47 protein-coding genes, 1 tRNA gene and 2 pseudogenes (2 of these 50 only partly in view) are annotated in these 57671 nt (G+C 70.4%); 16 read left to right on the top strand and 34 right to left on the bottom strand.

What is annotated here, in order from left to right; translation table 11 throughout:
• Positions 1–757, bottom strand: the 5' portion of a protein-coding gene (locus tag ACIQNU_RS14980; protein WP_401365919.1) for an NAD(P)H-binding protein. Its footprint begins 125 nt before the window's first position; the window shows 757 of its 882 coding nt (coding positions 1–757); it begins with the start codon at positions 755–757; its stop codon lies beyond the left edge, outside the window.
• 54 nt (positions 758–811) lie between these two features.
• On the opposite strand from ACIQNU_RS14980, the gene ACIQNU_RS14985 reads away from it, so the two are divergent.
• Together ACIQNU_RS14985 and ACIQNU_RS14990 are read left to right on the top strand one after the other, a co-directional pair.
• On the top strand, positions 812–1306 hold the full coding sequence (locus ACIQNU_RS14985) for a MarR family transcriptional regulator (protein WP_401365921.1): 495 nt from the start codon (positions 812–814) through the stop codon (positions 1304–1306).
• Between the two features lie 654 nt (positions 1307–1960).
• Positions 1961–3352 (top strand): cytochrome P450, encoded by a 1392-nt coding sequence (locus ACIQNU_RS14990; protein WP_401365923.1) that lies wholly within the window; start codon positions 1961–1963, stop codon positions 3350–3352.
• A 263-nt stretch (positions 3353–3615) separates the two neighbouring features.
• Here the strand turns inward: ACIQNU_RS14990 and ACIQNU_RS14995 are convergent, their stop codons facing one another.
• The 3 genes from ACIQNU_RS14995 to ACIQNU_RS15005 are packed head-to-tail and all read right to left on the bottom strand — an operon-like array spanning position 3616 to position 5887.
• The gene (locus ACIQNU_RS14995) at positions 3616–4554 is read right to left on the bottom strand and encodes a UbiA family prenyltransferase (protein ID WP_401365925.1); all 939 of its coding nucleotides are present in this window, start codon (positions 4552–4554) and stop codon (positions 3616–3618) included.
• Between the two features lie 11 nt (positions 4555–4565).
• Positions 4566–4808: a hypothetical protein gene (locus ACIQNU_RS15000; RefSeq protein ID WP_401365927.1), complete on the bottom strand. Its 243-nt coding sequence runs from the start codon at positions 4806–4808 to the stop codon at positions 4566–4568.
• On the bottom strand, positions 4805–5887 hold the full coding sequence (locus tag ACIQNU_RS15005) for a polyprenyl synthetase family protein (RefSeq protein ID WP_401365929.1): 1083 nt from the start codon (positions 5885–5887) through the stop codon (positions 4805–4807). Before ACIQNU_RS15005 ends, ACIQNU_RS15000 begins: the two co-directional genes overlap by 4 nt.
• Before the next feature lie 1434 nt (positions 5888–7321).
• On the opposite strand from ACIQNU_RS15005, the gene ACIQNU_RS15010 reads away from it, so the two are divergent.
• On the top strand, positions 7322–8494 hold the full coding sequence (locus tag ACIQNU_RS15010; RefSeq protein ID WP_401365931.1) for a DNA cytosine methyltransferase: 1173 nt from the start codon (positions 7322–7324) through the stop codon (positions 8492–8494).
• Positions 8495–8512: 18 nt separating this feature from the next.
• Entirely contained in the window at positions 8513–9592 is a 1080-nt protein-coding gene (locus ACIQNU_RS15015; protein ID WP_401365933.1) for a restriction endonuclease, SacI family, read from the top strand.
• A gap of 298 nt (positions 9593–9890) precedes the next feature.
• Here ACIQNU_RS15015 and ACIQNU_RS15020 read toward each other — a convergent pair whose 3' ends face one another.
• Together ACIQNU_RS15020 and ACIQNU_RS15025 are read right to left on the bottom strand one after the other, a co-directional pair.
• A complete protein-coding gene (locus tag ACIQNU_RS15020; RefSeq protein ID WP_401365935.1) occupies positions 9891–10313 on the bottom strand; it encodes a helix-turn-helix domain-containing protein in 423 nt (140 codons plus the stop codon).
• Positions 10310–10681, bottom strand: a complete 372-nt coding sequence (locus tag ACIQNU_RS15025) for a winged helix-turn-helix domain-containing protein (RefSeq protein ID WP_401365937.1) — start codon at positions 10679–10681, stop codon at positions 10310–10312. The genes ACIQNU_RS15020 and ACIQNU_RS15025 overlap by 4 nt, the downstream gene beginning before the upstream one ends.
• A 151-nt stretch (positions 10682–10832) precedes the next feature.
• On the opposite strand from ACIQNU_RS15025, the gene ACIQNU_RS15030 reads away from it, so the two are divergent.
• Complete coding sequence (locus tag ACIQNU_RS15030; protein ID WP_401365939.1) at positions 10833–11189, top strand: hypothetical protein; 357 nt, start codon at positions 10833–10835, stop codon at positions 11187–11189.
• Positions 11190–11191: 2 nt separating this feature from the next.
• Positions 11192–11357 (top strand): annotated as a pseudogene (locus tag ACIQNU_RS15035) (plasmid transfer protein); the annotation flags it as partial.
• Positions 11358–11851: 494 nt separating this feature from the next.
• Here ACIQNU_RS15035 and ACIQNU_RS15040 read toward each other — a convergent pair.
• From ACIQNU_RS15040 to bldG, 11 genes are all read right to left on the bottom strand, one after another.
• Positions 11852–11925, bottom strand: a tRNA-Thr gene (locus tag ACIQNU_RS15040).
• A 97-nt stretch (positions 11926–12022) separates the two neighbouring features.
• Positions 12023–13684 (bottom strand): alpha/beta hydrolase, encoded by a 1662-nt coding sequence (locus ACIQNU_RS15045; protein ID WP_401365941.1) that lies wholly within the window; start codon positions 13682–13684, stop codon positions 12023–12025.
• Positions 13685–13786: 102 nt separating this feature from the next.
• Positions 13787–15010, bottom strand: a complete 1224-nt coding sequence (locus ACIQNU_RS15050; protein ID WP_401365943.1) for a DNA polymerase III subunit delta' — start codon at positions 15008–15010, stop codon at positions 13787–13789.
• 224 nt (positions 15011–15234) lie between these two features.
• Positions 15235–18489 (bottom strand): dTMP kinase, encoded by a 3255-nt coding sequence (tmk, locus tag ACIQNU_RS15055; protein WP_401365944.1) that lies wholly within the window; start codon positions 18487–18489, stop codon positions 15235–15237.
• Positions 18490–18646: 157 nt separating this feature from the next.
• Entirely contained in the window at positions 18647–21478 is a 2832-nt protein-coding gene (topA, locus tag ACIQNU_RS15060) for a type I DNA topoisomerase (RefSeq protein WP_401365946.1), read from the bottom strand.
• 262 nt (positions 21479–21740) lie between these two features.
• Positions 21741–21938, bottom strand: coding sequence for a hypothetical protein (locus ACIQNU_RS15065; protein WP_401365948.1), 198 nt, complete (start codon positions 21936–21938; stop codon positions 21741–21743).
• A gap of 265 nt (positions 21939–22203) precedes the next feature.
• Entirely contained in the window at positions 22204–23739 is a 1536-nt protein-coding gene (locus ACIQNU_RS15070; protein WP_401365950.1) for a methyltransferase, read from the bottom strand.
• Between the two features lie 89 nt (positions 23740–23828).
• The gene (locus ACIQNU_RS15075; protein WP_401365952.1) at positions 23829–24422 is read right to left on the bottom strand and encodes a small secreted protein; all 594 of its coding nucleotides are present in this window, start codon (positions 24420–24422) and stop codon (positions 23829–23831) included.
• A 315-nt stretch (positions 24423–24737) separates the two neighbouring features.
• Positions 24738–27146, bottom strand: a complete 2409-nt coding sequence (locus tag ACIQNU_RS15080; protein ID WP_401365954.1) for a sodium-translocating pyrophosphatase — start codon at positions 27144–27146, stop codon at positions 24738–24740.
• A 549-nt stretch (positions 27147–27695) separates the two neighbouring features.
• Positions 27696–28124: an ATP-binding protein gene (locus ACIQNU_RS15085; RefSeq protein ID WP_401365956.1), complete on the bottom strand. Its 429-nt coding sequence runs from the start codon at positions 28122–28124 to the stop codon at positions 27696–27698.
• A gap of 151 nt (positions 28125–28275) precedes the next feature.
• The gene (gene bldG, locus ACIQNU_RS15090) at positions 28276–28617 is read right to left on the bottom strand and encodes an anti-sigma factor antagonist BldG (RefSeq protein WP_003975386.1); all 342 of its coding nucleotides are present in this window, start codon (positions 28615–28617) and stop codon (positions 28276–28278) included.
• A gap of 81 nt (positions 28618–28698) precedes the next feature.
• Between bldG and ACIQNU_RS15095 the strand changes: the two genes are divergently transcribed.
• Positions 28699–31170, top strand: a complete 2472-nt coding sequence (locus tag ACIQNU_RS15095; protein ID WP_401365957.1) for a DEAD/DEAH box helicase — start codon at positions 28699–28701, stop codon at positions 31168–31170.
• Between the two features lie 3 nt (positions 31171–31173).
• Here ACIQNU_RS15095 and ACIQNU_RS15100 read toward each other — a convergent pair whose 3' ends face one another.
• From ACIQNU_RS15100 to ssd, 7 genes and pseudogenes are all read right to left on the bottom strand, one after another.
• Positions 31174–31566, bottom strand: coding sequence for an Rv3654c family TadE-like protein (locus tag ACIQNU_RS15100; RefSeq protein WP_401365959.1), 393 nt, complete (start codon positions 31564–31566; stop codon positions 31174–31176).
• Positions 31563–31997, bottom strand: a complete 435-nt coding sequence (locus ACIQNU_RS15105; protein ID WP_401365961.1) for a TadE family type IV pilus minor pilin — start codon at positions 31995–31997, stop codon at positions 31563–31565. The genes ACIQNU_RS15100 and ACIQNU_RS15105 overlap by 4 nt, the downstream gene beginning before the upstream one ends.
• Entirely contained in the window at positions 31984–32232 is a 249-nt protein-coding gene (locus ACIQNU_RS15110) for a DUF4244 domain-containing protein (protein ID WP_401365963.1), read from the bottom strand. Before ACIQNU_RS15110 ends, ACIQNU_RS15105 begins: the two co-directional genes overlap by 14 nt.
• Positions 32233–32333: 101 nt before the next feature.
• A pseudogene (locus ACIQNU_RS15115) lies at positions 32334–33152 on the bottom strand (type II secretion system F family protein).
• Positions 33153–33163: 11 nt separating this feature from the next.
• On the bottom strand, positions 33164–34003 hold the full coding sequence (locus ACIQNU_RS15120) for a type II secretion system F family protein (protein ID WP_401366406.1): 840 nt from the start codon (positions 34001–34003) through the stop codon (positions 33164–33166).
• A gap of 47 nt (positions 34004–34050) precedes the next feature.
• Positions 34051–35223 (bottom strand): TadA family conjugal transfer-associated ATPase, encoded by a 1173-nt coding sequence (locus ACIQNU_RS15125; protein ID WP_401365965.1) that lies wholly within the window; start codon positions 35221–35223, stop codon positions 34051–34053.
• Positions 35220–36374, bottom strand: coding sequence for a septum site-determining protein Ssd (gene ssd, locus ACIQNU_RS15130; protein ID WP_401365967.1), 1155 nt, complete (start codon positions 36372–36374; stop codon positions 35220–35222). Before ssd ends, ACIQNU_RS15125 begins: the two co-directional genes overlap by 4 nt.
• Before the next feature lie 571 nt (positions 36375–36945).
• Here ssd and ACIQNU_RS15135 point away from each other — a divergent pair.
• Complete coding sequence (locus ACIQNU_RS15135) at positions 36946–37779, top strand: HAD family hydrolase (protein ID WP_401365968.1); 834 nt, start codon at positions 36946–36948, stop codon at positions 37777–37779.
• 401 nt (positions 37780–38180) lie between these two features.
• Here the strand turns inward: ACIQNU_RS15135 and ACIQNU_RS15140 are convergent, their stop codons facing one another.
• On the bottom strand, positions 38181–39005 hold the full coding sequence (locus ACIQNU_RS15140) for an oxidoreductase (RefSeq protein ID WP_401365970.1): 825 nt from the start codon (positions 39003–39005) through the stop codon (positions 38181–38183).
• Between the two features lie 101 nt (positions 39006–39106).
• Here ACIQNU_RS15140 and ACIQNU_RS15145 point away from each other — a divergent pair, with 101 nt between their 5' ends.
• Positions 39107–40102: an ATP-binding protein gene (locus ACIQNU_RS15145; protein WP_401365971.1), complete on the top strand. Its 996-nt coding sequence runs from the start codon at positions 39107–39109 to the stop codon at positions 40100–40102.
• Positions 40103–40165: 63 nt separating this feature from the next.
• Here the strand turns inward: ACIQNU_RS15145 and ACIQNU_RS15150 are convergent, their stop codons facing one another.
• Positions 40166–41425, bottom strand: coding sequence for a hypothetical protein (locus ACIQNU_RS15150; protein WP_401365972.1), 1260 nt, complete (start codon positions 41423–41425; stop codon positions 40166–40168).
• A 338-nt stretch (positions 41426–41763) separates the two neighbouring features.
• Here ACIQNU_RS15150 and ACIQNU_RS15155 point away from each other — a divergent pair, with 338 nt between their 5' ends.
• From ACIQNU_RS15155 to ACIQNU_RS15180, 6 genes are all read left to right on the top strand, one after another.
• Entirely contained in the window at positions 41764–44109 is a 2346-nt protein-coding gene (locus tag ACIQNU_RS15155; RefSeq protein ID WP_401365974.1) for a bifunctional SulP family inorganic anion transporter/carbonic anhydrase, read from the top strand.
• Positions 44110–44371: 262 nt separating this feature from the next.
• On the top strand, positions 44372–46378 hold the full coding sequence (gene acs, locus ACIQNU_RS15160) for an acetate--CoA ligase (protein ID WP_401365975.1): 2007 nt from the start codon (positions 44372–44374) through the stop codon (positions 46376–46378).
• A 329-nt stretch (positions 46379–46707) separates the two neighbouring features.
• Positions 46708–48192 carry a Na+/H+ antiporter NhaA gene (gene nhaA, locus ACIQNU_RS15165; RefSeq protein WP_401365977.1) on the top strand — a complete coding sequence of 495 codons (1485 nt, stop codon included), beginning with the start codon at positions 46708–46710 and terminating at the stop codon, positions 48190–48192.
• A gap of 123 nt (positions 48193–48315) precedes the next feature.
• Positions 48316–48801 carry a phage holin family protein gene (locus ACIQNU_RS15170; protein WP_401365979.1) on the top strand — a complete coding sequence of 162 codons (486 nt, stop codon included), beginning with the start codon at positions 48316–48318 and terminating at the stop codon, positions 48799–48801.
• Positions 48798–49745, top strand: coding sequence for an alpha/beta fold hydrolase (locus ACIQNU_RS15175; RefSeq protein ID WP_401365980.1), 948 nt, complete (start codon positions 48798–48800; stop codon positions 49743–49745). The genes ACIQNU_RS15170 and ACIQNU_RS15175 overlap by 4 nt, the downstream gene beginning before the upstream one ends.
• Positions 49746–49939: 194 nt before the next feature.
• The gene (locus ACIQNU_RS15180; RefSeq protein ID WP_401365982.1) at positions 49940–50128 is read left to right on the top strand and encodes a hypothetical protein; all 189 of its coding nucleotides are present in this window, start codon (positions 49940–49942) and stop codon (positions 50126–50128) included.
• Between the two features lie 50 nt (positions 50129–50178).
• On the opposite strand, the gene ACIQNU_RS15185 is transcribed toward ACIQNU_RS15180, so the two are convergent.
• From ACIQNU_RS15185 to nth, 3 genes are all read right to left on the bottom strand, one after another.
• A complete protein-coding gene (locus tag ACIQNU_RS15185) occupies positions 50179–51378 on the bottom strand; it encodes a MarP family serine protease (protein WP_401365984.1) in 1200 nt (399 codons plus the stop codon).
• A 97-nt stretch (positions 51379–51475) separates the two neighbouring features.
• Positions 51476–52234, bottom strand: coding sequence for an NUDIX hydrolase (locus ACIQNU_RS15190; protein ID WP_401365986.1), 759 nt, complete (start codon positions 52232–52234; stop codon positions 51476–51478).
• A 79-nt stretch (positions 52235–52313) separates the two neighbouring features.
• Complete coding sequence (gene nth / locus ACIQNU_RS15195) at positions 52314–53318, bottom strand: endonuclease III (RefSeq protein ID WP_401365988.1); 1005 nt, start codon at positions 53316–53318, stop codon at positions 52314–52316.
• Between the two features lie 318 nt (positions 53319–53636).
• Here nth and ACIQNU_RS15200 point away from each other — a divergent pair, with 318 nt between their 5' ends.
• On the top strand, positions 53637–54311 hold the full coding sequence (locus ACIQNU_RS15200) for a Crp/Fnr family transcriptional regulator (protein ID WP_016642758.1): 675 nt from the start codon (positions 53637–53639) through the stop codon (positions 54309–54311).
• 30 nt (positions 54312–54341) lie between these two features.
• On the opposite strand, the gene ACIQNU_RS15205 is transcribed toward ACIQNU_RS15200, so the two are convergent.
• From ACIQNU_RS15205 to ACIQNU_RS15225, 5 genes are all read right to left on the bottom strand, one after another.
• Positions 54342–55172 (bottom strand): MBL fold metallo-hydrolase, encoded by an 831-nt coding sequence (locus ACIQNU_RS15205; protein ID WP_401365990.1) that lies wholly within the window; start codon positions 55170–55172, stop codon positions 54342–54344.
• On the bottom strand, positions 55169–56056 hold the full coding sequence (locus tag ACIQNU_RS15210) for an NUDIX hydrolase (RefSeq protein WP_401365991.1): 888 nt from the start codon (positions 56054–56056) through the stop codon (positions 55169–55171). The genes ACIQNU_RS15205 and ACIQNU_RS15210 overlap by 4 nt, the downstream gene beginning before the upstream one ends.
• A gap of 655 nt (positions 56057–56711) precedes the next feature.
• On the bottom strand, positions 56712–57179 hold the full coding sequence (locus ACIQNU_RS15215; RefSeq protein WP_401365993.1) for a RidA family protein: 468 nt from the start codon (positions 57177–57179) through the stop codon (positions 56712–56714).
• Entirely contained in the window at positions 57176–57337 is a 162-nt protein-coding gene (locus tag ACIQNU_RS15220; RefSeq protein ID WP_075033571.1) for a DUF4177 domain-containing protein, read from the bottom strand. Before ACIQNU_RS15220 ends, ACIQNU_RS15215 begins: the two co-directional genes overlap by 4 nt.
• Before the next feature lie 50 nt (positions 57338–57387).
• Positions 57388–57671, bottom strand: the final stretch of a protein-coding gene (locus ACIQNU_RS15225) for a lipase family protein (protein ID WP_401365995.1). 538 nt of this gene lie beyond the right edge of the window; the window shows 284 of its 822 coding nt (coding positions 539–822); the start codon falls outside the window, past its right edge; its stop codon occupies positions 57388–57390.

Genomic DNA, 57671 nt, shown 5'->3' on the forward strand with positions numbered 1-57671 from the left:
CGGCCAGGGAGCCGAGGAGCCGGTCGGGGACGTCCTCGGGCAGACCCTGCGCGAGCATGGCGCGGCGGACCTGTTCGGGCGCGAGTTCCTGGAAGGACAGGTCCCGGCCGATGGCTTCGCCGATGAGGCGGACCTTGTCCCGCTGGTCGAGGGAGCGGGGACCGGTGAGGACATAGGCGCGCCCCGCGTGCCCGGGGTCCACCAGCGCCCGTACGGCGACCTCCGCGATGTCGCGCTGGTGGATGGGCGAGGTCGCGGCGCCACCGTAGGCACCCCGTACGACACCGGTGGCGCGGATCTGTGGAGCCCAGGCGAGTGCGTTGGCGGCGAAGTCGGCGCACCGCAGGAACGTCCACTCCAGGCCGGAACCCCTGGCGGCCTGTTCGACCGCCCTGAACTCTTCGGCGAACCGCCGCTCGCCGGCCGGATGTTCGACGGTCGCGGCCGACAACACCACCACGCGCCGAGCGCCCCGGGCGGCTGCCAGCGAAAGCAGTTCGGCGGCGGCTCGCCCGGCGCCGCCGACGGCGCGAGGGCTGAGCAGGACGGCCTCGACGCGGTCCGGCAATGCGGTGAGGCTGCCCGGCCTGGACGGATCCCCGTACACGACGTGCGCCCCGGCGGGCAGAGCGGCGGCGGCCGGATCGCGGGTGACGGCAGCCACCTTGTCACCGGCCTCCAGCAGCAGCTTCACGACGTCACGTCCGACACTCCCGGTCGCCCCGATCACCACGAACATGTAGATCCCCCTGATCATTCAGGTGCCGTAATATACGAGAACCGTAGCACATTAATACGAGAGGCGTACATTATGAATCCCGTAGAACATGGGGATCCTGGGGAAGCGGCCCGCCGCCGACGACGGGCGACGGTCGAGGTCAAGCAGGGACTGCGCGAGCTGGGCGCCGAGTTGACCCTGCTCAACCGCCAGGTGGGCACCCGCCTCGGCCTCAAGGACATCGACCTCGACTGCCTGGACCTCATCAACACCCACGGCCCGCTGAGCCCGACCGCCCTGGCCCGACGGGCGGGGTTGCACGCGGCCACGACGACGGGGGTACTCGACCGGCTCGAACGCGCCGGCTGGGTGGCCCGAGACCGCGACCCGTCGGACCGCAGAGCCTTCTTGATCCGAGCCCTACGCGAACGCAACGCCGAACTACTGGAACTCTTCGCCGGAATGAACACCTCGCTGGACCAGATCTGCGCGGACTACGACCCCACGGAACTCGAACGCCTGGCCAACTTCCTCCACCGCACAGCCACGGCAGGACGAAACGCGACCGAGGAACTGACCGCAGACTGACGCCGACCACCAGGACGCTCGCCCCCGCACGCCTCCCCACAGGAGCGGCCAGTCAGCATCCTGGGCACAGCCGAACCATGCCCGGTCGGCCATTCCCCTTGCCGTCAGTGCATGCCCACCCGCTATTCACGGACCGGCTCGTTGTGCGAGGCGCGCGCTGGCGCGGTGGTGAGGTTGCCGGCGCTGTCTGGGGTGGTGGCGCGCTTCCGCGCGCCCTGTGGGGCCGGTGAGTCGTGTCGTGTTCGAGGGGAGGACACGCCGAGCGGGTCCGGGAACGGGCCCGCGGGCTTTGCTGGTCGAAGGAGGATCCTTTGTCCGAGACCGCCGTCCCGCTTCCCGTCTCCGTGCCCGGCTCTGCCGGTGTGCGCAGCGCCGTCGAGGAGCGCTTGGCCGTCTTCCTGGATACCAAGGCGGCCGGGGGGCGCCATTCTGCGCTCGGCCGCCTCCACCCTGATCGGACCGGCCCGATGAGACCGGCCCGATGACTACCGGCGCGTCCTCACCAACGCACGGCTGCGGGTACCTGGCCGGCCTGCGGGCGCACCCCGCAGCTCGCCTCACCGCTGCCCCTGGACCATCCCGAATCCCCATCCGCCGCACGACTCCTGGCCCATGCGCCGCACCCATCCGCGCCGAAACCCCGAAGGCTGCGCTGTGACCGCGACTGACACCCCCACCCCCATCCCCGCCATCCCCCGTGCCGCCGGCGCGCTGCCGCTGCTCGGCCATGCCGTACCGCTGCTGCGCGACCCGCTGGGATTCCTGCGCTCGCTCCCGCACCACGGTGACCTGGTCGCCGTCCGTATCGGCCGCCATCCGGCGATCGTCGTGTGCGACACCGAGTTGCTGCACCAAGTCCTGGTCAGCGACCGCATCTTCGACAAAGGCGGCCCTCTTTACGACCGGGGCAGGGAGTTCATCGGCAACGGCCTGGTCACCTGCCCCCATGCCCAGCACCGCCAGCAGCGACGGCTTCTGCAGCCCGCGTTCCGTTCCGACCTGCTGCCCGGCTACGCCCAGACGATGGCCGTTCAGATTGACGAGGCCACCAGCACCTGGCGCGAGGGCCAGATCATCGATGTCCTGCACGAGACCCAGCGCATCGCGTCCCGAACCTTGATCGCGACGTTGTTCGGCACCGGACCGGACCCCGCCAGCAGGGACCGGATCTCCACCGACATCGCCACCCTTGTGGCCAGCGTGTACCGCCGGACGATCCAGCCGGGCTGGCTCAACTCCCTGCCCACATACGCCAACACCCGGAGCCGCCGGGCCGTGCGGCGCCTTCACGCCGCCATCGCCGCGTACGTCGCCGAGCAGCGCGCCCGCGGCGACGCCGGCCTGATTTTCTCGATGCTCATGGACGCCGGCGACACTGAGGGCGACAAGCAGGGCCTGTCGGATGCCGAATGCATCGAACAGGTCACCACGTTCTTCATCGCCGGAACCGAGACCACCGCAGTGACCCTGGCTTGGGCACTGCACCTGCTCGCCACACACCCCGACCTTGAGCGCGAGGTGCGAAGTGAAGCCAGCCGCGTGCTGAACGCCGCCGGTGCCGATCCCGGGCAACTGCCCCTGACCCGCGCCGTCGTCACCGAAGCCCTGCGCCTGTACCCGCCGGCCTGGCTCTCGATGCGGGTCACCACCACCGATACCACCCTGGCCGGCCACCCCATCCCGGCCGGCACCACGATCGTGTTCAGCCCCTACCTGATCCATCGCCGCCCCGACCTGTACCCCGATCCTGAACGATTCGACCCCGGGCGGTGGACCGGCGCGGCGCGTCACCCCCTGCCGCGCCACGGGTTCGTTCCCTTCGGCGGCTGCGCCCGCAAGTGCATCGGCGACCAGTTCGCGCTCGCCGAAGCCGTCCTCGCACTGGCCACAATCGTTGGACGCTGGCACCTGGAAGCCCCCGGCGCAGCCGCCTTCCGGCCGCCCAAGCCACTGGCCACGTTCCAGCCGAGGGGCCTGCGGCTGCGCGTCACCACACCCACAGCCCGTGTCCCCGATCCGCTGCCGCCGAGGGAAGGGCGGGCATGACGGCAGACCGGCGCGCCACGGCGCCGTCCGCCCCGTGGTCGTCGCCGTGGCGCGCAGCGGTCAAGGACTCTCTGACCGGGTTCGGGGTGCTGCCGATGCTCGGCCTGGCCTGGCCTGGCCTGGCCTGGCAGATGGTCGCACCGCTCACCGCCGATCCGACTCGGAGAATCGTTCCTGAGCCCCATCGGGTCGACCGGCACTCTCTTACTCCCGCCTTGCCCATACCAGCGGGAGGGAGCAGAGCCGGCCTCCTCTCATCCGCGCTACACGCAGAGGAGGCCGACGACGAACAAGCAGAACGAAGCGGCGTAGAGCTTGTACGTCAAGTCGTCGGACCGCGACGACCTGTAGACGAGGAGTCTTGCGGCGAGCAACCAGCACGTGATCACAAGTGTGGCCGTCCATACCACTGGCGTAACGTCGGGAGACGGCAGAATCCGCAGGTGCGGCAGGGCGCTGAGCAGCGGCAAGGCGAACAACACCACGGCGCCGGCGATCCGGGTCCGCGTCTTGCCGATGATCACGGGCAGCGTCCTGCGGCCGTTCGCCCGGTCGCCGGAGACATCACGCAGGTCCTGGATGAACACGGCCGTGGCGTATGCGAACGCGGCAGTGAGCCAGGCCCCGGCAAGGCTCGTCAAAGGGGTGACGACGCTCCATGCCCCGGCCAGGTACACCACGCCTCCGAAGGCCGCGTACAGGTTCTTCACGATCCATGAGCGGTGCAGCCCCAGGTGGTTGTAGAGCAACACCGAGGCGAACCACAGGAGCGACCAAACGACCACACCGACCGCGGCTGCCAGAGCCAGGAACAGCAGCGAGACCACGGCGAAGCGCACATGCGCCCCACGGACCGTGACCACCCCCTCCGGGATGGGGCGATGGGGCTTGTTGATCCGATCCTCGTCCACACCCGCGGCCTGATTGGCCAGCGCATGAATATAGATGAATGCCCACAAATACATCGCCGACATGGCAAGCCCAGCCGGCAGCCTGGAAAGCGGCTGACCCGAGACCTTCCACGCGTCCACCGCGAACACGAGACCCGCAGCGACCGGGGGCACGTCCAACCTGATGAACCGCCAACTGACGTAAGCCTCAAACCCCAGCCACCCCAGCCACCCCAGCGGGCGACGGCGCGCTGCCCCCGCAACGCTCATGGCGCCCGCCGTCGTGGATTTCCTGTCTTGGCCAGCGACCATGATGTGTCTCCCTACTCGTGCGTCCAGTCAGTGGCGGCCTCTGCCAGACGCGCGGCGGGCATCGAAGCGCCCGGATGGATGCGGACGTCGGCGGCGATGGTCAACAGCAGCGCCGAGGGCGCGTTGGCCGCGCTGAGCTGGACCGCGACCGCGACCGCCACCGCCACCGCCGCCACATCGAAGGCCAGCCGCGCCAACGGCCCGCCATGCCAGCCGAGTTGGGCGCGCATGGGTACGCGGCCGTCAGGTGTCACGACGACCTCACGACGGCAGTCGCCGCCAGCTCACGCAGCACGGCGACCGCCGCGGGGTGCAGACAGGCGCCGTCCAAAGCCCGAAGCGCGACACGGTGCCGGTCCGCGATCATCTCCTCCACAGCCGAGACCGCCCCGGTCGCTGTGAGAAGATCCCGGGCGCGCTGCGCGCCGTGTTCGTCGAGGTCCGGATCACCGACCAGACGGCGCAGGGCCGTGCGCTGCACGCTGTCCGAGCGTTCGAGGGCCAGGGCCATCAGCACGGTGTGCTTGCCTTCCCGCAGGTCGTCGAGGTTCGGTTTGCCGGTGTGTTCGCGGTGGCCGAACGCGCCGAGCAGGTCGTCGCGTAGTTGGAATGCCTCGCCCAGCGGCAGGCCGAACGCGCTGAGTGTGGTGCGGATGCGGGCGCCCGCTCCGGCCAGCACCGCTCCCAGCTGCAAGGGGTGTTCGACGGTGTACTTCGCGCTCTTGAACCGGGTGATGCGCAACGCCGCGTTGAGGTCGGTGCTCGGACGGCCGGTGGCGAGCAGGTCGAGGTACTGCCCGTACATCAGCTCCGTGCGCATCTCGTCCAGTACCACCGTCGCCGCGGCGAACCGGTCGGTGCTCAGACCGGCCGTGTGCAGCAGTTCGTCGGACCACGCCAGGGCCAGATCCCCGACCAGCACGGCCGCGCACGCGCCCAGCCGCGCCGCGTCGGGGCGCCCGACATGGCGGGCGGTGAGGGCCTCATGGGCGCTGGGCCGGCCCCGGCGCGTGGCGCTGCGGTCCATGACGTCGTCGTGAACGAGGGCAGACGCGTGGAACATCTCCAGCGACACGGCCACCCGGAGCACCGGACCCTCGTCCCCGCACCCCCCGGCCGCCCGCCAGCCGGCCACGCACAGCACCGGGCGGATCAGTTTGCCGCCACCCAGTACCAGATCCCGCAGAACTTCGGTGACCTCTGCGGGGAAGCCCTGCGCAGCCGCCCAGCACGCCTTGGTATCCAGGAAGACGGCCAAGCGCTCCTCGACGGCGCTGCGCACACCGGCAGAGCCGGGCACGGAGACGGGAAGCGGGACGGCGGTCTCGGACAAAGGATCCTCCTTCGACCAGCAAAGCCCGCGGGCCCGTTCCCGGACCCGCTCAGCGTGTTCCTCCCCTCGAACACGACACGACTCACCGGCCCCACAGGGCGCGCGGAAGCGCGCCACCACCCCACACAGCGCCGGCAACGCCACCACCGCGCCAGCGCGCGCCTCACACAACGAGCCGGTCCATGATCGCGGGCGAGCATGCACTGACGGCAAGGGCAATGACCGACCGGGCAGCGCCGGCACATCCGCTGTTCACGCACGTCCCGCCGGCTCACCCGGCACTCGTGGTCCAGGAGTTACCGACGCCATGGACGGCCTCAGCCGAGGGCCAACGATTCGCGGCGCAAGGGGTTCCGTCCTCGACGACCTGACCCGCGACGCCGCCGAGAAGGTCATGCAGCTCGAACCCCATGCGCGCAAGGCGCCGGCGGCTGTTCCCGACATCACCGCAGAAGCTGCACGCTCTCCTCCCGGCCGCCGAGGACGAACTCGCCGGCCCTCAGCGCCGAAGCGCACATGGGTCGTGGCCGCACTCCAGAAAGCGTCCTCCCACCCATCACTCGGGGCCACCTGCTCGTCCACCGATCCGCACGCTCGTTGCACGCCTGTCCACCGATGGCGATCACGGCGCACCGGGGGGGTGTCCCACCGACACGGATCGATCTCGAAAAGAACAAAGGCCCAGGTCAGAGGCTATCTGAACTGGACCTTCACTGAGCCGCCTTCGGGATTCGAACCCGTGACCTACGCATTACGAGCACGCCAGGGATCGTGCCGGGGAATGTTGGCTGGTGTTGCCGGATGCCGTTTTACCTGATCAGAACACTGGTACCGGTCCGGCGGGTGCCGGGCGGTGCTGCGCCGTCCAAAGGCGTCCGCGCTCCCCTTGCGCTCCCCTGGTAGCTGTCGGTGACTGACGATACCCGGTCAGCGACCCACTCTCTGAGACGGAAGGGGTCTTTGTCATCACCCGACGACTCCTCGCATAGGTCACAGGCCCCTGGGGCGAGGAGGAAAGCAGTCCAGGATTGCGCCTCCTGCCAACAGCTACGGGACGAAGCACTTCGCCGACGAGGTGGTCGCCTCCGGAACGCGGGGCGTGGTGCCCCATGACGGGCAAACCTCCGGAGGGCCATTGCGTCCCGGCTATCTGCGCAGGTCAGGGTGCCGGGCAATTCGCGAACGCCTGTCCTGGTCCACGCATAGTCCACGCCTGCGAGCCCCGCCAGGAGATAGAGCATCGGAATATCGGACGAACGCAGCTGGCCATGTGCCGCTCGGACGCCAGGCTCGCTTGTGGCACACCGACGTAGTACTCCTCTCTGCATGGCGCCCTTGTCTGGCGGAAGCAGCGAGAGGGGACAGTGGCGAGCTAGCTGGCGTCGTTTGGAGTGATCACGGGCCCCGTAGGCTGGGGTAGGTTAGGGTTTCGAGGTGAACCATGAGCTTCCCGTGATCAGTCTGTTCTCTGGGGCCGGTGGCCTCGACTGTGCCATCGAGAGCTGTGCTGAGCCACCGCTGATCCAGGACGGCTCTGGGTCCCCACTCCGCGTCGCTGTCGCCACTGACTATGACCAGACGGCTCTGGACACACTTTCGGCCAACTTTCCGCACACCAAGACAATGTGTGGGGATATCCAAGCGATCCCGACCGCAGAGTTGCTGGAAGCCGGCGGGCTGAAGCCCGGTGATCCGACCCTGGTCATCGGTGGTCCTCCCTGCACACCATTCAGCAAGTCCGGGTTCTGGATCGAGGAGAAGCGCAACAGTGCTGATCCCAATGCCTCTCTCCTCGACGAGTACGTCCGGGTGGTCCGTGAGAGCAAGCCCGAAGCCTTCATCCTGGAAAATGTGCAGGGCTTGACGTATAAGACCCATCAGGCTCAGTTCGATCGGCTCATTGCGGGGCTCAAGGATGCAGGTTACAACCCGACATTCCGTGTGCTCCTTGCGGCCGAATACGGGGTTCCCCAGCTTCGCAGGCGAGTATTCGTCGTGGGGCGACGTGACGGTAAAACTTTCCACTTTCCCGAAACCACACACTCTGGCGAGTCAGAGCGCGATCGAGTGGTTGATCACACGAAGATTCCATTCACGAGCCTTCGCGAGGCGCTTGCCGGATTTCCGGACGTTCCCGAGGTCGGGGAAATTGTTGAGGGAACCTACGCCGAACTCGCTGCGGAAGTACCTCCTGGGCAAAACTATCTGTGGCACACCGAACGATATGACGGTCGCAACGAGTTCAAGTGGCGCAGTCGCTACTGGACCTTCCTGCTGAAGGCAGACCCGGACCGCCCTTCTACGACGCTGCAAGCCCAGCCAGGCCCATGGGTCGGGCCATTCCACTGGGAGAATGTGAAGAACGCGAATGGGGAAGAGCGAGCACGTAGGTTTCGCGTTAACGAGATGAAGCGGATTATGACTTTCCCGGATGCATTCATCTTCACCGGAGGAAGGCGTGAGGTGCAGCGACAGATCGGTAACGCTGTTCCTGTGGAGCTGGGCAAGGTAGTTACCAGGGCCCTGATGGAACAGCTCGGGCACCTTGATCCTGACCGCACCAGGGTTCCCAACCAGGCCAGCTATGAACAGCTTGAAATGATTTAGAGCACAAATAGGGGAACAGTGGGAATAACAATCAAAAAGAGTGAAGCTGAGGTAGTTCTGGAGGCGGCGTATCAGGCTGCCGGTTCGGGCGGTGATTTTTCAGAGGAGTGGACACTTCTCGCCAAGTCGCTACGGGAGGATGACGCACCAAAAACCTACACTGCCGCTTTGGTGACGGAGCTGCTGGCGCGATCTTGTGACGAGAACGTGGACCCGCAATCCATCAAAATGAAGCACGGTGAGCGTGCTTTTTCGCTCCGCGGCCTTTGCCATGGAGTTGTAGTGCCGATGTCAGGCAAGCTCGGGTTCGACCTCAGCGCGACTGGTCCGGAGCCGATAAACAACCAGCCATTCTTCCGGTATCAGCATTTTTCGGAGATTGACGCAGTCTTGGGAAAGGCTCGGCCATACCTGGATCGACTTAGGGCTGCGCTTGCAAAGGTGGATGAAGAAAACTATTCCACTGCCGAAGCATTCAATGCACTCGTGGCAGTAATGGCGGTCTGCATCGCCGTGGCGGAAAAAAGGCGTCGCCTTGCGGTGGGCAGCGCTATAGTGGAGTCAAGCCTCATTTCCGCGACGCAAGCATTCGTCGTGAGCGGCAAGGACGTTCCTCGTAAACTGCAAGCGTGCGTTGCAGCTGGCCTTGACATGGCCTACGACGTTGTCATTTCACGCCGAATCAACGACCCGTCTCGGGACTTCCCTGGCGACGTCCAAGTGATCTTGGATAGTGGACCTCTACTTACCGTCGAAGTGCGCGGGAAAAGTGTTTCCGCTGAGGCACTTGATCAGTTTGTTCATAAGGCCACAGAGGCTGGTTTTCGTCGAGTCGCACTCATGGTCGATACGGCTTCGCACGTGTCGCTTCTGTCAGCTCATCACCTGACCAGCGAGCTTGAACAAAACTATGGGTGCATCGTCAAGATAAATGAGAGCATGTCAAGCTTCTTGCGTGATGTATTCGTATGGTCGCCCCGCGACACCCAGTCGATCCTCTCGGCCTTCCCTGAGGCGATGTATCAGCGAATGATAGAGATCGAAGTACGGGACGCTGAGGTGGAGCGATGGGCGCAACTGTTCCCTGAAGGATCCTGACTTCTTTGCTGGACCGCAGACGGCTCGCACCTGACCGAGCAGGCCGTGGAGTCGGCCGCCCCGCCACGACGGTTTTCTGACCTCGGGGCGGGGCCGTCTCACTCCCTGCCCCGACCTCATCTTCGCCTCCTTGTTGGCGCGGACAGGCGACGGCACGCGGCCCCGGTGACGAAGGCAAGGAGGGGCGGCGCGCCAGCGACCGGCCGACACCGCCGCGCGAGTGAACGCGAGCCCTTGATGATGTAGAGAAACTTCCACTGCGTTCCGCGTCGGGGGGTACCGGAAAGCTCCCGCGCCGCTATGCGGCGATGCTGTCGGGCTGCCGCCCATGTTCGAGGTAGATCGGCGCTGCCTGAAGAGCATCGCGTTCCTGGGCCCCGACGAAGTCGCCGAGCATACGATTCCGTGCTTGGCCAGACGGATCCTTGCTGCCATTGAGGCTCGATCGCGTCAGCGCTGACCGCAGCGCCGGCACAGTCCGGTTGCCGCTATCCGCAGTCCAGCCCGTCAGCGTGGGCTCAGCAAGCAGATCGCCAAGGGTCACGTCCAACGCATCGGCCAGGGACTTGATGATCGGCAGCCTGTCTAGCTCCAGCCGGTTGTTTTCGGCCTTGCTCGGCCAGTCGACCGTACGGCCGACGAGTCCAGCCATGACTTCTTGGGACATGCCGCGCCGCTGGCGGTATCGGGCGACTCGCCCGACGGCGGACAGGTTAGTCACCGAGCTTGGCCTTGCAGCCGCACAAAATCCTCAAGTTGGTCCAACCGCTCGGTGAGACGGCGCACGTCCCGACGCACCTCCGACAGATACTCAGTGATCTGCTCGAACTCGGTGCTTCGCTTGGGCGATGCACCCTCGCCGGGTAGTGCGACAAAGCTGCCTTTGCCCTGGTGAGAAGTCGCGTAGCCGTCCTCACGGAGCCGAGAGATCGCCTGCCGGGCCACAGTGCGCGACACGCCGTGCTCGGTCATCAGCTTCGCCTCTGAGGGCAACTTGTCGCCCGGTTCGAGTTCCCCGTTTCGGATCTTGCACTTGAAATCGTCGGCGATCTGCAAGTACGCGGCCCGCCCGGCGGTGAAGTCGGCCATAGCCCCTCTCAGTGGTTGTCGTACCTAGTGCAACACATCCCGCACAAGGGAGGCGAGACTGACTACTTGACACGCCAAGTAGTACGAGTTCATGCTCAATCCAGAGATGACGTACTAAGTACGTCAAGTAGTCGCATCTAGGAGCGCGCTCATGCGTCAGATTCCCGTCGACACTTCCGCCGCCACCGTGACAGTCGCCCAGCCTCCCCAGAAGAAGATCCACGACCGCCGCTCCGGCGAGATCACCACCGACACCGAGACCGGTGCCGACCTGATGACCGTGGACGTAATGTTCGCGCTCGACGGTGAGGTCGAGATCCTAACCGTGACCGTCCCCGAGCCAGGCATCACTGGTGAACTGACGATGGGCACCCCCCTCGCACTAACCGGTTTGACCGCCCGGCCGTGGGACAACGAGTTGAACGGCCAGAAGCGGCACGGCATCGCCTTCCGCGCGGTCGCCATTACCTCGCTGACCGCTGGCGCCTCGCAGCCGAAGGCGGCCTGACTATGATCTGGTTAACGGTCGCTCTGGTCCTGGTCGTCGCCACTCCGGGTCTCCTGCGCTGGCGGAGCCCCGCCTGGCACCGGCTCACCTTCGGTGTCACCCTGACGAGTCTTCGGGTTCTGTTCCGCTACAACATCTGTCATGGATGCCTGCGGACTGACGGTCCCGCTCTGTGGGGCGGGGCGGCATCCGACGTGCGCTCGGCAGTCGCCTTCATGATGATGCCGACCACGGCCTCTGGCGGGACCAAGTGGACGGCTTCTCCTCTCGCCCAACCCGACCCGCCTCGCCATGACACCGACAAGGCGCGCAACTACCCATGTGCGGCAGCGGTCTCCACCTCGACTCCGAGGTCAACAGACGGCACTCGTCTGCGCGACCAGCGCCTTGAACGGGAGGGTCTCCTGGGGATCTGCCACAGCCCCAGCCTACGAGGGGATCTTGGAGTGGTTCCACAAAACGATCTGATCTCGCCAGAGCCCTGTCCGGGCCGCTCGGCGGCGATCCGGCGGACTTCCGCGCGCAACCATCCGCACACCGGCTGCGCAAATGCGCTCCCCATCGGACCGGGCGGCACGATTCCAGACACCCTCCCTCGCCAAGAAGAGGGCTCAGAACACGAGAAAGCCAGGTCAGACGGTGTCTGACCTGGCTTTTGACTGAGCCGCCTTCGGGATTCGAACCCGAGACCTACGCATTACGAGTGCGTTGCTCTGGCCATCTGAGCTAAGGCGGCGCGCCGGTTCGCACCATGGTGCGGTCAGCAACGGCGCCAAGTCTACACAGTTTCCGGAGGGGGTCGGACCACCCCCCGAGAGCGGTGCTCTCACCCCCTATGAGCAGCGCTTTCCGTCCCGCGGGGCGGTCCCCTTCAGCAGGTAGTCGTTGATCGCGGAGTCGATGCACGCGCTGCCCCGCCCGTACGCCGTGTGCCCGTCGCCGTCGTACGTGAGCAGCGTGCCGGAGTCGAGCTGGGCGGCCAAGGACTGGGCCCAGCGGTACGGCGTGGCCGGGTCGCGGGTGGTGCCGACCACCACGATGGGCGCCGCGCCCTTCGCCTCGATCCGGTGCGCCTTCCCCGTGGCCTTCACCGGCCAGTACGCGCAGTTGAGCGCCGACCACGCCAGCCCGTCGCCGAAGACCGACGACGCCTTCTCGAAGGCCGGCAGCGCCTTGGCGACCTCGTCCGGCGAGGTGAAGGACGGGGGCAGGTCAAGGCAGTTCACGGCGGCGTTGGCGAACATCAGGTTCGCGTAGCGGCCGTCGCTGGACCGCTCGTAGTAGCTGTCGGACAGGGCGAGCAGCCCCTTGCCGTCCTTGTCGTTCATCGCGGCGGTCAGCGCCTCGCGCAGTTGGGGCCACGCGCCCTCGTCGTACATCGCGGCGATCACTCCCGTCGTCGCGAGGGCCTCGCCCAGCTCACGGCCCGGCGAACCCGTCGGGATCGGGTTCTCGTCGAGCTTCCGGAAGAACGCCTTCAGGCGCTCCCCCGCCGTCGCGGTCGACACCGCCGGATGGCCGCCCGCGCCGGGACCGTCGCCACCGCTCGGCCCGCCACCCCTGACGGCCCCGCCCCCCTTGACCTCCCCGTCGGCCCCGGCCGCGCCCGCCGCGCCGCCGAGCGGGCAGTCCGTCCGTTTCAGGCAGTCCTTCGCGAAGGACTGGAACGCCGTCTCGAACCCGGCCGTCTGGTCCTCGTTCATCGCGCGCGCCGACAGCGACGGGTCCATCGCGCCGTCGAGGACGAGCCGCCCGACGCGGTCGGGGTAGAGGCCCGCGTACGTCGCTCCGAGGAAGGTGCCGTACGACGCGCCCACGTACGTCAGTTTCTCGTCGCCGAGCACCGACCGCAGGACGTCCATGTCCCGCGCCGCCTCCACGGTCGAGACATGCGGCAGGATCCGCGCCGAGCGCGCCTCGCAGCCGGCCGCGAACTTCTTGTACGCCCGCACGAGTTCGTCCCGCTCGCGCGTGTTGTCCGGCGTCACGTCGGTCTGCGTGTACGCGTCCATCTGCTTGCCGTCGAGGCATTCGACGGGTTCGCTGCGGGCGACTCCGCGCGGGTCGATCGCCACCATGTCGTAGCGGGCGCGGACCGACGCCGGGTAGCCGAGTGCCGCGTACGCCTGGAGGTAGCCGATCGCCGAGCCGCCCGGACCGCCCGGGTTGACCAGCAGCGAACCGATCCGCTGCCCGGGTCCCGTCGCCTTCTTCCGGGACACCGCCAGCTTGATCTCACCGGCGTCCGGCTTGTCGTAGTCGAGCGGGGCCTTCATCGTGGCGCACTCGAAGCCGGGGGCGCCGCACTCGCGCCACCCCAACTTCTGCGCGTAGTACGGGGTCAGCGCCTGCGGGGTCGACTTCGGCAGCGCCGCCATCGACACCTCGGCCGTCGAACTCCCCGATGAACATCCGGAGATGAGCAGGCCGGCGGCGGTGAGCAGGGTGCCGGCGGCGCGAAGGGCGCGGCGGCGGGGGCGGGGACTGGTGCACATCCCGCGACCTTAACCCTCAGCGACCGCCCGATCGCTCCGCGTGGCCCCCACTCCGGCTCGTACGAGTGAAACCCGCGTGCGCCCCCTCAACCCCGAACCCCCTCACCCCGCCCGCAACGCCATCGTCATCGCCTCCACCGCCAGCAGCGGCGCCACATTGCTGTCCAGCGCCTCGCGGCACGCGGAGATCGCCTCGATCCGCCGGAGCGTCGCCTCGGGAGAGCTGCCGCGCGCGAGGCGGTCCAGCGTGTCCTGCGCGTCGGTGTTGGCGAGGGCGAGCCGGGTGCCGAGCTGGAGGGCGAGCACATCACGGTAGAACCCGGTGAGGTCGGTCAGCGCCAGGTCCAGACTGTCGCGCTGCGTCCTCGTACGACGGCGCTTCTGCCGGTCCTCCAGGTCCTTCATCACACCCGCCGTGCCGCGCGGCATCCGCCCGCCCTGGGCCGCGCCGAGCGCCGCCTTCAGCTCGTCGGTCTCCTTCACGTCCCGCTCGTCGGAGACGTCCTTGGCGTCCTCCGTCGCCGCGTCGATCAGCTCCTGCGCCGCCCGGAGACAGCCGCCGATGTCCTCCACGCGCAACGGCAGCTTCAGCACGGCGGCCCTGCGCTCCCGCGCGCGCGGGTCGGTGGCGAGCCGACGGGCGCGCCCGATGTGCCCCTGGGTGGCGCGCGCAGCGGCGGCGGCGACGTCCGGCTCGATGCCGTCACGGCGTACGAGCACATCGGCGACGGCGTCCACGGGCGGTGTCCGCAGCGTCAGATGGCGGCAGCGGGAGCGGATCGTCGGCAGTACGTCTTCGAGCGACGGCGCGCACAGCAGCCACACAGTGCGCGGAGCGGGCTCCTCCACGGCCTTCAGGAGGACATTGCCGGCGCCTTCGGTGAGACGGTCGGCGTCCTCCAGGACGATGACCTGCCAGCGGCCGACCGCGGGCGAGAGCTGGGCGCGGCGGACCAGGTCCCGGGTCTCCTTGACGCCGATCGACAGCAGGTCCGTACGGACGATCTGCACATCCGCGTGCGTACCGATCAGGGTCGTATGGCAGCCCTCGCAGAAGCCGCAGCCGGGGACGCCGCCCAGCGCGCGGTCGGGGCTCACGCACTGGAGCGCCGCGGCGAACGCGCGCGCGGCCGTCGACCGGCCGGAACCGGGAGGTCCGGTGAACAGCCACGCATGCGTCATCTTCGACATGTTCGACATCTTCGACGCCTCGGGCAGGGGCGTGCCCGACGCGACCGCCGTCACGAGCACGTCGGCGTCCCGGGCCGCGGCGGCGAGCTGGCCGCTCACCTGCTCCTGCCCCACCAAGTCGTCCCACACGGTCATGGGTTGCCGCCCTCGCCTCGCCTCGTACGTCGCCTTGCCCGATCCATTGTGGACGACCCCACTGACAATCGGCCCGACAGCAACCGGACGGACAGCAACCGGACGGACAGCTTCAGCAAAGGCTCACCAGCGCCAAGGCAGCGGGCGCGCGGCTCCCTCGGAGGCGGCCCTCCAGTGGCAACCCCCGGTGGCACCCCCCGGCAGGCAGCACCCCGGCGGCCCCCTCAGCGACGCCTTCCGCCCCGCCCGCGCCCTCCGTCGTCGTCCTCGACCCCGTCGTCGTGCGGGCCGAGCAACTCGTCCGCCAGCGTCGGCAGATCGTCGAGCGGGGTCTCCTCCGCCCAGTCGGAACGGGGCCGCCGCCGAGGAACACCCTGCTCGTCGACCTGCGGCAACTCACGCGTACGGTCCCCCGCACCCACACCGGCACCCGCACCCGCACCACCGGGACGCTCGTCACGGAAGAACCCCGGGGGTACGCGATCGGCCGTAGCACCGCCACCGTCCCGAGGCGCGGTCCCGTCCTGCCGTACCGGAGGCAGCACCGCGGTCTCGTCCACCGCACGCTCGTCCCGTACGTCCCGTACATCCCGCCCATCCCGTACGGGGGGCAGCACCGCGGTCTCGTCGGCGGGACCCGGCCCCCCCTCGCGTACCGCGGGCAGCACCGTCGTCTCGTCCGCCGCCCCCGGCACCGGCGCCTGCGGCAGCTCCGTGGTCACCTCGGCATCGGCCCCACTCGGACCCGAACCGGAACCCGAACCCGAACCCGAACCGGAACCGGAATCCGAACCGGACGGACCGGCAGCCTTCCCCCGCGCAACCTCCGCTTCCGCCTCCGCCTTGGCAGCCGCCTCAGCAGCCGCCGCCTCCGAAGCCGCCGCCACGGCCGCCGCAGCCGCTGCCGCCGCCTCGGCCTCCCGCCGCGCCTCCTCCGCCCGCAGCAACGCCTCCTCGGCCTTCCGCTGCTTCTCCAGCCGGCGCGCCTCCGCCTCCGCGTGCAGGCGGGCCTCCTCGGCGGCCTGCCGGCGGCGGCGCTCCTCCTCGGCCGCGCGCGCCTGTTCCTCGGCGAGAAGCCTGGCCTGCTCCTCCTCGGCGCGCCGCCGCGCCTCCTCCGCGCGCCGGTGGGCCTCTTCGGCCTGGCGTTCGGCCTCGCGGCGCTGGGCCTCCTCGACCTCGCGCCGCTTGCGCTCTTCCTCCTCGGCGCGGAGCTTGGCGAGCTGTTCCTGGCGCTCGCGCTCCAGGCGCTCCTCCTCGGCCTTCCGCGCGGCCTCTTCCTCGGCCTTGCGGCGGGCCTCTTCCTCGGCGGCCTTGCGCGCCTCCTCCTGGGCCTTGATCTCGGCCTCGGAGAGCGGCAGCAGCATGTCGAGCCGGTGCCGGATCACGGTGGTGACCGCCTCCGGTTCCTGGCTGCCGTCCACCACGAGATAGCGGCCGGGGTCGGCGGCGGCCAGCGTCAGAAAACCGGCCCTTACGCGCGCGTGGAACTCGGCGGGCTCCGACTCCAGCCGGTCGGGCGCCTCCGTGAACCGCTCCCGCGCCGCCTCGGGCGCCACGTCGAGCAGCACCGTCAGATGCGGTACGAGACCGTCCGTGGCCCACCGGGAGATCCGCGCGACCTCGGTCGGCGACAGATCGCGTCCCGCGCCCTGGTACGCCACCGACGAGTCGATGTACCGGTCGGAGACGACGACCGCACCGCGCGCGAGGGCCGGCCGTACGACCGTGTCGACGTGCTCGGCGCGATCCGCCGCGTACAGCAGGGCCTCCGCGCGGTGCGACAGACCCGCGCTGGACACGTCGAGCAGGATCGAACGCAGCCGCTTGCCCACGGGGGTTGCCCCGGGCTCCCGGGTGACGACGACCTCGTGGCCCTTGCCCCGGATCCACTCCGCCAACGCCTCGGCCTGCGTGGACTTCCCGGCGCCGTCGCCGCCCTCCAGGGCGATGAAGAAGCCGGTCGTGGCCGGTGCCTGCGCCGGATCGCCGCCGCGCAGCGCCTCCCGCAGGTCCTGCCGCAGCGGTACGCCGGACCTGTCGTCGACCTTGGCCAGGACGAACGCCGCCACCGGCAGCAGCAGCGCGCCGACCAGCATCAGCGTGAACGCGGCGCCCCCGTGCGCGAAGACGAACTTGCCGCTTTGCAGCCGGTGCGACCCTATGGCCGACGCGACCAGCGGCGCGACGACTGCGCCCACCGCGACGTACACGCGGACGACCGCGTGCAGGTGGTCGGTCGTCCGGGGGCGGCGGTACTCCTCGGTCTCCTGGTCGAGCAGCGTGTGGCCGGTGTTGGCGGAGACTCCGGCCGCGACCCCCGCGAGGGCGAGGAGGAGCAGCACGCTGGTGCTGTCGGGGACGAGCCCGGCGGCGAGCAGCGCGACCCCGGTGACGGCGATGGCGAGGGCGAGCAGCCGACGCCGCGACAGCGAGGGCAGCACCGAGGGCGCCGTACGGATCCCGGCGAGCGTGCCGCCGGTCAGCGCGAGCACCATCAGGCCGAAGGTGACCGGGCCGCCGCCGAGGTCCGTCGCGTGCAGTACGGCGACCGCGACGGCCGCCGAGATCGCCGCCGCGACGGCGGCGCAGGCGACGACAAGCAGCCGGACGGTGCCCGTACGGCCCTTGTCGACGCCCGTGCCGGTACGGGGCCTGCGCAGCCCTTCGAGCGGCGACCGCGCGCGCGGGGTCTGTGTTCCGGGCAGTTCGAGGAAGTACACGACCGACAGCGAGGCGGCGAACAGACCGGCGGCGACGTACGACGCGAGCGCCGCCTGGTGCAGCGCGAACCAGTCGATCCCCGCGCCCAGCACGTTCTCGATCAGCGTGACCGCGACGAGCGCCGCCGCGGCGAGGGGCAGCGCCACGAATGCGGTGCGCAGCGAGAGCCTGCGCAGCGCGTCCATGTGGTCCGGGAGCGGTCGGACGGTCGCGCCCTCCGGCGGCGGCGCGGGCAGCAGCGAGGGCGCCGCGCCCTCCCGGCTCACGGTCCAGAACCGCTCGGCGACACCGATCACGAAGGAGGTGACGAGGAGCAGGGCGAGCGCGTTGCCGGGCGTCCAGTCGATCCACAGGGGGGCCACGATCAGCAGTACGGCCCGCAGGCCGTCCGTGGTGATCATGGTCCAGCGGCGGTCGAGGAGCCCGCCGGGCGCGGTGAGCGAGGTGAGCGGGCCGAGCAGGACGGCGCCGAAGACCAGCGTCGCGAGGATCCGGGCGGCGAACACGGCCGCGACCGCGTACGCGACCCCCCGGAAGCCGCCCCCGAACGAGCCCTCGGAAATGGCCGTCTGGAGGGCGAGCAGCACGAGGACGAGCAGCGCGAGGGCGTCACCGACACCGCCGACGAACTGCGCGCTCCACAGCCGCTTCAGCTGCGGTACGCGCAGCAGGGCACGGACGGCACGCTCCCGGGAATCGGCGACCAGCGCGTCGTCGGGGGCCGTGTTTCCGGCCATTGGCTGCTCTGCACGCGTCATCCTGACAGCCTATCCGGACCCCGATGCTCCCCGAAGGGCCGTCCGAACATGTGGACGTCCCTGCACACGACGGTGCCGGAACGCGTACGCTACGCCGCGCCCATGGCCCCGCTGACCGCCGAAGCCCGCGGAGCCGACGAGGCCGCCGGAGCGGACCTCAGTCCTCCGAGGACGCCCCGCTCTTCGACGCCGTCGCCTTCTTCGCGGCGGTCGCCTTGGTGGCCGTCTTCTTCGCAGCCGTCTTCTTCGCCGCCGTCTTGGCCGTGGCGGTCTTCTTGGCGGCCGTCGCCTTCTTGGCGGGGGCCTTCTTCGCCGGAGCCTTCTTGGCGGTCTTCTTTGCCGGGCTCTTCGCGCGCTTCTCGGCGAGCAGTTCGAAGCCGCGCTCGGGCGTGATGTCCTCGACGCTGTCGCCGGAGCGCAGGGTCGCATTGGTCTCGCCGTCGGTGACGTACGGCCCGAAGCGACCGTCCTTGACGACGACCGGCTTGGCGCTGACCGGGTCCTCGCCCAGCTCCTTCAGCGGCGGCTTCGCGGCGGCCCGCCCACGCTGCTTGGGCTGGGCGTAGATCGCGAGGGCCTCTTCGAGGGTGATGGTGAAGAGCTGCTGCTCGTTCTCCAGGGAGCGCGAGTCGGTGCCCTTCTTCAGATACGGGCCGTACCGGCCGTTCTGCGCGGTGATCTCGACGCCCTCCGCGTCGGCGCCGACCACGCGCGGGAGGGACATCAGCTTGAGGGCGTCCGCCAGGGTGACCGTGTCCAGGGACATCGACTTGAACAGCGAGGCCGTACGCGGCTTGACGGCGTTCTTGCCGGTCTTCGGGGTGCCCTCGGGCAGCACCTCGGTGACATACGGCCCGTACCGGCCGTCCTTGGCCACGATCTGGCGCCCGGTCTCCGGGTCGGCGCCCAGCTCGAAGTCGCCGCTGGGCTTGGCCAGCAGCTCCTCCGCGTAGGCGACGGTCAGCTCGTCGGGCGCCAAGTCCTCGGGGACGTCCGCGCGCTGGTGGTTCTCGGAGTCCCGCTCACCGCGCTCGACATAAGGGCCGTACCGGCCGACCCGCAGCACGATGCCGTCGCCGACGGGGAACGACGACACCTCGCGCGCGTCGATCGCGCCCAGGTCGGTGACGAGTTCCTTGAGGCCGCCGAGGTGGTCACCGTCACCGTTGCCCGCGTCGGCCGCGCCGCCGGAGGGCTCGCCCTCGCCGAAGTAGAACCGCCTCAGCCACGGCACGGCCTGCGCCTCACCGGCCGCGATGCGGTCGAGGTCGTCCTCCATGCGGGCGGTGAAGTCGTAGTCGACGAGCCGGCCGAAGTGCTTCTCCAGCAGGTTGACGACGGCGAACGACAGGAAGGACGGCACCAGGGCGGTGCCCTTCTTGAACACATAGCCGCGGTCGAGGATGGTGCCGATGATGGACGCGTAGGTCGACGGGCGGCCGATCTCGCGCTCTTCCAGCTCCTTGACCAGGCTGGCCTCGGTGTAGCGGGCCGGGGGCTTGGTGGCGTGCCCGTCGACCGTGATCTCGTCGGCGGACAGGGCGTCGCCCTCGGCGACCTGCGGCAGGCGGCGCTCGCGGTCGTCCAGTTCGGCGTTCGGGTCGTCGGCGCCTTCGACGTACGCCTTGAGGAAGCCGTGGAAGGTGATCGTCTTGCCGGATGCGCTGAACTCGGCGTCCCGGCCGTCGCTCGCACGCCCCGCGATCTTCACCGTCACGGAGTTGCCGACGGCGTCCTTCATCTGGGAGGCGACGGTCCGCTTCCAGATCAGCTCGTAGAGCCGGAACTGATCGCCCGTCAGTCCGGTCTCGGCCGGGGTGCGGAAACGATCACCCGAGGGGCGGATCGCCTCGTGCGCCTCCTGGGCGTTCTTGACCTTCCCGGCGTAGACGCGGGGCTTGTCCGGGAGGTAGGAGGCGCCGTAAAGCTGGGTGACCTGCGCGCGGGCTGCGGAGATCGCCGTGTCGCTGAGGGTCGTGGAGTCCGTACGCATATAGGTGATGAAGCCGTTCTCGTACAGCTTCTGGGCGACCTGCATGGTGGACTTCGCGCCGAATCCGAGCTTGCGGCTCGCCTCCTGCTGAAGGGTCGTGGTGCGGAAGGGCGCGTAAGGCGAGCGGCGGTAGGGCTTCGACTCGACGGACCGGACGGCGAACCGGGAGTCGGCGAGGGCGGCGGCGAGGGCGCGGGCGTTCGCCTCGTCGAGGTGGAGCGTGTTCGCACTCTTGAGTTGTCCCAGCGAGTCGAAGTCGCGGCCCTGCGCGACTCGTCTGCCGTCGACCGCGGTGAGGCGGGCGACCAGCGACGCCGGGTCGGACGCATCCCCGGCACGGCCGGTGCCGAAGGTGCCCGTCAGGTCCCAGTACTCAGCTGAACGAAACGCGATGCGCTCGCGTTCCCGCTCGACCACGAGTCGTGTGGCGACGGACTGGACGCGGCCCGCCGACAGCCGCGGCATGACCTTCTTCCACAGGACCGGCGAGACCTCGTAGCCGTAGAGACGGTCGAGGATGCGGCGGGTCTCCTGGGCGTCGACCAGCTTCTGGTTCAGCTCACGCGGGTTGGCGACGGCGTCCCGGATCGCGTCCTTGGTGATCTCGTGGAAGACCATGCGGTGGACGGGGATCTTGGGCTTGAGCACTTCCTGGAGGTGCCACGCGATGGCCTCGCCCTCGCGGTCCTCATCGGTGGCGAGGAAGAGTTCGTCGGAGTCGCGCAGCAGGTCCTTGAGCTTCTTGACCTGGGCCCGCTTGTCGGCGTTGACCACATAGATCGGCTGGAAGTCGTGTTCGACGTCCACGCCGAGGCGGCGCACCTCTCCGGTGTACTTCTCGGGGACCTCCGCGGCGCCGTTCGGGAGGTCGCGGATGTGCCCGACGCTCGCTTCGACGACGTAGCCGGGGCCGAGGTAGCCCTTGATCGTCTTCGCCTTGGCAGGCGACTCGACGATCACGAGTCGGCGGCCTGCGGTCTCGCTGGTCGGGGACAACTTCGCTCTTCTCTCCGGTCGACACTGGGTGCAGTGCGGTACGTACGGTGACGCTGCGGAGTGTGACGGTACATCCCGCCCCCGTGTCAAACGGGAAAAGCCCGCAACGGCCACTCGAACGGTAACCCGACTACCGCCGTCTCTGCCGCCCGGAGCGGCGACCTGCACTTTCGGCGCTATGCGGAGCGTGATCTCTCAGTTACTGAGGGAAGACCGCCCAAGATCGCCCCGGAGCGCGGTTCAGATCCTCTTGGGCCCCGGTTCAGATCCTCGTGAAGCACCAGACGGCGAGCGCGAGGGTCACCGCTCCGGCCAGTGTCGCGAGCGTCGCGGACGCGGCCTGGCGCATGCCGTCCGCGACCGGCAGCCGGTGGTGCACCCGGACTCCGGTCCACAGCAACAGCGCCGCCCCGAACAGGGCGAACACCGATCCCGCGAAGATCGCCGGTCCGTTCTCCATGGCTTCGCCCTCTCCGTCCCGGTTGCCCAGCGGAGGGAGGCTGGCACGCCCGGACGGCGGCCCGGCGAACCCGGGGTGAACGACACATGCCGGCGCGCACCGGATACGCGGATCGCCTACGCGACGCCCGGCGGATGCCGTACGGAACCCGCGGTACCGGAACCCGCAGGGGCAGCTCCGGGAGAGAGCCGTACGCAACATGCGGCGAATCTCACCTTGCCGCCGCCACCGATCCGCCCGGCGGAGGCATGTCCCCGCGTCCCCGTCAGACGCCTTCGCCGACCGGCAGCAGAAAACCCTGTTCGACCAGGAGCCGGATCTGCGCAGGGGTGCGGTCCCGGAGCAGTACCGGGTCCTCGCCCAGGAGCTGGGCGATGGCGTCGATGATCCGCCCGGCGCTGAGTGAGCCGTCACACACGCCCGCGAAGCCGGCGCCGACGGTGTCGACCTGGGTCGCGCGCCGCATGCCGCGGTGCTGACGCAGCACCACATGCTCCGGGTCCTCGGCACCGGGGAGCCCGACCTGTTCCTGCACGACCTCGTCGGCGAGCTGGAAGTGCCCGGCGAGGAGGGCCGCGTCGTCGTGGGCGCGGAGATAGTCCTGGCGGTCGAAGTGCGCACGCACGGTGGCGCCGAGTGGCTGCTCGACGGGGTGCGGCCACTCCTCGACGGTGACCGCCGGCCGCGCCGAACCCGTCCTGCGCAGGGTGATCCAGCCGAAGCCGACGGCCCTGGTCTTGCGGGCCTCGAACTCGTCGAGCCACGCGTCGTACCGCGCGGCGTACTCGACGGGGTCCGTGCGGTGGTCGCCCGCGTCCCGCAGCCACAGCTCCGCGTACTGCGTCACGTCCTGCACCTCGCGCTGCACGATCCAGGCATCGCAGCCGCGCGGCACCCAGGTGCGGAGGCGGTCGGCCCAGTCCTCGCCCTCGGTGTGCTGCCAGTTGGCCAGGAATTGCGCGTACCCCCCTTCGTTCAGCCGGTCCCCCGCCTGCTGAACGAGCGTGCGGCACAGATCGTCCCCGCCCATCCCGCCGTCCCGGTACGTGAGCCGCGCGCCGGGGGAGATCACGAACGGCGGGTTGGACACGACGAGGTCGAAGGTGCGGTCGGCGACGGGTTCGAAGAGTGAGCCTTCGAGCAGCTCGGCTTCCGGGGCGCCGGACAGGGCGAGGGTGAGCCGGGCGATGCGCAACGCGCGCGGGTTGAGGTCGGTCGCCGTGACCCGGGTCGCGTGCTGCGTCAGGTGCAGCGCCTGGATCCCGGATCCGGTACCGAGATCGAGCGCCGATCCGACGGGCGTACGGACCGTCAGTCCGGCCAGCGTCGTGGACGCGCCGCCCACCCCCAGGACGACGCCCGCGTCCGCCGTACCGGTGTCGCCGCCGATGCCCCCGGCGCCGCCCACCGAGCAGCCGAGGTCCGACACGATGAACCAGTCCTCGCCGCCCGGTCCCCCGTACGGCCTGATGTCGACCGTGGCCGCGACCTCGTCACCGCCGGCCGCCACCAGCCAGCCGCTCTCCAGGCAGACGTCCACGGGCAGAACGTGCCCCACGCGCGCGTGGGGCACGGGCTGCTGAAGAAGGAAGAGCCGTACGAGCGTGTCGAGGGCGCTGTCGCCCCGGGTGGCCCGCAGTGCGGGGACGGTCTCACTGCGGGCCAGCGCCGCGTACGCCGGGGCGCCGAGGAGTTCCAGGAGGCCGTCGGCGGTGAAGTCGGCGCCCAGGAGGGCGTCCCGCAGCCTGGCGGCGGCGTCGACGCGGTCGGACGAGGGCAGGCGGGTCGTAGTCACGCCCACATTGTCCTCCTCGCGCCCGCGCGCGGGACCGCGGTCAGGCCCGTACCGGACCCGCCATTACTCCACCGTCACTCGCACCGGACCCGCCGTCACTCGTTCTTGGCCGCCGCGGTCGGCGTGGCGCTCGCGCTCTTGCAGCTCTCCTGCTTCTGCATCGCCTTGCCGACGTCGCCCTCTTCCAGCTTCTTCAGGGCGTCGTTGCCGCTCTGGCTCAGCTTGTCCAGCTCACCGGCCACGCTCTTGAGGCCGTCGGCGAACTTGCCCTGGTCGTTGGTGTCCAGACCGTCGACCTGCTTCTGCAGATCGGCGTACGACGCGGAGATGCCGTTCAGTTCCTTGACGGCGTTCTGCTGCTTCGTCTGACCGTCGTCGACGGGCGGGGCGCCCGCCTTGTCGACGGCCGAACCGATCGCCTTGTAGGCGTCGGACATGTCCTGGAACGCCTGTGAGTCCGTCTTCTGGACGTCCACCGGCTTGCTGCTGTCGGCGGTCTGCTGCTGAATCGCCCCGTTCGCGCTCTCGATCTTCTGCGCCTGCGGCTGTACGGAGTCACAGACCGTCTTGGCCCAGCTGTTGAGCTTGTCGTCCTTGCTGTCTCCGCATCCCGACAGCGCCAGTACCAGCACCGCACCGCCGGAGAGCGCTGCTGCAAACTTCTTGTTCACCGGATGGGTCCCTTCCATGGGCTCTCGGCCCCGGAACATACACGCCAAGTGGGCGACAACCGCATGCGAGGCGTCCGCTTCACCCCCTATTGAAGCCATTTGCACCAAGGCGCCGGCGGCAAGGGAGAGAAGGCTCACGGGCGGACCGCCCTCGCGGGACCGGCGCGAGGCACACCCCTGCACACCCCCGGCCCGCAGCGCGCGCGGGCGCCTGGCACACGAAGAGCGGGCGTACGGCGCATCAACCCGCGCCGTACGCCCGCCCCATTGAACGGAACGCGATCCCAGTGCTGTCCGGGTGCTGCCCGGTGCTGCCCGGGTGCTGTCCCGGTGCTACGAAACAGCCGCCGGATCGACCGGTTTGGACACCCGTTCCGTACTCCCGTCCGCCTCGTCCTCCATGGCGATGCCGCGCCGCTTGGAGATGTAGACGGCACCGACGATGACCGCGATGGCGAGCACCGCGATCAGGATCCGCAACGCGAGGTTTCGATCCTCGCCGTAGCTGAACTTGACGATGGCGGGTGCGACGAGCAGCGCCACCAGGTTCATCACCTTCAGCAGCGGGTTGATCGCCGGGCCCGCGGTGTCCTTGAACGGGTCGCCGACCGTGTCGCCGATGACCGTGGCGGCATGGGCCTCACTGCCCTTGCCGCCGTGGTTCCCGTCCTCGACGAGCTTCTTCGCGTTGTCCCACGCGCCTCCTGAGTTGGCGAGGAACACCGCCATCAGCGTGCCCGTGCCGATCGCGCCCGCGAGGTACGCGCCGAGCGCCCCGACCCCGAGGGTGAAGCCGATCGCGATGGGCGCGAGGACCGCGAGGAGACCGGGCGTGGCCAGCTCGCGCAGCGCGTCCTTGGTGCAGATGTCGACGACGCGCCCGTACTCCGGCTTCTCGGTGTAGTCCATGATCCCGGGGCGCTCGCGGAACTGCCGCCGCACCTCGTACACCACGGATCCCGCGGAGCGCGACACCGCGTTGATCGCGAGCCCCGAGAAGAGGAACACGACCGCGGCCCCGGCGATCAGCCCGACCAGGTTGTTGGGCTGCGAGATGTCCATCACCAGGGTCAGCGGCCCGCCGTCGCCGACCTTCTCGCCGACGTCGCTCGCCGCCGCGACGATCGCGTCCCGGTACGAGCCGAAGAGCGCCGCCGCCGCGAGGACGGCCGTGGCGATGGCGATGCCTTTCGTGATCGCCTTTGTGGTGTTTCCGACGGCGTCCAGGTCGGTGAGCACCTGGGCGCCGGCGCCCGTGACGTCGCCGGACATCTCGGCGATGCCCTGGGCGTTGTCGGAGACCGGGCCGAAGGTGTCCATGGCGACGATGACGCCGACCGTGGTGAGCAGCCCGGTGCCGGCCAGGGCCACCGCGAACAGCGCGAGCATGATCGACGTACCGCCGAGCAGGAACGCCCCGTACACGCCGAGACCGATCAGGATCGCGGTGTAGACGGCCGATTCCAGACCGATCGAGATCCCGGCGAGGATGACGGTGGCCGGGCCGGTGAGCGAGGTCTTGCCGATGTCCTTGACGGGACGCCGGGTGGTCTCGGTGAAGTAGCCCGTGAGCTGCTGGATCACCGCGGCGAGCAGGATGCCGATCGCGACGGCGACGACCGCGAGGATCCGCGGATCCCCGCTCTTGGCCTGGATCGCCGCGTCCGTGACGCCCTTCAGGTCCGCGTACGAGGACGGCAGATACGTGTACACGGCGACGGCGACCAGGACGAGCGAGATCACCGCGGAGATGAAGAAGCCCCGGTTGATCGCGGACATGCCACTGCGGTCGGAGCGGCGGGGTGCCACCGCGAAGATGCCGATCATCGCGGTCAGTACCCCGATCGCGGGCACGATCAGCGGGAACGCGAGACCCGAGTCGCCGAAGGCCGCCTTGCCGAGGATCAGCGCGGCGACCAGCGTGACGGCGTACGACTCGAACAGGTCTGCGGCCATTCCGGCGCAGTCGCCGACGTTGTCGCCCACGTTGTCCGCGATGGTCGCGGCATTGCGCGGATCGTCCTCCGGAATGCCCTTCTCGACCTTGCCGACCAGGTCGGCGCCGACGTCGGCGGCCTTGGTGAAGATGCCGCCGCCGACGCGCATGAACATGGCGATCAGCGCGGCGCCGAGACCGAAGCCCTCCAGGACCTTCGGCGCGTCGGCCGCGTACACCAGCACCACACAGGAGGCGCCCAGCAGACCGAGCCCCACCGTGAACATGCCGACGACGCCGCCCGTACGGAAAGCGATCTTCATGGCCTTGTGCGAGACGGCGGTGAGATCCTTTTCGGGCTCGCCTTCCTTCGGCGTGGCCTCTCGGGCGGCGGCTGCCACACGGACATTGCTGCGTACGGCGAGCCACATGCCGATATAGCCGGTGGCCGCCGAGAAACCAGCTCCGATCAGGAAGAACAGCGAACGTCCGGCCCGCTGATTCCAGTCGTCCGCGGGCAGCAGCATGAGCAGGAAGAACACCACGACGGCGAATACCGCCAGGGTGCGCAGCTGCCGGGCCAGATAGGCGTTGGCGCCTTCCTGAACGGCCCCCGCGATCTCCTTCATGCTGTCGGTGCCCTCGCCTGCCGCGAGCACCTGGCGTACCAGGACCCCGGCGACCGCCAGGGCCGCCAGCGCGACGACCCCGATGATCATCACGATGAGACGGTTGTCATTGGTGAGTACTGCGGCTGCGAAGGTTGTGGGCTGATCAAACTGATGAGGGGTAAAGAGCCCCGCCATTCGTCCTCCTTGACGCTTGGGCTGCGCTCAAGATGTGGACGGATTGTAGGGAGCTGGACTTGATCAAAACAGAGTGCGACAAACGGAATTCGCCCTCGCACGCTCTTCAGCAAATGATCGCGGACCGCAGCAGGCCCTCGAAAGTAGTAATGCCCTAAAAGCATTGACCCGCACATTATGATCAAGCGAAATGATAAAGGCCCTGCTCAAGGGTCGCGGCGCGGGGGCCGGAACGGCCGCGCGGCGGATCGGTTCACCGCGCGGGGCGCGCGCCGGGCGCGGCGGAACGCGCCTCGGACTTCGGCAGGGGGTCGGCACGGATTGGCCGGGGTTCGTCACGCCGGAGGCACAGGCGCACGCGAGGGGTACGGGTGTACGGGCGTGTCCGGGCGTACGAAAGGGGGCGCGGCGGGGTGGTGAGGTGTGGGGTGGGCTGCTGGGGCGCGCTGATGGAGGCTGGTGGGCGAGCCGGCTGCCAGGAGGGGCGAAAGATCGCACGTCCGGCTGCGTCCGGCCCGGGGCACCGCCCAGGTCACGCCACGACAGGCGTCAGACGGCCACAGAAGGGGTCGTGGGCCACGTCATACGGATCGATCCACCGGCTTCCCCGGCGGAGACCTCCACGTCGTCCACAAGGCCGCTGATGACCGCGAGGCCCATCTCGTCCTCGCCCTCGGGCTCCTCGGCGCCGCCCTGGGCGCCCGCCGTCCCGTCGCCCGCGACGGCCCGTGGCGCCTCGTCGCCGACCTCGATGGAGAACTGCTTCTCCTCCTCGGTCAGCAGCACCCGCACCGGCGAGGTGATCCCCGCGCTCTGGTGCAGGCCGACGGCCCGGGTGCACGCCTCACCGACGGCGAGCCGCACCTCGTCGAGCACGGCCTCGTCCACACCGGCCCGGCGCGCCACCGCCGCCGCCACCAGGCGGGCGGTCCTGACGTGTTCGGGGAGTGCGCTGAAGCGGAGTTCGACGGTTGCCATGCATCCCCCTCGGACGGGCCTGGCTGACGTACGGGCGTGCGATGAGCGGTGATACGGGTGTGCGGTGGTACCGGCGTGCGGTCAGGGGACCGGGCCCGCGGCCCGGCCCCCCGTTGTCTGCCGCCCCGGGGCCTGCCCGGGGAACCGGATCTCAGTCGGTGGCCGCTACGGCTTCCTCGACCGAGGTATGGATCGGGAACACCTTGGTCAGACCGGTGATGCGGAAGATCTTCAGGATGCGCTCCTGATTGCACACCAGGCGCAGCGACCCCTCATGGGCCCGCACACGCTTCAGGCCGCCCACCAGCACGCCGAGTCCGGTGGAGTCGAGGAAATCGACACCCTCCATGTCGACGACAAGGTGGAAGCTGCCGTCATTCACCAACTCGACCAGCTGCTCCCGCAGCTTGGGCGCGGTATATACATCGATTTCGCCACCGACCTCGACGACCGTACGATCGCCGACGGTACGGGTCGACAGGGACAGGTCCACGGATCCTCCAGCACCTTGCTATCGAGCGGTCGTCCCTAGGGACACCTCGGCCTGAGCCCCCGGGATGGATCGCCAGCCGCGATGGCATTCAATCACTTACCGGCAGGCGTGCACGACGCCTTCGGACCATTGTCCGTCACGCCGGTGACACACTCGGTGCCGATGGCCAAGAATCTCCGACCCGATCGCCCTTCGGCGGACCCCACGGCACACCCTTCTCCGCGGACGGTCCTGGACCGCCTCGCGCCCGGACCGAGCCGGGCTTCGCGCATCACCCATACGGAGCACCTGCCCCCGCGCGCGGGTCGCCATGCGGTCTGGCCCGACCGCATCCGCTCGGAGGTCATCGCCGCTGTCCAGACGGCCGGAATCGATCATCCGTGGGTCCATCAGGCAGCCGCCGCCGAGCACGCCCTCGACGGCGAGTCGGTCGTCGTCGCCACTGGCACCGCGTCGGGCAAGTCGCTCGCCTATCTCGTTCCCGTGCTCTCCACGCTCCTCGACGGATCCGAGGCCGCGAACGGGCGCGGCGCGACCGCCCTCTACCTCGCGCCGACCAAAGCGCTCGCCGCCGATCAGTGCCGGGCCGTGAAAGATCTCTCACTTCCGCTCGGCACGGCGGTCCGCCCGGCGGTCTACGACGGCGACACCCCGTTCGAGGAACGCGAGTGGATACGCCAGTACGCCAACTACGTCCTCACCAATCCGGACATGCTCCACCGGGGGATCCTGCCCTCGCATCCCCGCTGGGCCTCCTTCCTGCGCGCGTTGCGCTATGTCGTCGTCGACGAGTGCCACACCTACCGCGGTGTCTTCGGATCGCACGTCGCCCAGGTGCTGCGCCGACTGCGCCGCCTCTGCGCCCGTTACGGATCCAAACCCGTGTTTCTGCTGGCGTCCGCCACCGCCGCCGACCCGTCGGTCGCCGCCGGCCGCCTCACCGGTCTGCCCGTACGCGAGGTCGCCGACGACGCGTCCCCGCGCGGCGACCTCGTCTTCGCCCTCTGGGAACCCCCGCTCACCGAACTCCACGGCGAGAAGGGCGCCCCGGTCCGCCGCACCGCCACCGCCGAGACCGCCGACCTCCTGACCGACCTCGTCGTCCAGGGCGTCCGCACGGTCGCCTTCGTCCGCTCCCGGCGCGGCTCCGAACTGATCTCCGTCATCGCCCAGGAACGCCTCGCCGAGGTCGACCGCTCCCTCGCCCGCCGTGTCGCCGCCTACCGGGGCGGCTACCTCCCCGAGGAGCGCCGCGCCCTCGAAGGGGCCCTGCACTCCGGCGAACTCCTCGGCCTCGCCGCCACCACCGCCCTCGAACTCGGCGTCGACATCTCCGGGCTGGACGCCGTCCTCATCGCCGGCTACCCCGGAACCCGCGCCTCCCTGTGGCAGCAGGCAGGCCGCGCCGGCCGCTCGGGTCAGGGCGCCCTCGCCGTCCTGGTCGCCCGCGACGACCCACTGGACACCTACCTCGTCCACCACCCGGAAGCCCTCTTCCGGCAGCCGGTCGAATCGACGGTCCTCGACCCGGACAACCCGTACGTCCTCGCCCCCCATCTCTGCGCCGCCGCATCCGAACTCCCGCTCACCGACGACGACCTGGCCCTCTTCGGACCCGCCACCGAGGAACTCCTGCCGCAGTTGGAGGCCGCGAGGCTGCTCCGGCGCCGTACGTCCGCCTGGCACTGGACCCGCCGGGAACGGGCCGCCGACCTCACCGACATCCGCGGCGAGGGCGGCACCCCCGTCCAGATCGTCGAGGCCGCCACGGGACGTCTCCTCGGCACCGTCGACGCCTCCGCCGCGCACGCTTCCGTGCACGACGGCGCCGTCCACCTGCACCAGGGCCGCACCTATCTCGTACGGCGGCTGGACCTCGACGACTCGGTCGCCCTGGTCGAGGAGGCGAGCCCCTCCTACTCCACGGTCGCCCGCGACACCACCTCCATCTCCGTCCTGGAAACCGACGTCGAGATCCCCTGGGGCGACGCCCGCCTCTGTTACGGCTCCGTCGAAGTCACCAACCAGGTCGTCTCCTTCCTGCGCCGCCGCCTCATCACCGGCGAGGTACTGGGCGAGACCAAACTCGACCTCCCTCCCCGTACGCTCCGCACCCGCGCCGTCTGGTGGACGGTCACCGAGGACCAACTCGACGCCGCCCGCGTCAATCCGGAGCAACTGGGCGGCGCCCTGCACGCCGCCGAGCACGCGTCCATCGGCATGCTGCCCCTCTTCGCGACCTGCGACCGCTGGGACATCGGCGGCGTCTCCGTCCCGCTGCACCCCGACACCCTGCTGCCGACGGTCTTCGTCTACGACGGTCACCCGGGCGGCGCCGGATTCGCCGAGCGCGCCTTCCACACGGCCCGCGCCTGGCTCGCCGCGACCCGTCAGGCCATCGCGTCCTGCGAGTGCGACGCCGGCTGCCCGTCCTGCATCCAGTCCCCCAAGTGCGGCAACGGCAACGACCCTCTGCACAAACGAGGGGCCGTCCGCCTGCTGGACGTGCTCCTACGGGGCGCTCCCGAGCCGGAGCCGGACGCGACCATCTGAGCCCTACGGCCCGGGACCGGGCACCGTCGGTCTCACCGGTATCACCGGTCCCGCCGGACCCGCGCGGGACCTCACCTCCGCCCCCAACGGCCCCGGCCCCGCCGCCACCGTCACCTCCGAGACCGCGCCGTCCACCACGCACCGGACCAGCCGCGCACCCTGCGCCTCGGCCACCCGCGCCGCCTGCGCACACGCTCCCGCGCTGCCCCGCAACCAGTGGTCCGCCGCCGCCAGCGCCGCCAAGTCCGCCGCGCCGCCCGCCTCATGACGGGCCACAACTGCCCGCCCCATCGCCAGGAAGGCGCCGAACACCAGGCCGAGGGTGGCCAGGGCGACCACCGCCCAGACGGTGGCGGAACCACGGTCGCGAGCACCATCTCCGCGCGCGTGCTTCACCGATCCCCCTCCTCGGCCCCGGCCGTGTCCCCGGATCCGGCCACCTCGTCGCCGCCGATCGTCTCCTCGGCCAACGCCACCGCCTCATGGCGCACCCGCACCATGAACACGTCCGGGCCGGGCACCGGTGCCTCGACCTTGACCCGCACCAGGTCGCCCTCCCGCCGTACGGTGACCCGCGCCCCGGCCGGCGCGGCCTGGCGGGCCACCGCCACGGCCACCGTGTCCGGGTCCTGGCGCGCGGAGGCCCGTGCTCCCGCCCGCGCCGCGTCCACGCACTGGATCTGTGCCGCCACGGCCAGCAACGCCCACACCAGCCCCATCGCGAACAGCACCAGCACCGGCAGCACCACGGCGGCCTCGGCGGTCACGAACCCGCCGTCCCCTGCCCGGTCCTGGGCCCCGCCCCGGGCACTCTCAGAACTGGACATCGAGCGCCTTCTCCACGACTCCTTGCAGCGCCGCCCGCGCCTGCCCGCTCGTCAGCACCTTGTGGAGCAGGGCAGCGAACCCCACAGCCGCGAGCAGGCCCATCGCGTATTCGGACGTAACCATTCCGGCGTCCCTGCGGCGTCCGCGTACCCACCGCACCGGAGCCCGCACGGCCTCCCATACCAACCCGGCCGACGCCTCCGCGCCCGCCCGCACTCGCTTCCTCGCACCCATCTCAACCCCCGTTTATGCGCGTTCCGTTGCACTGAACCTGTTTGCTCGTCCGAAGCCGCTTGCGCGCGGAATTACCTCGGGCCTGCATGCCTACCTACCTGTCAGTCACCCCCTCCGCCCATCAGTTGCCCCGCCAGTCCGATCAGGACGGGCAGCACCCCGATCGCGATGAACGCGGGCAGGAAGCACAACCCGACCGGCGCGGTGATCAGTACGCCCGCCCGTCGCGCCTTCGCTGTCGCCGCGCGCCCCCATTCGGCGCGGGTCTCGGCGGCGAGGCGTGCCACCGGCGCCGCCGCCGGTGCGCCCGATTCGCCGGCCCGTTCCAGGAGCCGCGCCACCGCCTCGCCACCCGCTCCGGCTCCCGGCAGGGTGGCCAACTTGCGCCAGGCGTCCGCCGGTTCGGCGCCGAGCCGTACCTCCGCCGCGCCCCACGCGAGCCGCGCCCCGACCGGACCGTCCAGGGACTCGCCGACCGCCTGTGCGGCGGTGACGGGATCGGCGCCGGCCGCGATTCATGCCGCCAACAAGTCGGCCGCCAAAGGGAGTTCCCGGCCGACCAGGGCCGCATCCACCTCCCCGACGGGTATGGGCCGTCGCCGGTACCGCCACGCGCCGTACCCGGCAGCCGCCCCGACCAACGCCCCGGCCACCCCGCCGACCAGCACGAACCCGGCGCACATCACCCCGGCCACCGGCAGCCACCGCCGCACCGCCGCCGTCCGCCGATGTCGCCGGGCGACGATCCCCGCCTGCTCGACGCCCGCCCTCTCAACGGCGTTTCGGCCTCCCAGCACCCGCGCCACCCGACGCCGTACCCTCCTTTCCCGACGCCCCTCTGTCACCATCCGCACCAGGGACACCAAGGCGCCCGTCACGCACAGGGTCACCCCCAGCCTGTGGACAACTTCTCCGGCCAGTTCCGTACCGCTCATGTCCTCTCCGCTCCCCGGACGATCCGCAGCGCCCACCACAGACCGGCCCCCTCCAGCAGTCCGCCCACCGTCAGACACCCGAGTCCCGCCCCGGTGTGCAGCAGCACCCGCAGGGGCGCCGCGCCCAGCGCGCTGCCCAGCAGCAACCCCAGCACCGGCAGCCCCGCGAGCATCACGGCCGTCGAACGGGCTCCCGCCAACTGCGCCCGCATCTCCGCACGTTGATCGCGCTCCGCGCGCAGGGAGCCCTCCAGCCGCTCCAGTCCGCGCGCGAGCCCGGCGCCCCGGTCCACGGCGACCCGCCAGCAGGCCGCGAGTCCGGACAGCCCCTCCGCGCCGGGCTCCCGGGCCGCCACCCCGAGCGCTGTCGGCACATCCCCGCCGAACCGGCCGGCGGCGAGCACGCGCGCGTGGGCGTCCCCGAGCCCTCCGGTGTCCCGAGCGGCCGTGAACAGGGCCTGTACGGGCTGTCGTCCGGCCCGCACCTCGCCCGCGAGGACCCCGCACAGGGCGATCACCTCGTCCACCCGCCGCTCCCGTGCCCGCCGGCGCGCTCCCGCCCCCACCGCCCGCCGTACGACCGGCACTCCCGCGGCCCCGATCAGCAGGGGCACCACCGAGGCCCCCAGCGCCGCGACCACGAGCCCGACGGCCAGGCACCACCACTCACGCCCCACCCGCCTCCGGCGCCGCACCTGTCCGAACCACCAGGGCCCGGCCCTCCCGCCGAGTCCGCCCACCGCCGTCTTCCCGGTACCGAGCAACCCCCGCGCCCGCCGCACCGGCCGCCGGTCCCGCGCGCTCCCCAGCCAACCGGCCGCTCCGGCGCACACCATCGCCAGGCCGACCACCGCACCTACAGGGAGCACCCCGCTCGCCCCGGTCACCGCCCCGCCTCCCAGGCACCGCCGAGCAGCCCCCGCAGCCGGGCCCACCCGGGCCCGCGCACAAAGGCGTCCGGTCCCCAGCGCAGCGCCGGCGCGGTCACCACCAGGCCCGACGTGTCCCGCTCCAGTACATGGATCTCGGCGATACGCCGCCGGCCGGCCCGGTCCCGTACGAGATGGAGCACGACCGAGAGCGCCGCCGCCAACTGGCTGTGCAGGGCGGCCCGGTCCAGGCCCGCCGCCGTACCGAGTGCTTCCAGACGGGCCGGGACGTCCGCTGCGGCATTGGCGTGGACGGTGCCGCAGCCGCCCTCGTGGCCGGTGTTGAGCGCGGCCAGGAGGTGGACGACTTCCGGGCCTCTGACCTCGCCGACCACCAGCCGGTCGGGCCGCATCCGCAGGGCCTGGCGCACCAGGTCCTGGAGGGTGACCAGTCCGGCGCCCTCCTGGTTGGCGGGCCGGGCTTCGAGGCGTACGACATGGGGGTGGTCGGGGCGCAGTTCGGCCGAGTCCTCGGCGATCACGATCCGTTCGGCTGGGCCGACGAGTCCGAGCAGGGCGCTGAGGAGGGTGGTCTTGCCGGAGCCCGTACCGCCGCTGACGAGGTAGGAGAGGCGGGCGTCCAGCAGGGCCCGCAGGACGCGGTCGCCGCCGGGCGGTACCGTGCCCGCCGCGACCAGTTCGGCGAGCGTGAACGCCTTGGGCCGCGCGACCCGCAGCGACAGGCAGGTCGAGCCGACCGCGACGGGCGGCAGCACCGCGTGGAGCCGGGTGCCGTCCGGCAGACGGGCGTCGACCCAGGGACGGGCGTCGTCCAGACGGCGTCCGGCGACGGCGGCGAGGCGCTGGGCGAGCCTGCGTACCGCCGGGGCGTCCGGGAAGGTCACGGCGGTCAGCTCCAGGCCGCCGCCCCGGTCCACCCACACGCGATCGGGCGCGGACACCAGCACATCGGTCACGGAAGGGTCGGCGAGCAGGGGTTCCAGCGGCCCTGTGCCCACCAGCTCCGATCGCAGTTGCTGGGCCGTGCCCAGCACTTCGGCGTCCCCGAGGACCCTCCCCTGGGCGCGCAGCGCCTCCGCCACGCGCGCGGGGGTCGCCTCGCTGCCGTTCTCGGCGAGCCACTGCCGTACTCCGTCGAGGAGCCGCGTGCCCACCACGGCGGTCATGACGCACCGCCTTCGACGGGCATGTGCTCCCAGAAGGCGCCGCAGAACCGGGCGAGTGGTCCCCTGGCGTCGCCGCCCGGTGGCCGGCCGTCGTCCTGTGCGGTCAACAGGCCGCTCTCGACGGGTAGTTCTCCCGCGAGGGGCAGTCCGAGAAGCCGGGCGACCTCCTCGGCGTCGAGTCCGACCAGCCCCTCACGCGCCCCCGGGAGCCCTCCCGTACGGCCCGCCGTCGCGCCGCCCCGTGGACCGCCGACGACGGCCCGCAGGTCCGGCAGGACCATGCCCACGGCCGACGCCACGCGGCTCGCCGCCGCCACCGCGCGCAGTTCGGCGGGCACCACGAGCAGGCCCAGGTCGAGTTGGGCGAGGGCTTCGGCCGACCCCTCGTCCACCCGGCGCGGCAGGTCCACGACCACCACGCCACCGCGTCGGCGCGCCGCGGCCAGCACCGCTCGCATCGCCTGGGGCGGCACGGTGATCGAGTCACCGCGGTCCCAGCTCAGGACGCGCAGCGCGTGCAGTTGCGGGAGCGCCTCCTCCAGGGCGCCGCCGCCGACGCGGCCCCGGGACTCGGCGAAGGCGGGCCAGCGCAGTCCGTCGGCCGACTCACCGCCGAGCAGTACGTCGAGTCCGCCGCCCAGCGGGTCGGCGTCGACGAGCATCGTGCGGCGACCGGCGCGGGCCGAGGTGACGGCCAGGGCGCAGGCCAGGGTGGAGGCTCCGGCTCCGCCGCGTCCGCCGATGACGCCGACGGTGAAGGCGGGCCGCCCCACGCCTTCGGCGACATCGGCGATCCGGTCCACCAGCCACTGCTCGCCGTCGGGCAGCATGAGCACATGGTCGGCGCCGATCTCGACCGCGCGCCGCCAGACTCCGGGGTCGTCCTGGTCCCGTCCGACGAGGACGACTCCGCGCCGGCGGGTGGCTCCACGGACGCGTGGCGCCGCGTCGTCGCCCACCAGGACCAGGGGCGCCGCGTCCCAGCCCCCGCCGCGCTCCGGCACCCCGTGATGCACTTCGGGCCGGGCGCCCGCCGCCGCGCACAGCCGCAGCAGATCGTCGAGGAGCGGCGGATCCTCGGTGACGATCAGCGGGCCTCCCCGCTGTCCGTCGGTCGCCCGCGCCCGGTCATGTGTGATGGTTCCCGCCACGATCCAGCCCCCTATCTCGGTGCGCGTCTCACGGACTCCCGGTGAGTCCGCGAATCCCGAACCTGAAGTTCCGTTCGTTGGCGGCGCGATACGTATCGCCGTCAGAAACCGGCCATGCGAAGCACGCCAAACCGAACCGCGGATGAACTCCGTGAGCGAGATGCGCTGGAATCACCGTGCAGCGATCCCGGAAATCGTGTGGATCTTGGTCAATAACTGTGGACAACTCAGTGGTTGTGAATATCCCCGTCACCCATACCGGTGACATCAACACGACTTCCACAGAGCAGCGCAACCGTCACACACAGTGACGAGTCCGAAGAGGGGAGAGCCGGCCCGGATCGGGGCGCGAGAGGGTCCCGGTGATCACCGGAGAGAGGACGAAACGCGTCCGGACATGCGACGACCCCCGCCGGGGGGGAGAGCGGGGGTCGTCCCCACGGCCGACTCGGGGGGGGAGGAGTCGGACCGGGTTAGCACGGTCGCGAACGATCCGTGACTTCCATGGTGTACCCGAGAGCCTTCTCAGGCAAACCCACACGCCCGAGCTTACGCCGAATGGTGGGCGCCTATGCTCAGGCTCGTGGAAAACCACTCCTTGCCCCGCACAGCCGCCTTCTTCGACCTGGACAAGACGGTCATTGCGAAGTCGAGCACGCTCACCTTCAGCAAGTCGTTCTATCAAGGCGGCCTGATCAACCGCAGGGCCGTACTACGCACCGCCTACGCGCAGTTCGTCTTCCTCGCGGGAGGCGCCGACCACGACCAGATGGAGCGCATGCGCGAGTACCTCTCCGCGCTGTGCCGTGGGTGGAACGTGCGGCTGGTGAAGGAGATCGTCGCCGAGACCCTGCACGACCTCATCGACCCGATCATCTACGACGAGGCCGCCTCGCTCATCGAGGAGCACCACACCGCGGGCCGCGACGTCGTCATCGTGTCCACGTCGGGCGCCGAGGTCGTCGAACCCATCGGCGAGCTGCTCGGCGCGGACCGCACCGTCGCGACCCGCATGGTCGTCGGCGAGGACGGGTGCTTCACCGGAGAGGTGGAGTACTACGCGTACGGCCCCACCAAGGCCGAGGCGATCAAGGAACTGGCCGAGACCGAGGGGTACGACCTCGCACGCTGCTACGCGTACAGCGACTCGGTGACCGACCTGCCCATGCTCGGATCCGTCGGCCACCCGCACGCCGTCAACCCGGACCGTGCCCTGCGGCGCGAAGCCCTCGCGCGCGAGTGGCCGATTCTGGACTTCCACCGGCCCGTCCGGCTGAAGCAGCGGATCCCCTCGCTGTCGGTTCCGCCGCGCCCCGCCCTGGTGGCCGCCGCCGCGGTCGGCGCGGCAGCCGCCACGGCCGGGCTCGTCTGGTACGCGACCAGGCGCCGCGCCACCGCGAGCTGACACCTCGCGCGCACCGTGAGCCGACACCCCGCGCGTGAGGATGACGCCCCTTGCGGAACAGCATTCCCACCAGCCGCCGGATTTGCCCTTATTTGAACCTAAAAGTAAAGAAGTGCAGCCAGGGCTTCCGCTTCATTCGGGACAGGAGTACAAAGGAGTCAACGGCCCGCGAGACCAAGGACATCCGAGAGGATCACCTTCAACGCTAACCAAGGCCCCACGGACCGAGCATGAACACTGGGCACCCACGCGACGTCGACCCGTCGAATACGGGCCAGCCGCACCAGGTGACGGGCGAGAGTTTCCGGCCTGATGGGCATATATCGAGGACGCTTGGTAACCGGGTGAACATGCCAGCGGCGGTACGAGAATTCGTACCGCCGCAACCCTTTTGAGGGGAGTCAGGCCGCGCCCCGTTGCAGCGCCTCGCACACCGCCGTCGACTCCCGCGCGCCCAGTTCGATCGCGCGCCCGCAATGGGCGATCCACTCCGCCACACCCTCCGGCGTCCCCGACGCGTACGCCTCAAGGGCCGCCGCGTACGCCGCCCGGCCCTGTTCCGCGTGGCCCACCTCGGCGGGACACACCGCCTTCGGGTCCAGGCCGCTGCCGATCAGCACGATGCGCTCCGCCGCGCGCGCGACGAGGCCGTTGTACGTGCCGAACGGGCGCAGCGCCAGCAGCTCCCCGTGCACCACGGCCGCCGTCACGAGAGCCGGCGCCGAACCGCCCGCGACGACCAGCCGGGCCAGGCCGTCCAACCGGCCCGCGACCTCGTCCGCGTCCGGCAGCGCCAGCTCGACCAACGGCTCGTCCACCGGCTCCCCCGCCTGCCGGGGGCGACCCACGCGCGCGTGCTGGTCGGCAGCCGCCACCAGATGCAGCCGGGCCAGGACCCGCAGCGGCGACTGCCGCCAGATGGACAGGAGTTGCCCCGACTCGGCAGTCAGCCGCAGGGCCGCGCCTACCGTGCGCGCCTCGTCGTCACCGCTGAAGTCGCCGCGCCGCCGCACCTCTTCGAGCGCCCAGTCGGCGCCGGACAGGGCGGCGGAGCCACGGGCGCCACGCAGGGCCGCCTCGGAGGTGATCTCGTTGCTGCGGCGCCGCATGATGCGGTGGCCGTAGACCCGGTCCACGGCCTTGCGTACCGCGGCCACGGAATCAGCCACTCCGGGAAGCGACCCGAGAGCGGCGAGCGGATCCGCGGTCGCACCTGACGTACTCATGGGTACGACCCTACGCACCCCGGGGCGCCGCCCCACGAAGGAGTGGTCTTCTTCACGTCGCGGTCCGGTGAGGCGGGGTGCGGCCACTATCGTTACTGAACATGAAAATTGCTTTCGTCGGGAAGGGTGGCAGCGGCAAGACCACCCTGTCCTCGCTCTTCGTGCGCCACCTCGCCTCGACCGGCTCCCCCGTGATCGCCGTCGACGCCGACATCAACCAGCACCTCGGCCCCGCACTCGGCCTCGACGACGCGACGGCGGACGCGCTGCCCGCGCTCGGCGAGCGGCTTCCCCTCATCAAGGACTACCTGCGCGGCTCGAACCCGCGCATCCCGTCGGCCGACACGATGATCAAGACCACACCGCCCGGCAAGGGCTCACGGCTGCTGCGCATCCGCGAGGAGAACCCGGTCTACGACGCCTGCGCCCGCACCGTGGAACTCGACGGCGCCGCCGTGCGTTTGATGGTCACAGGGCCTTTCACGGAGTCGGACCTCGGCGTCTCCTGCTACCACTCCAAGACCGGTGCCGTGGAGTTGTGCCTCAACCATCTGGTCGACGGCCGCGACGAGTACGTGGTGGTCGACATGACGGCGGGCTCCGACTCCTTCGCGTCCGGCATGTTCACCCGTTTCGACATGACCTTCCTGGTGGCCGAGCCGACCCGCAAGGGCGTCTCCGTCTACCGCCAGTACAGGGAGTACGCACGGGACTTCGGAGTAGCCCTGAAAGTCGTCGGCAACAAGGTGCAGGGCCAGGACGACCTTGACTTCCTGCGCGCGGAGGTGGGGGACGACCTACTGGTCACCGTCGGGCACTCGGACTGGGTGCGCGCCATGGAGAAGGGCCGCCCGCCCCGCTTCGACCTCCTGGAGGACGACAACCACCAGTCCCTGCGCACGCTGAGGGCCGCCGCCGACGCCGCGTACGGAGACCGGGACTGGGACCGCTACACCCGCCAGATGGTCGAGTTCCACCTGAAGAACGCACGCGCGTGGGGCAACGAGAGGACGGGGGCCGACCTGGCGGCCCAGGTCGACCCCGCCTTCGTCCTGCGGGAACGGACCACCGAGGTCGGCACACCGCAGCCGGCCTGAGACCCCCGCGTCCGTCCCTGTCGGCCGGCCGGAGTGGTCAGCGTGCTCCGGCCGGCCGGGCGGTCATCGCTGGGCCGGGGCTCCCGGTACGCCCTTGGGCGCCGGTGCGGGCTTGCCCGCGAGGAAGGCCGGCCAGCCCTCCTTGGGGGCCTTCCCCACGCCGAGGCCGCGCAGCTTGTCGAGGGTGGCCGGGTCCTGGGCGTCCAGCCAGTCGGCAAGCTGACGGAAGGACACACAGCGCACGTCCTTCTTGGTGCAGACCGTTTCGATGGTCTCCTCGATGGCACGCATATAGGTGCCGCCGTTCCAGGACTCGAAGTGGTTGCCGATCATCAGCGGCGCGCGGTTGCCGTCGTAGGCGCGGTCGAAGCCCTGGAGAAGCCCGTCACGCATCTGGTCGCCCCAGTACTCGCGCATGTCCGGGTCGCCCTGGGTGGTGGTGCCCGACTGGTTGACCATGAAGTTGTAGTCCATGGTCAGCGTCTCGAAGCCGCGCCCGGGGACGGGGACGAGCTGCATCGACAGGTCCCAGAGGCCGTCCTTCTTCTTGGGCCACACCTGGTCGTTGACGCCGCTGGTGTCATAGCGCCAGCCGAGTTCCCGCGCGGCCTGCATGAAGTTCTTCTGCCCTTCCAGGCAGGGCGTGCGGGCGCCGATGAGTTCCTTGTCGTAGTCGAAAGGAAGCGGCTTGGCGTCCTTCATCCCGGCATTGGTCTTCCACGACTTCACGAAGGACTTCGCCTGGGCGATCTCGTTCTTCCAGTCGGCGACGGACCATTCGCCGACGCCGGTGCCCTTGCCGCAGAAATGGCCGTTGAAGTGGGTGCCGACCTCGTTGCCTTCGAGCCAGGCGCCGCGGAGCTGGTCCACGGTGTCCTTGATGCCCTGGGAATCACCGAAACCGATGTCCGAGCTGCCCGTGTTGTGCTTGGGCGGATCGTAGAGTTCGCGCTTGTCCTCGGGCAGGAGATACACACCGCTGAGGAAGTACGTCATGGTGGCGTTGTTCGCCTTGGCGACCTTACGGAAATGGGAGAACAGCTTCTGGCTGTCCTCGCCCGCCCCGTCCCAGGAGAACACCACGAACTGAGGCGGCTTCTGGCCCGGTTTCAGCCGCTCCGGTCTCGGCAGATGCGGCTGGAGACCGGTGTACGCGGTGGAGCCGTCACCAATCAGCCGTACCGCATTCTTGGGTGCCGCTGCCTGTGCGCCCTTCTTTCCATGAGCGCCTTCCTCGGCGCCGTCGGTCGAGCAGCCGGAGAGTGCCACGGCGCAGGCCGCGGCCACCGTGATGCCCGCGGCGATCCTCTGGGTGGCGGCCATCCGCCCACCTTCTTCCTTCGAGTAAGGGCCGGGCCGCGCATCGGAACGGCTTTCCGACTCGGGCCCGGGTTCGGGACAAGGCGCCGCCAAGGTCGCACGGGATCGCTATTGAATTTGTATGACAAGCCGATCAAATGAAGCGTTCACTCGCCAGAGGGATTACTTGGGCCATTTGATGCAAATGTTCGGCTATCTTCTTTACTCTGGATTACGATCCATTTACCGAACTTTGAGATATCCCGCCACTGCAACGCCGTGACCCACGGCCGCGAGCCGCCCCCGCCATCGACGGGGACCCCTTGTTCCGCGACCGCGCTGCCCCGGAGGAGACGGGAAACATGTCAGCTTGCGTCCCCACACGCGTCCACACCGCATCTCGTACAGAGCGCGACCACCAACCCCACAGCCCACCGCGGCCCCCCAGATTCCGGGGCATGGGCGCCGACCTCTCCGCGTCCGTCGCCGTGTTCCTGATCGCGCTGCCGCTCTCACTCGGCATCGCCCTGGCCACCGGAGCCCCCCTCCAGGCCGGACTCGTCGCCGCCGCCGCGGGCGGCCTCATCGCCGGACGGCTCGGCGGCTCCCCTCTCCAGGTGAGCGGCCCCGCCGCCGGACTCACCGTCGTCACCGCCGAACTCATCCAGCAGTACGGATGGCGCGTGACCTGCGGCGTCACCGTCCTCGCCGGGCTCGCCCAGATCGGACTCGGCTGCCTGCGGGTGGCCCGCTCCGCACTCGCCGTGAGCCCCGCCATCGTGCACGGCATGCTCGCCGGCATCGGCGTCACCATCGCCGTCGCCCAACTGCACATCGTGCTCGGCGGCACCCCGCAGAGCGCCGTCCTCGAAAACCTCCGCGCACTGCCCGCCCAGCTGGCGGACGTGCACCCCGGCGCCGTGTCGATGAGCATCCTCACCCTCGCCCTGCTCTTCGCCTGGCCGAGGATCCCCGAGCCCGCCCGGCGCCTCACCCGCCGGGTGCCCGCCGCCCTGATCGCCGTCGCCGGAGCCACCCTCACCGCGTCCCTCGCCGGGCTGACCCTGCCCAAGGTGGACCTGCCGTCCTGGCGCAGCCACGCGCTCGCCGGGCTGCCCGAAGGACCCGTCCTCGGCATCGCGGCGGCCGTCCTCACCATCACACTGGTGTGCAGCGTGCAGTCCCTGCTGGGGGCCGTCGCCGTCGACAAGCTCACCGCCGGCCGCTCCGACCCGCGACGACGCGTCGCCCGCTCCGACCTCGACCGCGAACTGCTCGGCCAGGGCGCGGCCAACATCGTCTCCGGCACCCTCGGCGGACTGCCCGTGGCCGGCGTCGCCGTCCGCAGTTCGGCAAATGTGCAATCCGGAGCCGTGAGCCGGAACTCCACGATGCTGCACGGCGTTTGGGTAGTAGTGGCCGCACTGCTGATGGTGCCGCTTCTGGAGCTGATCCCCCTCGCTTCCCTCGCCGCCCTGGTGATGGCGGTCGGCATCCAGATGGTGTCCCTGAACCACATCCGTACGGTCACACGCCACCGCGAAGTGCTGGTCTACGCGGTGACGATCCTCGCCGTCGTCTTCCTCGGTGTCCTGGAAGGCGTGGCACTGGGCGTCGCGGTCGCCGTCGGCGTCGCCCTCCACCGGCTCGCGCGTACCCGGATCACGCACGAGCGGGACGCGCGAGGAGTACACCATGTGCGGGTGCGCGGGCAGTTGACGTTCCTCGCCGTGCCACGGCTCAGCAGGGCACTGCACCAGGTGCCCGCCGGGTCGGACACGGTCGTGGAGCTGGACGGCTCGTTCATGGACCACGCGGCGTACGAGTCGTTGCAGGACTGGCAACTCGCACACCGCGCGCACGGCGGGAGCGTGGAAGTCGCCGGACGTGCGGGGCGGCGGATCGCGGAGCCCGCGAGTACCTCGCACACGTGCTGCCGGCCCTGGACACCATGGCGCAACCACCACTGCGACCGGCCGCAGACGACGGCGCCACGGGCCGACGGTCGGCAGCAGCCGAGCGGGCATCAACTGGCCAGTGGGATCAGTGCGTTCCAGCGGAACACCGCGCCGCTGGTCCGTGGCGAGCTGGCCCGGCTCGCCCGGGAGGGACAGCGGCCGGCACAGCTGTTCCTCACCTGCGCCGATTCGCGACTGGTCACCTCGATGATCACATCCAGTGGTCCCGGTGATCTGTTCGTGGTGCGCAACGTCGGCAATCTCGTGCCACGGCCCGGCGCGGAGAGCGGCGACGACTCGGTGGCCGCGGCGATCGAGTATGCGGTGGATGTGCTCAAGGTGCGGTCCATCACCGTGTGCGGGCACTCCGGGTGCGGGGCGATGCAGGCGCTGTTGAGTACGCCGCCGGGTGGCGCCCAGACACCGTTGAAGCGGTGGCTTCGGCACGGGGCGCCGAGCCTGGAGCGGATGAAGGCGACCGAGGGACCATGGGCGCGGCTCGCCGGCCGGCCGGCCGCCGACGCCGTCGAGCAGCTGTGCCTCACCAATGTGGTGCAGCAGTTGGAGCACCTACGGCAGCACGAGGCCGTGGCACGGCGGCTCGCGGAGGGCGCGCTCGAACTGCAGGGGATGTACTTCCACGTCGGCGAGGCCCAGGCGTACTTGCTGGCGAACGGGGAGGAAGTGTTCGCGAAGGTGGCGGGCGACGTGGCGGGCGACGTGGCGGGCGACGTGGCGGTCAAGGGCTGAGGGGGAGGGTGGGGCGGGGGGAGGGGGAGGGGGGAGGCCCCCCACCCACGCCACCCTTCACCCTTCACCCCTCGCCCCTCACCCTTCACCCACCCGGACGCCGTTCCGCGGTTCGCGGGGAGTTGCTCCGTGAGAATCTGTCGTTCTCGGATTCCCCGGGGCTTCGGGGATTCCGGGGGCCCGGGGGCGTCGGGGAGATTCGGTCCGTCTCACAGGTCTAAACCAATTGTCGGCCAGCCCTTGTCACCGGGGGCCGGTTCTGATGAGCTGTGCCGCGGACACAACGGACACCCTGGGAAAGGGAGATGTCGTGAGCAACGAAAGCCTGGCCAACCTGCTCAAAGAGGAGCGCAGGTTCGCGCCGCCCGCCGACCTGGCCGCGAACGCCAATGTCACGGCGGAGGCGTATGAAAGGGCCAAGGCTGACAGGCTCGGCTTCTGGGCCGAGCAGGCCCGCCGGCTGACCTGGGCCACCGAGCCGACCGAGACACTGGACTGGTCCAACCCGCCGTTCGCGAAGTGGTTCGCGGACGGCAAGCTGAATGTCGCGTACAACTGCGTGGACCGGCATGTGGAGGCCGGGCACGGCGATCGGGTCGCGATCCACTTCGAGGGCGAGCCGGGCGACAGCCGGACCGTCACCTACGCCCAGCTCAAGGACGAGGTGTCGAAGGCCGCCAACGCCCTGACCGAGCTGGGTATCGGCAAGGGTGACCGGGTCGCGGTCTATCTGCCGATGATCCCCGAGGCCGTCGTCGCGATGCTCGCGTGCGCACGGATCGGGGCCGCGCACTCCGTGGTGTTCGGCGGGTTCTCGGCCGACGCGATCGCCGCCCGGATCACGGACGCCGACGCCAAGCTGGTCATCACCGCCGACGGCGGGTACCGGCGGGGCAAGCCCTCCGCGCTCAAGCCGGCCGTGGACGACGCGGTCGGCCGGGTCGACGGCGTCGAGAAGGTCGTCGTCGTGCGGCGCACCGGGCAGGACGTGGCGTGGGACGACAGCCGCGACCTGTGGTGGCACGAGATCACCGAGCGGCAGTCGGCCGAGCACACGCCCGAGGCGTTCGAGGCCGAGCACCCGCTGTTCATCCTCTACACGTCCGGTACGACAGGGAAGCCCAAGGGCATCCTGCACACCTCCGGCGGGTACCTCACGCAGGCCGCGTACACGCACCACGCCGTCTTCGACCTCAAGCCGGAGACCGACGTCTACTGGTGCACCGCCGACATCGGCTGGGTCACCGGCCACTCGTACATCACGTACGGGCCGCTGGCGAACGGCGCGACGCAGGTCATGTACGAGGGCACGCCCGACACGCCCCACCAGGGCCGGTTCTGGGAGATCGTGCAGAAGTACGGGGTCACGATCCTGTACACGGCGCCGACGGCGATCCGTACGTTCATGAAGTGGGGCGACGACATCCCCGCGAAGTTCGACCTCAGCAGTCTGCGCGTCCTCGGTTCGGTCGGTGAGCCGATCAACCCCGAGGCGTGGATGTGGTACCGCAAGCACATCGGCGGTGACCGCTGTCCGATCGTCGACACCTGGTGGCAGACCGAGACCGGCGCGATGATGATCTCGCCGCTGCCGGGCGTCACCGAGACCAAGCCGGGCTCGGCGCAGCGCGCGCTGCCCGGGATCTCGGCGACGGTCGTGGACGACGAGGCGGTCGAGGTGCCGAACGGTGGCGGTGGTTATCTGGTGCTCACCGAGCCGTGGCCGTCGATGCTGCGCACCATTTGGGGCGACGACCAGCGGTTCCTGGACACGTACTGGTCGCGGTTCGAGGGCAAGTACTTCGCCGGGGACGGTGCCAAGAAGGACGAGGACGGCGACATCTGGCTGCTCGGCCGGGTGGACGACGTGATGCTCGTGTCCGGGCACAACATCTCCACCACCGAGGTCGAGTCGGCGCTCGTGTCGCATCCGGCGGTCGCCGAGGCGGCGGTCGTCGGCGCGAAGGACGACACCACCGGGCAGGCGATCGTCGCGTTCGTCATCCTGCGCGGTACCGCGTCGGCCGATGACGCGAACCTCGTCGGCGACCTGCGTAACCACGTCGGCACCACGCTCGGCCCGATCGCCAAGCCGAAGCGGGTGCTGCCGGTGGCGGAGCTGCCGAAGACCCGTTCGGGGAAGATCATGCGGCGGCTGCTGCGGGATGTCGCCGAGAACCGGGCGCTCGGAGACGTCACGACGCTCACCGACTCGTCCGTGATGGATCTGATCCAGTCCAAGCTGCCAGCCGCGCCGAGCGAGGACTGACGCCACCTCGGGCCAACTTCCGGGTCCGACTCCGGCCGCCATAGGTCAGATCAGGGGCGCCCGGCGCATGCGAGCGTACGTCTCGCGCGCCGGGCGCCCCTTTTCTCCGTAAAGTGAAGATCGCCCGGTACTCCCCTCCGGGCCCCCGGAGCACCGCACGATCCACCCGGTAGGGTGTAAGTCGCGTCAAGGTCACGTCAAGAAACGTGGGAAGGGGCCACTCGGTCCCGGGCCTTCGGCGCCGCGGAACCCTAGGTGCGCCGGGAAGTCTGGTCGGCAACGCAGTCGAACGACCCTCGTTGCCGAACACGACCTGGAGGTCCGCACCCGTGGCCGCGCCCAAGACCCCGATCCAGGAACCCCCCACACCCCCCACGCCCCGCAAGGCGTTCGGGCGGCTCTCGCTCCCCGAGCGGAACTTCGTAGCCGAGGCCCTGCGCACCGAGACCGTCGGCGGTGTGCTGCTCCTGATCGCCGCCATCGCCGCGCTGATCTGGGCGAACACCCCCCTGAGCGACAGCTACGCGTCGGTACGGAACTTCCACATCGGCCCCTCCGCGCTCGGTCTCGATCTGTCGATCCAGCACTGGGCGGCCGACGGGCTCCTCGCCGTGTTCTTCTTCGTCGCGGGCATCGAACTCAAGCGTGAGCTGGTCGCCGGTGACCTCCGCGACCCGAAGGCGGCCGTACTGCCCGTCGTCGCGGCGCTCTGCGGTATGGCCGCGCCCGCGCTCGTGTACTTCCTGGTCAACATCAGCGGCGGCGGCTCCCTGCACGGCTGGGCCGTGCCGACCGCCACGGACATCGCCTTCGCGCTGGCCGTCCTCGCCGTCATCGGCACCTCGCTGCCGTCCGCGCTGCGCGCCTTCCTGCTCACGCTCGCCGTCGTGGACGACCTCTTCGCGATCCTGATCATCGCGATCTTCTTCACGAGCAGCCTGAACTTCGCGGCGCTCGGCGGCGCCGTCGTCGGCCTCGCGCTCTTCTGGGTGCTGCTGCGCAAGGACGTACGGGGCTGGTATGTGTACGTGCCACTCGCCCTGGTGATCTGGGGGCTGATGTACAACAGCGGCATCCACGCCACCATCGCCGGGGTCGCGATGGGTCTGATGATGCGCTGCACCCGTGAGGAAGGCGAGGAGCACTCGCAGGGCGAGCATGTCGAACACCTCGTACGCCCGCTGTCGGCGGGGCTCGCGGTGCCGCTGTTCGCCCTGTTCAGCGCGGGTGTGGCGGTGTCGGGGCCGGCGCTGGCGGAGGTGTTCACGCAGCCCGAGACGCTCGGTGTCGTGCTCGGTCTCGTGGTCGGCAAGGCGGTCGGTATCTTCGGCGGGACCTGGCTCACCGCCCGGTTCACGCGGGCGTCGCTGTCCGACGATCTGGCCTGGCCCGATGTGTTCGCGGTCGCGTCGCTCGCCGGGATCGGCTTCACGGTGTCGCTGCTGATCGGGGAACTCGCGTTCGCCGACGACCCGGCGCTGACGTCGGAGGTCAAGGCGGCCGTGCTCACGGGTTCGCTGATCGCGGCCGTGCTGTCGGCGGTCCTGCTGAAGGTCAGGAACGCCAAGTACCGTGCGATGGTCGCCGACGAGGACCGCGACGACGACCTCGACGGCATCCCCGACATCTACGAGCAGGACAACCCGGCGTACCACCTGCGGATGGCCGAGATCTACGAGCGGAAGGCCGCCGAACACCGCAGGCTCGCGGACGTGACCGCCGGGGAAGGCGCCGGGCGGGGCGCCGGGGAGGGCCGCGGGGACGAGGGCCGGGACGGTGGCGGGGCGGGCAGTCGCGGCGACCATCCGGCATGATCTGACACCAAAGCGTCATCCACGGCGTCCTTACGTACGGCAGAGTCGGCGGACAGCACCGGCGAACAGAGCGAGGGAGCGGCCGTGGAGTCAGCGATCCGCGGCAGAAAGAGGGAGAACGCGATGAGCGCACCCGACGCCCCCGTCGGCGCCGACCAGAGCATCGGCAAGCTGGTGGCCTCGGCGGCCGGTGAGATGTCGGCACTGGTGCACGACGAGATCGCCCTGGCCAAGGCCCAGTTGCGGCAGGACGTCAAACGCGGTGCGGTCGGCGGCGGGGTCCTGGCGGCGGCCGGTGCCGTGCTGATCTTCTCGCTGCCGATGCTGAGCTTCGCACTGGCGTACGGGATCAACTCCTGGAGCGGCTGGCACCTCTCGTGGTGTTTCTTGCTGTCCTTCCTCGCGAGTCTCGTGGTGGCCGGGCTCTTCGCGCTGGTCGGGGTGTACTTCCTGAAGAAGGCGAAGAAGGGGCAGGGTCCGCAGAAGGCGGTCGCGTCGGCGAAGGAGACCGCCGCGCTCCTGCAGAACGCGAAGCCGCACCCCCGTGAGGTGACGGCGGGCGATGACGTCCTGGAGCGGCCCGCGCTTGTGGCACGCTCGACGTCATGACAGACCCCGCCCCCCATTCGGCGCAACCCATGTCGCCCGTACGGATAGATGGTCCCTGGACGCATCGCGACGTGGCCGCCAATGGTGCCCGCTTCCATATCGCGGAGATGGGTGACGGGCCGCTGGTGCTGCTGCTGCACGGCTTTCCGGAGTTCTGGTGGTCCTGGCGCCATCAACTGGTGGCGCTCGCCGACGCCGGGTTCCGTGCGGTCGCGATGGACCTGCGCGGGGTCGGCGGCAGCGACCGCACCCCGCGCGGCTACGATCCGGCGAACCTCGCGCTCGACATCACCGGTGTCGTACGGTCGCTCGGCGAGCCGGACGCGGCGCTGGTCGGGCACGACCTGGGCGGCTATCTGGCGTGGACGGCGGCCGTGATGCGGCCCAAGCTGGTGCGCCGGCTCGTCGTGTCGTCGATGCCGCATCCGCGGCGCTGGCGGTCGGCGATGTTGTCGGACTTCAAACAGACCGCCGCGGGCTCTTACATCTGGGGGTTCCAGCGGCCGTGGCTGCCGGAGCGTCAGCTCGTCGCGGACGACGGGGCGATGGTCGGCCGGCTGATCCGGGACTGGTCGGGCCCCCGTCTCACCGAGTTCCCCGACGACGCGGTGGTCGACACGTACCGGCGCGCGATGTGCATCCCCTCGACGGCGCACTGCGCGATCGAGCCGTACCGGTGGATGATCCGGTCGATGCTGCGGCCCGACGGTATCCAGTTCAACCGGCGGATGAAGCGGCCGGTGCGGGTGCCCACGCTGCATCTGCACGGCTCGCTCGACCCGGTGACGCGGACGCGCAGCGCGGCGGGCTCCGGCGAGTACGTCGAAGCGCCCTATCGCTGGCGGCTGTTCGACGGGCTCGGGCACTTTCCGCACGAGGAGGACCCGGTGGCCTTCTCGACCGAGTTGGTGAACTGGCTGAAGGACCCCGAGCCGGACCGGTGAGCCGGCCGGTGGCGCAGTGGTCGCGCAGTGGTCGGCGGCGCGGTGGCCGGTGGCGCGTGTTTCCGGCCATGGGGCGCCCGCGATTCCGAGCCATGGGAACGCCTGTCCGGCGAACAGCCATTTGCCCCGCGCATAGGCCAATTGGGGGGCGTGGGGGCGGTTACCGACCTTGAGGCACGGGCAGACGTCGGGGTATGGGCTGGACGCACGACTACAGTGACGCAGCACGCAACCGCCGCTCGGCCTCCGCGCTGACCGCCCGTCAACAGGGCGGTCCGGGGGATCGGGGCGATACGCACACCGCGCAGGCCATCGGGATCCCGCGCATCCTGCGCAGAAGGGCCCGCTGGGTGTCCGCGCGGCTGCGGCACACCCGGGGCTGAGCCCGGGGCGGCGCCGAACCCTTTTTCACGGCGGGGCGCATCCCTGAGCCTTACAAGGCGCATCCCTGGCTGTCGACCTGCTGGTTGGCGGTGCGGCCCGCCTCGATGTCCTGACGCACCTCGTCGGCGGTGAGCGCGTACCCCGTCTGGGGGTCGTCCAGGGACTTCGCGAACACCACCCCGTACACCTTGCCGTCCGGGGTGAGCAGCGGGCCGCCGGAGTTGCCCTGGCGCACGGTCGCGTACAGCGAGTACACGTCGCGGCGGACGGTGCCGCGGTGGTAGATGTCGGGGCCGTTGGCGGTGATCCGGCCGCGTACGCGCGCGGGGCGGACGTCGTACGAGCCGTTCTCCGGGAAGCCCGCGACGATGGCGCTGTTGCCGCTGTCCGCGTCGCCCGACGTGAACTGGAGCGCGGGCGCGCGCAGGTTCGGTACGTCGAGTACGGCGATGTCGCGCTGCCAGTCGTAGAGGACGACCTTGGCGTCGTACAGCCTGCCTTCGCCGCCGATCTGGACGGTGGGCTCGTCGACGCCGCCGACCACGTGCGCGTTGGTCATGACGCGGCGGTCCGAGAAGACGAAGCCGGTGCCTTCCAGGACCTTGCCGCAGCTCTGGGCGGTGCCGACGACCTTGACGATGGACCGCTTGGCGTTGGCGGCGACGGCGCTGTTGGCGAGGGCCGGGTCCGGGGGCTGGACGTCCTTGATCGGTTCGTTCGCGAAGGGGCTGAAGACCTGCGGGAAGCCGTTCTGCGCGAGGACCGACGAGAAGTCCGCGAACCAGGTGTCGGCCTGCGAGGGCAGTACGCGGGAGACTCCGAGGAGCACCTTCGAGCTGCGGACCTCCTTGCCGAGCGTCGGCAGGGTGGTGCCCGCGAGGGCGGAGCCGATCAGCCAGGCGACGAGGAGCATCGCGACGACGTTGACCAGGGCGCCGCCCGTGGCGTCCAGGGCTCTCGCCGGGGACCAGGTGATGTGCCGGCGCAGCCGGTTGCCGAGGTGGGTGGTGAACGCCTGTCCGACGGAGGCGCAGACGATGACGGCGACGACGGCGATGACGGCGGCGGTCGTGGAGACCTGGGCGTCGTCGGTGACGGCTCCCCAGATCACCGGCAGCAGATAGACGGCGACGAGTCCGCCGCCGAGGAAGCCGATGACCGACAGGATGCCGACGACGAAACCTTGGCGGTAGCCGACAATCGCGAACCAGACGGCGGCGACCAGCAGCAGGATGTCCAGCACATTCACCGTTTCAAGCCTCGCCTTACCTCGCCGCCTGCGGCTGCCCAAGTCCGGCCGGGGGTCCGGGGGGTCCCGCGGATTTCCAGCACGGTCGCCCACCTTGTCATGAGCGCCAGTCCAGTGGGACCTGCTTGGTGCGGTCCCAGGGGCGCTCCCAGCCCGCGTAGTGCAGGATGCGGTCGATCACTCCGGCGGTAAAACCCCAGACCAGAGCCGATTCGACGAGGAATGCGGGGCCTTCGTGGCCTCGCGGATGGACGGCTGTGGCGCGCTTCTCGGGATCCGTGAGATCCGCCACGGGCACGGTGAAGACGCGGGCGGTCTCGGCGGGGTCGACCACGCCGACCGGGGTCGGGTCGCGCCACCAGCCGAGGACGGGGGTCACGACGAAGGCGCTCACCGGGATGTACAGCTTGGGCAGCACGCCGAAGAGCTGGACCCCGGCCGGGTCGAGCCCTGTCTCCTCGCGGGCCTCGCGCAGCGCGGCGCGCAGGGGGCCCTCGCCGCCCGGATCGCCGTCCTCCGGGTCGAGGGAGCCGCCGGGGAAGGAGGGCTGCCCGGCGTGCTCTCTGAGGGAACTCGCGCGCTCCATGAGCAGCAGCTCGGGGCCTCGGGGGCCTTCGCCGAAGAGGATCAGTACGGCGGACTGGCGGCCCGCGCCGTCCTCGGGGGGCAGGAAGCGGCTGAGCTGGTCCGGCTCGACGGTCTCGGCGGCGCGCGCCACCGGGGCCAGCCAGGTGGGCAGCCCGGCGGTGGTCACGGGTACGGGGTCCGTGCCGATGCCGTTACCTGTCCCGCTGCCGATGCCGTTGCCCGACCCGGTTCCGGTGCCGTGGTGGATATGGCCGCTCGTGTGCCTCATCGGCACCCCCGTCCTTCTGAGCGCAATGCCCGCGCTGAGCACAACGCCCGCGGGGTCGCGGATCGTTCCGCGCGTGCCGTCATCCGGCGTTTCCCGCCGCGGGCGGCGCGCCCAGCGGGGGTGCGGGGAGGCCGCCGGCGTCGAGGTAGGACTGCGGGGGCTTGAGGCGCTGGCCCGGGTATCCGCCCTTCTCGTACTTCAGCAGCTTCCTGGCCTTCTCCGGGTCGGTCTCGCCCTCTCCGTACGCCGGGCAGAGCGGGGCGATCGGGCAGGCGCCGCAGGCGGGCTTGCGGGCGTGGCAGATGCGGCGGCCGTGGAAGATCACGCGGTGCGACAGCATCGTCCACTCGCTCTTCGGGAACAGCTCGCCGACGGCTGCCTCGACCTTCTCCGGGTCGGTCTCCTCGGTCCACTTCCAGCGCCGGACGAGGCGCCCGAAGTGGGTGTCCACGGTGATTCCGGGGTGTCCGAACGCGTTGCCGAGTACGACGAACGCCGTCTTGCGGCCGACGCCCGGGAGCTTGACCAGGTCCTTCACGGTGTCGGGGACCTCACCGCCGAAGTCGTCGCGCAGCGCGGTCGCCAGGCCCATGATCGATTTGGTCTTGGCGCGGAAGAAGCCGGTGGGCCTGATCAGCTCCTCGACGGCGGTCGGGTCGGCGGCGGCCAGGTCCTCCGGGGCCGGATACGCGGCGAAGAGCGCGGGCGTGGTCTGGTTGACCCTCAGATCGGTGGTCTGCGCGGACAGCACGGTGGCGACGAGGAGCTGGAACGGGTTCTCGAAGTCCAGCTCGGGGTGGGCGTACGGGTAGACCTCGGCCAGCTCGCGGTTGATGCGCCGGGCGCGGCGGACGAGGGCGGCTCTGCTCTCGGGCTTGGCGGCCGTCTTCTTGGCGGCGGTCTTCTTGGGGGCGGTCTTCTTGGCGGGGGCCGCCTTTGTCGCCGACTTCTTGGCGGGGGTCGCCTTTGTCGCCGTCTTCTTCGCGGGTGCCGCTTTTGCTGCCGTTTTCCTGGCGGGAGCCTTCTTGGCCGGGGTCTTCTCGGCCGCCGTCCTCTCGGTCTCCGTCTTCTCGGTCTCCGACACGGTCGTCCTCTTCGTACTCGCCGGGGGATTTGCCACATTTGTGGGGGCCGCCGCAGCCTGTTCGCCCACAGCGGAATTACGTCGTACCACCACCCGCCCAGCCCCCTTGGCCTGTGCTCTCACCGTGATTTGGACACCCGGCCAGCCTAAAGCCCGGCACTGACATGCGCCCCGGACCTCGAAGATCAGCCCCCAATTGGCCCCCTCCCGCACAGCATGGGACGCACGTGCGGCAGACTTGTGACTGATCACACTGTTTGGACCGTCCGGCAAGATGGGGAGCACGGTCCCCTGAGCAGGTCGACAAGGAGAGTACTCGTGGACGACGTTCTGCGGCGCGCCCCGCTCTTCGCGGCGCTCGATGACGAGCAGGCCGCGGAACTCCGCGCCTCCATGAGTGAGGTGACCCTCGCACGCGGAGACGCGCTGTTCCACGAGGGTGACCCCGGCGACCGCCTGTACGTGGTCACCGAGGGCAAGGTGAAGCTGCACCGGACATCCCCGGACGGCCGGGAGAACATGCTGGCGGTGCTCGGCCCCGGCGAACTGATCGGCGAACTGTCGCTGTTCGACCCGGGCCCGCGTACGGCGACGGCCAGCGCGCTGACCGAGGTGAAGCTGCTCGGCCTCGGCCACGGCGACCTCCAGCCCTGGCTGAACGCCCGCCCGGAGGTGGCAGCCGCCCTGCTGCGCGCGGTCGCCCGGCGGCTGCGCAAGACCAACGACCAGATGTCCGACCTGGTCTTCTCGGACGTTCCCGGCCGGGTCGCCCGTGCGCTCCTCGACCTCTCCCGCCGCTTCGGCGTGCAGTCGGAGGAGGGCATCCACGTGGTGCACGACCTGACGCAGGAGGAGCTGGCCCAGCTGGTCGGCGCGTCCCGCGAGACGGTCAACAAGGCGCTCGCGGACTTCGCGGGCCGTGGCTGGCTGCGCCTGGAGGCCCGCGCGGTGATCCTCCTCGACGTCGAGCGTCTGGCGAAGCGCTCCCGCTGACACCCGGCAGGGCAGGGCGGCGGGGGCGGTCTAGATGAGGCCGTGCTCGCCGAGGTACTCCAGTTGGGCCCGTACGGACCATTCCGCCGCGGGCCACAGGGAGCGGTCCACATCCGCGTACACATGCGCGACGATCTCCTGGGCCGTGCCGTAGCCGTTCTCGACGGCCGTCTCCACCTGGGCCAGGCGGTGTGCGCGGTGCGCGAGGTAGAACTCGACGGCGCCCTGTGCGTCGTCCAGTACCGGCCCGTGGCCCGGCAGCACCGTGTGGACGCCGTCGTCGACCGTGAGGGAGCGGAGGCGGCGCAGCGAGTCCAGGTAGTCGCCGAGGCGGCCGTCGGGGTGCGCGACCACCGTCGTACCGCGGCCGAGGATCGTGTCGCCCGTCAGGACGGCGCGGTCGGCGGGGAGATGGAAGCAGAGCGAGTCCGACGTGTGGCCCGGGGTCGGTACGACGCGCAGTTCGAGGCCGCCGACCGTGACGACGTCGCCCGCGGCCAGGCCCTCGTCGCCGAGCCGTAGCGCCGGGTCCAGGGCCCGTACCTTCGTGTCCGTCAGTGCGGCAAACCTGGCGGCGCCCTCCGCGTGGTCCGGGTGGCCGTGGGTGAGGAGGGTCAGCGCGATCCGTCTGCCCGCCTGCTCCGCGGTCTCCACGACGTGCCGCAGATGGCCCTCGTCCAGCGGTCCCGGGTCGATCACGACGGCGAGCGGGGAGTCCGGTTCCGCGAGGATCCAGGTGTTGGTGCCGTCGAGGGTCATCGCGGAGGCGTTGGGCGCGAGGACGTTGACGGCGCGGGTGGTGGCGGGCCCGGAGAGGACTCCGCCCCTCGGCTGACCCGGTAGCGCGGCGGCGTCGGTCATACGGACCCCGTCCCTCCGTCGGATTCGCTGCCCGGGGAGATACGGATCGTGAACTCCTCGTGGCCCGGCCAGCGGAGTACCACTCCGTCGCCCTCCAGGTGGGCCGTGGCGAGGACCGGCGTGAGGTCGCTGGTCGCGGCGGCGGACAGGGCGTCGGCGGCGGTCCCGTACGCGGTGAGGTGCCGCAGGGTGGCGATCGTCGGCGGCAGCATCACCAGGTCGCCCTTGTCGTAGCCTGCGACGGCGTCGGCCGGGTGGATCCAGACCGTGCGGTCGGCCTCCGTGGAGGTGTTGCGCGTGCGCTGCCCCGCCGGGAGGACGGCGACGAAGAACCAGGTGTCGTAGCGCCTCGGTTCGAACTCCGGGGTGATCCAGCGGGCCCACGCGCCGAGCAGGTCGGAGCGGAGGATCAGGCCGCGGCGGTCGAGGAACTCCGCGAACGACAGGTCGTGGGCGACCAGGGCCGCGCGATCCGCCTCCCAGTCGTCGCCGGTCGGGTCCGATACGACGGCGTCGGCGGTCGGCCCCGCGAGCAGGACGCCCGCCTCCTCGTAGGTCTCGCGTACCGCCGCGCAGACGATCGCCTGCGCCGCCGTCTCGTCGACACCGAGGCGGGTCGACCACTCCGCGCGTGTGGGGCCCGCCCAGCGGATGTGGTGGTCGTCGTCGCGGGGGTCCACTCCGCCGCCCGGGTAGGCGTACGCGCCGCCCGCGAAGGCCATCGAGGCGGCTCGGCGGAGCATGTGGACGGCCGGGCCGGTGGGGGTGTCCCTGAGGAGCAGGACCGTGGAGGCGCGTTTGGGGGTGGCGGGGGTGAGGGTGCCGGTCGCCAGGGCGCGGATTCTTGCCGGCCAGTCCGGGGGGTACCACTGCCCATCTGCCATGGGCGGAGGCTATCCCGGGGCGCCCGATTGTTCGAGGGGTGATCCCCTCGAACTCCCCCGGCGTCCCTGGCGGCCTTGCGCTGACCTTTGCTTTTCCGGTGCCGGTTGCATGGGGCTGTGCCCACCCGTTCCGCCGTGCGGAACGCCTGCCCACAGCTGGGTCGGGGGGGCGGGTGGGCGCCGTGCGGGACGCCTGCCCACAGCTGGGTCGGGGGGGGCGGGTGGGCGCCGTGCGGGCCGCCTGCCCACAGCTGGGTCGGGGGGGGCGGGTGGGCGTCGTGCGGAACGCCTGCCCACAGCGGGAGCGGGGGGCGGGTCGGCACCGTGCGGAACGCCTGCCCACAGCTGGGTCGGGGGGGGCGGGTCGGCACCGTGCGGAACGCCTGCCCACAGCGGGAGCGGCGGGCGGGTCGGCACCGTGCAGGACGCCTGCCCACAGCGGGAGCGGCGGGCGGGTCGGCACCGTGCGGAACGCCTGCCCACAGCGGGAGCGGCGGGTGCGGGGCTCCGGGGGCTGCGAGTACGGGGTTCCGGGGACACGAGTGCGGGGCGGCTGCCCGCAGCGGGATCGGCCGGGGTGGGCGTCCTCCATGCGGAACGCCTGCCCGCGGGTGGGCAGGGGTTCCGCGTGAGGCGGCACCGGAGTTTGGGGGGTTTACGGTTTGAGTTCTACCTGGATTTCGATTTCTACCGGGGCGTCCAGCGGGAGGACCGCCACGCCTACCGCGCTGCGGGCGTGTACGCCTCGCTCGCCCAGGGCCTTGCCCAGGAGTTCGCTCGCGCCGTTGATCACTCCGGGCTGGCCCGTGAAATCGGTGGCCGATGCGACGAAGCCGACGACCTTGACGACGCGTGCGATGCGGTCCAGGTCGCCGGCGACCGACTTGACGGCGGCGAGCGCGTTGAGGGCGCAGGTGCGGGCCAGGTCCTTGGCCTCGTCGGCGGTGACCTCGGCGCCCACCTTGCCGGTGACCGGAAGCTTGCCGTCCACCATGGGGAGCTGGCCCGATGTGTACACGTACACACCGGTCTGTACGGCGGGCTGGTACGCGGCGAGCGGCGGGACGACGTCGGGCAGCGTCAGGCCCAGCTCGGCGAGCTTCGCCTCGACGGCGCCGCTCACGCGCTCTTCTCCCGCTTCAGATAGGCCACCAGCTGCTCGGGGTTGTTCGGTCCGGGCACGACCTGGACCAGCTCCCAGCCGTCCTCGCCCCAGGTGTCCAGAATCTGCTTCGTGGCATGGACGAGCAGCGGCACAGTTGCGTATTCCCACTTGGTCATGCGGCCGACTGTATCCGCTGCCCGTCCCGGCCCTCAGCCGAGCCCGGCCCTCAACCGAGCCCTTTGCCCAGGGCATCGATGTAATGCTGGATGAAGTGGTCCCGGACCCCGTCCGCCGCCGGTGCCAGCGGGTCGGCGGTGAAACCCTTCGCCCGGTCCGTCAGCCCGCCGACCAGGGTCATGGATTCGCGGATCCGGCCGCCGGAATCGATGTACCGGAGGCTGTCGACGTGCGTGAACGCGGGCTCCGGCGGGAGCTGCGGCACGATGTCGTTGTTGTTGACGAAGCGGTACATGCGCTGCTTGAAGCCCTTGTTGAACGCGGTGGCCAACT

This window comes from Streptomyces sp. NPDC091292, from assembly GCF_044757265.1.
In the GTDB taxonomy this organism is placed as follows: Bacteria; Actinomycetota; Actinomycetes; order Streptomycetales; family Streptomycetaceae; genus Streptomyces.

Excerpts from the sequence above, each read along its gene's own strand:
- ACIQNU_RS14985 (WP_401365921.1), top strand. The coding sequence starts at position 812 with ATGAATCCCGTAGAACATGGGGATCCTGGGGAAGCGGCCCGCCGCCGA.
- ACIQNU_RS14995 (WP_401365925.1), bottom strand. The coding sequence starts at position 4,554 with ATGGTCGCTGGCCAAGACAGGAAATCCACGACGGCGGGCGCCATGAGC.
- ACIQNU_RS15025 (WP_401365937.1), bottom strand. The coding sequence starts at position 10,681 with ATGGCCGACTTCACCGCCGGGCGGGCCGCGTACTTGCAGATCGCCGAC.
- ACIQNU_RS15030 (WP_401365939.1), top strand. The coding sequence starts at position 10,833 with ATGCGTCAGATTCCCGTCGACACTTCCGCCGCCACCGTGACAGTCGCC.
- ACIQNU_RS15045 (WP_401365941.1), bottom strand. The coding sequence starts at position 13,684 with ATGTGCACCAGTCCCCGCCCCCGCCGCCGCGCCCTTCGCGCCGCCGGC.
- ACIQNU_RS15050 (WP_401365943.1), bottom strand. The coding sequence starts at position 15,010 with ATGACCGTGTGGGACGACTTGGTGGGGCAGGAGCAGGTGAGCGGCCAG.
- tmk (WP_401365944.1), bottom strand. The coding sequence starts at position 18,489 with ATGACGCGTGCAGAGCAGCCAATGGCCGGAAACACGGCCCCCGACGAC.
- ACIQNU_RS15065 (WP_401365948.1), bottom strand. The coding sequence starts at position 21,938 with ATGGAGAACGGACCGGCGATCTTCGCGGGATCGGTGTTCGCCCTGTTC.
- ACIQNU_RS15075 (WP_401365952.1), bottom strand. The coding sequence starts at position 24,422 with ATGGAAGGGACCCATCCGGTGAACAAGAAGTTTGCAGCAGCGCTCTCC.
- ACIQNU_RS15080 (WP_401365954.1), bottom strand. The coding sequence starts at position 27,146 with ATGGCGGGGCTCTTTACCCCTCATCAGTTTGATCAGCCCACAACCTTC.
- ACIQNU_RS15085 (WP_401365956.1), bottom strand. The coding sequence starts at position 28,124 with ATGGCAACCGTCGAACTCCGCTTCAGCGCACTCCCCGAACACGTCAGG.
- ACIQNU_RS15095 (WP_401365957.1), top strand. The coding sequence starts at position 28,699 with ATGGCATTCAATCACTTACCGGCAGGCGTGCACGACGCCTTCGGACCA.
- ACIQNU_RS15105 (WP_401365961.1), bottom strand. The coding sequence starts at position 31,997 with ATGTCCAGTTCTGAGAGTGCCCGGGGCGGGGCCCAGGACCGGGCAGGG.
- ACIQNU_RS15110 (WP_401365963.1), bottom strand. The coding sequence starts at position 32,232 with ATGGGTGCGAGGAAGCGAGTGCGGGCGGGCGCGGAGGCGTCGGCCGGG.
- ACIQNU_RS15120 (WP_401366406.1), bottom strand. The coding sequence starts at position 34,003 with ATGGTGTGCGCCGGAGCGGCCGGTTGGCTGGGGAGCGCGCGGGACCGG.
- ACIQNU_RS15125 (WP_401365965.1), bottom strand. The coding sequence starts at position 35,223 with ATGACCGCCGTGGTGGGCACGCGGCTCCTCGACGGAGTACGGCAGTGG.
- ACIQNU_RS15135 (WP_401365968.1), top strand. The coding sequence starts at position 36,946 with ATGCTCAGGCTCGTGGAAAACCACTCCTTGCCCCGCACAGCCGCCTTC.
- ACIQNU_RS15140 (WP_401365970.1), bottom strand. The coding sequence starts at position 39,005 with ATGAGTACGTCAGGTGCGACCGCGGATCCGCTCGCCGCTCTCGGGTCG.
- ACIQNU_RS15145 (WP_401365971.1), top strand. The coding sequence starts at position 39,107 with ATGAAAATTGCTTTCGTCGGGAAGGGTGGCAGCGGCAAGACCACCCTG.
- ACIQNU_RS15150 (WP_401365972.1), bottom strand. The coding sequence starts at position 41,425 with ATGGCCGCCACCCAGAGGATCGCCGCGGGCATCACGGTGGCCGCGGCC.
- ACIQNU_RS15155 (WP_401365974.1), top strand. The coding sequence starts at position 41,764 with ATGTCAGCTTGCGTCCCCACACGCGTCCACACCGCATCTCGTACAGAG.
- acs (WP_401365975.1), top strand. The coding sequence starts at position 44,372 with ATGAGCTGTGCCGCGGACACAACGGACACCCTGGGAAAGGGAGATGTC.
- ACIQNU_RS15170 (WP_401365979.1), top strand. The coding sequence starts at position 48,316 with ATGAGCGCACCCGACGCCCCCGTCGGCGCCGACCAGAGCATCGGCAAG.
- ACIQNU_RS15175 (WP_401365980.1), top strand. The coding sequence starts at position 48,798 with ATGACAGACCCCGCCCCCCATTCGGCGCAACCCATGTCGCCCGTACGG.
- ACIQNU_RS15180 (WP_401365982.1), top strand. The coding sequence starts at position 49,940 with ATGGGCTGGACGCACGACTACAGTGACGCAGCACGCAACCGCCGCTCG.
- ACIQNU_RS15190 (WP_401365986.1), bottom strand. The coding sequence starts at position 52,234 with ATGAGGCACACGAGCGGCCATATCCACCACGGCACCGGAACCGGGTCG.
- ACIQNU_RS15205 (WP_401365990.1), bottom strand. The coding sequence starts at position 55,172 with ATGACCGACGCCGCCGCGCTACCGGGTCAGCCGAGGGGCGGAGTCCTC.
- ACIQNU_RS15210 (WP_401365991.1), bottom strand. The coding sequence starts at position 56,056 with ATGGCAGATGGGCAGTGGTACCCCCCGGACTGGCCGGCAAGAATCCGC.
- ACIQNU_RS15220 (WP_075033571.1), bottom strand. The coding sequence starts at position 57,337 with ATGACCAAGTGGGAATACGCAACTGTGCCGCTGCTCGTCCATGCCACG.